46 protein-coding genes, 2 tRNA genes and 3 rRNA genes (2 of these 51 running past the window's edge) are annotated in these 57,671 nt (G+C 45.0%); 22 read left to right on the top strand and 29 right to left on the bottom strand.

The window, feature by feature from the left end:
• On the top strand, positions 1-1,167 hold the 3' portion of the coding sequence (locus tag JCM16456_RS14360; protein ID WP_068715503.1) for a protein-disulfide reductase DsbD. It extends 627 nt beyond the left edge of the window; only the last 1,167 of its 1,794 coding nucleotides appear in the window; its start codon lies off the left edge, out of view; its stop codon occupies positions 1,165-1,167.
• Between the two features lie 153 nt (positions 1,168-1,320).
• Positions 1,321-1,950 (top strand): response regulator, encoded by a 630-nt coding sequence (locus JCM16456_RS14365; RefSeq protein ID WP_068715505.1) that lies wholly within the window; start codon positions 1,321-1,323, stop codon positions 1,948-1,950.
• On the opposite strand, the gene JCM16456_RS14370 is transcribed toward JCM16456_RS14365, so the two are convergent.
• Positions 1,951-3,714, bottom strand: a complete 1,764-nt coding sequence (locus tag JCM16456_RS14370; RefSeq protein WP_068715507.1) for a potassium/proton antiporter — start codon at positions 3,712-3,714, stop codon at positions 1,951-1,953.
• 491 nt (positions 3,715-4,205) lie between these two features.
• On the opposite strand from JCM16456_RS14370, the gene JCM16456_RS14375 reads away from it, so the two are divergent.
• Positions 4,206-4,472 carry a DUF4212 domain-containing protein gene (locus JCM16456_RS14375; protein WP_068715509.1) on the top strand — a complete coding sequence of 89 codons (267 nt, stop codon included), beginning with the start codon at positions 4,206-4,208 and terminating at the stop codon, positions 4,470-4,472.
• Positions 4,473-4,484: 12 nt separating this feature from the next.
• Positions 4,485-6,188 carry a sodium:solute symporter family protein gene (locus tag JCM16456_RS14380; RefSeq protein ID WP_068715511.1) on the top strand — a complete coding sequence of 568 codons (1,704 nt, stop codon included), beginning with the start codon at positions 4,485-4,487 and terminating at the stop codon, positions 6,186-6,188.
• Between the two features lie 97 nt (positions 6,189-6,285).
• On the opposite strand, the gene JCM16456_RS14385 is transcribed toward JCM16456_RS14380, so the two are convergent.
• Positions 6,286-6,960 (bottom strand): 7-cyano-7-deazaguanine/7-aminomethyl-7-deazaguanine transporter, encoded by a 675-nt coding sequence (locus tag JCM16456_RS14385; protein ID WP_068715513.1) that lies wholly within the window; start codon positions 6,958-6,960, stop codon positions 6,286-6,288.
• Positions 6,961-7,349: 389 nt separating this feature from the next.
• On the opposite strand from JCM16456_RS14385, the gene gmk reads away from it, so the two are divergent.
• The 6 genes from gmk to JCM16456_RS14415 all read left to right on the top strand — a co-directional run bounded on the left by gmk (position 7,350) and on the right by JCM16456_RS14415 (position 15,265).
• On the top strand, positions 7,350-7,973 hold the full coding sequence (gene gmk, locus JCM16456_RS14390; protein ID WP_068715515.1) for a guanylate kinase: 624 nt from the start codon (positions 7,350-7,352) through the stop codon (positions 7,971-7,973).
• Between the two features lie 114 nt (positions 7,974-8,087).
• Positions 8,088-8,360, top strand: a complete 273-nt coding sequence (rpoZ, locus tag JCM16456_RS14395; RefSeq protein ID WP_068715517.1) for a DNA-directed RNA polymerase subunit omega — start codon at positions 8,088-8,090, stop codon at positions 8,358-8,360.
• Between the two features lie 38 nt (positions 8,361-8,398).
• The gene (spoT, locus tag JCM16456_RS14400) at positions 8,399-10,525 is read left to right on the top strand and encodes a bifunctional GTP diphosphokinase/guanosine-3',5'-bis pyrophosphate 3'-pyrophosphohydrolase (protein WP_068715519.1); all 2,127 of its coding nucleotides are present in this window, start codon (positions 8,399-8,401) and stop codon (positions 10,523-10,525) included.
• Between the two features lie 63 nt (positions 10,526-10,588).
• Entirely contained in the window at positions 10,589-11,275 is a 687-nt protein-coding gene (trmH, locus tag JCM16456_RS14405; protein ID WP_068715522.1) for a tRNA (guanosine(18)-2'-O)-methyltransferase TrmH, read from the top strand.
• A gap of 163 nt (positions 11,276-11,438) precedes the next feature.
• A complete protein-coding gene (gene recG, locus JCM16456_RS14410) occupies positions 11,439-13,517 on the top strand; it encodes an ATP-dependent DNA helicase RecG (RefSeq protein WP_068715524.1) in 2,079 nt (692 codons plus the stop codon).
• A gap of 368 nt (positions 13,518-13,885) precedes the next feature.
• On the top strand, positions 13,886-15,265 hold the full coding sequence (locus JCM16456_RS14415; RefSeq protein ID WP_068715526.1) for a uracil-xanthine permease family protein: 1,380 nt from the start codon (positions 13,886-13,888) through the stop codon (positions 15,263-15,265).
• 33 nt (positions 15,266-15,298) lie between these two features.
• Here JCM16456_RS14415 and envZ read toward each other — a convergent pair whose 3' ends face one another.
• The 4 genes from envZ to JCM16456_RS14435 all read right to left on the bottom strand — a co-directional run bounded on the left by envZ (position 15,299) and on the right by JCM16456_RS14435 (position 19,205).
• Positions 15,299-16,624 carry a two-component system sensor histidine kinase EnvZ gene (gene envZ, locus JCM16456_RS14420; RefSeq protein WP_068715528.1) on the bottom strand — a complete coding sequence of 442 codons (1,326 nt, stop codon included), beginning with the start codon at positions 16,622-16,624 and terminating at the stop codon, positions 15,299-15,301.
• Positions 16,625-16,696: 72 nt separating this feature from the next.
• Positions 16,697-17,416, bottom strand: a complete 720-nt coding sequence (gene ompR / locus JCM16456_RS14425; protein ID WP_068715530.1) for an osmolarity response regulator transcription factor OmpR — start codon at positions 17,414-17,416, stop codon at positions 16,697-16,699.
• 143 nt (positions 17,417-17,559) lie between these two features.
• Complete coding sequence (greB, locus tag JCM16456_RS14430) at positions 17,560-18,042, bottom strand: transcription elongation factor GreB (RefSeq protein WP_068715532.1); 483 nt, start codon at positions 18,040-18,042, stop codon at positions 17,560-17,562.
• Between the two features lie 80 nt (positions 18,043-18,122).
• The gene (locus tag JCM16456_RS14435) at positions 18,123-19,205 is read right to left on the bottom strand and encodes a GGDEF domain-containing protein (protein ID WP_068715534.1); all 1,083 of its coding nucleotides are present in this window, start codon (positions 19,203-19,205) and stop codon (positions 18,123-18,125) included.
• Between the two features lie 305 nt (positions 19,206-19,510).
• On the opposite strand from JCM16456_RS14435, the gene JCM16456_RS14440 reads away from it, so the two are divergent.
• Positions 19,511-21,832: a Tex family protein gene (locus tag JCM16456_RS14440; RefSeq protein WP_068715536.1), complete on the top strand. Its 2,322-nt coding sequence runs from the start codon at positions 19,511-19,513 to the stop codon at positions 21,830-21,832.
• 112 nt (positions 21,833-21,944) lie between these two features.
• Here the strand turns inward: JCM16456_RS14440 and JCM16456_RS14445 are convergent, their stop codons facing one another.
• Together JCM16456_RS14445 and bioH are read right to left on the bottom strand one after the other, a co-directional pair.
• The gene (locus JCM16456_RS14445) at positions 21,945-22,415 is read right to left on the bottom strand and encodes an ATP-dependent Lon protease (protein ID WP_068715539.1); all 471 of its coding nucleotides are present in this window, start codon (positions 22,413-22,415) and stop codon (positions 21,945-21,947) included.
• 124 nt (positions 22,416-22,539) lie between these two features.
• A complete protein-coding gene (gene bioH / locus JCM16456_RS14450) occupies positions 22,540-23,313 on the bottom strand; it encodes a pimeloyl-ACP methyl ester esterase BioH (RefSeq protein ID WP_068715540.1) in 774 nt (257 codons plus the stop codon).
• Here bioH and JCM16456_RS14455 point away from each other — a divergent pair.
• The 4 genes from JCM16456_RS14455 to cysQ all read left to right on the top strand — a co-directional run bounded on the left by JCM16456_RS14455 (position 23,290) and on the right by cysQ (position 26,321).
• Positions 23,290-24,105 carry a phosphoribosyltransferase family protein gene (locus tag JCM16456_RS14455; RefSeq protein ID WP_331710504.1) on the top strand — a complete coding sequence of 272 codons (816 nt, stop codon included), beginning with the start codon at positions 23,290-23,292 and terminating at the stop codon, positions 24,103-24,105. The genes bioH and JCM16456_RS14455 overlap by 24 nt on opposite strands.
• 94 nt (positions 24,106-24,199) lie before the next feature.
• Entirely contained in the window at positions 24,200-24,787 is a 588-nt protein-coding gene (nfuA, locus tag JCM16456_RS14460; RefSeq protein ID WP_068715544.1) for a Fe-S biogenesis protein NfuA, read from the top strand.
• Between the two features lie 120 nt (positions 24,788-24,907).
• Complete coding sequence (nudE, locus tag JCM16456_RS14465) at positions 24,908-25,489, top strand: ADP compounds hydrolase NudE (protein ID WP_068715546.1); 582 nt, start codon at positions 24,908-24,910, stop codon at positions 25,487-25,489.
• A gap of 4 nt (positions 25,490-25,493) precedes the next feature.
• The gene (gene cysQ, locus JCM16456_RS14470) at positions 25,494-26,321 is read left to right on the top strand and encodes a 3'(2'),5'-bisphosphate nucleotidase CysQ (protein WP_068715548.1); all 828 of its coding nucleotides are present in this window, start codon (positions 25,494-25,496) and stop codon (positions 26,319-26,321) included.
• A gap of 50 nt (positions 26,322-26,371) precedes the next feature.
• On the opposite strand, the gene JCM16456_RS14475 is transcribed toward cysQ, so the two are convergent.
• Genes JCM16456_RS14475 through gspC form a run of 12 tightly spaced genes read right to left on the bottom strand, consistent with a single transcriptional unit; the run spans position 26,372 to position 37,663 of the window.
• The gene (locus JCM16456_RS14475; RefSeq protein WP_068715550.1) at positions 26,372-27,124 is read right to left on the bottom strand and encodes a type II secretion system protein N; all 753 of its coding nucleotides are present in this window, start codon (positions 27,122-27,124) and stop codon (positions 26,372-26,374) included.
• 1 nt (position 27,125) lies between these two features.
• Positions 27,126-27,635, bottom strand: a complete 510-nt coding sequence (locus JCM16456_RS14480; RefSeq protein ID WP_068715552.1) for a type II secretion system protein M — start codon at positions 27,633-27,635, stop codon at positions 27,126-27,128.
• Positions 27,636-27,647: 12 nt separating this feature from the next.
• Positions 27,648-28,862, bottom strand: coding sequence for a type II secretion system protein GspL (gene gspL, locus JCM16456_RS14485; RefSeq protein ID WP_068715554.1), 1,215 nt, complete (start codon positions 28,860-28,862; stop codon positions 27,648-27,650).
• Entirely contained in the window at positions 28,831-29,850 is a 1,020-nt protein-coding gene (gspK, locus tag JCM16456_RS14490; protein WP_068715556.1) for a type II secretion system minor pseudopilin GspK, read from the bottom strand. Before gspK ends, gspL begins: the two co-directional genes overlap by 32 nt.
• Positions 29,837-30,496: a type II secretion system minor pseudopilin GspJ gene (gspJ, locus tag JCM16456_RS14495; RefSeq protein WP_068715558.1), complete on the bottom strand. Its 660-nt coding sequence runs from the start codon at positions 30,494-30,496 to the stop codon at positions 29,837-29,839. The genes gspK and gspJ overlap by 14 nt, the downstream gene beginning before the upstream one ends.
• Positions 30,483-30,842 carry a type II secretion system minor pseudopilin GspI gene (gene gspI / locus JCM16456_RS14500; protein WP_068715560.1) on the bottom strand — a complete coding sequence of 120 codons (360 nt, stop codon included), beginning with the start codon at positions 30,840-30,842 and terminating at the stop codon, positions 30,483-30,485. Before gspI ends, gspJ begins: the two co-directional genes overlap by 14 nt.
• Positions 30,839-31,420, bottom strand: a complete 582-nt coding sequence (gene gspH, locus JCM16456_RS14505; RefSeq protein ID WP_068716091.1) for a type II secretion system minor pseudopilin GspH — start codon at positions 31,418-31,420, stop codon at positions 30,839-30,841. Before gspH ends, gspI begins: the two co-directional genes overlap by 4 nt.
• 37 nt (positions 31,421-31,457) lie before the next feature.
• Positions 31,458-31,904, bottom strand: a complete 447-nt coding sequence (gene gspG, locus JCM16456_RS14510; protein WP_068715562.1) for a type II secretion system major pseudopilin GspG — start codon at positions 31,902-31,904, stop codon at positions 31,458-31,460.
• 41 nt (positions 31,905-31,945) lie between these two features.
• The gene (gene gspF, locus JCM16456_RS14515) at positions 31,946-33,169 is read right to left on the bottom strand and encodes a type II secretion system inner membrane protein GspF (protein ID WP_068715564.1); all 1,224 of its coding nucleotides are present in this window, start codon (positions 33,167-33,169) and stop codon (positions 31,946-31,948) included.
• The gene (gene gspE, locus JCM16456_RS14520; RefSeq protein ID WP_068715566.1) at positions 33,169-34,680 is read right to left on the bottom strand and encodes a type II secretion system ATPase GspE; all 1,512 of its coding nucleotides are present in this window, start codon (positions 34,678-34,680) and stop codon (positions 33,169-33,171) included. The genes gspF and gspE overlap by 1 nt, the downstream gene beginning before the upstream one ends.
• On the bottom strand, positions 34,677-36,704 hold the full coding sequence (gspD, locus tag JCM16456_RS14525) for a type II secretion system secretin GspD (protein WP_068715568.1): 2,028 nt from the start codon (positions 36,702-36,704) through the stop codon (positions 34,677-34,679). The genes gspE and gspD overlap by 4 nt, the downstream gene beginning before the upstream one ends.
• 29 nt (positions 36,705-36,733) lie before the next feature.
• A complete protein-coding gene (gene gspC, locus JCM16456_RS14530) occupies positions 36,734-37,663 on the bottom strand; it encodes a type II secretion system protein GspC (RefSeq protein ID WP_231894406.1) in 930 nt (309 codons plus the stop codon).
• 204 nt (positions 37,664-37,867) lie between these two features.
• Here gspC and hslR point away from each other — a divergent pair, with 204 nt between their 5' ends.
• The 4 genes from hslR (at position 37,868) to JCM16456_RS14550 (ending at position 43,106) form a co-directional block, all read left to right on the top strand.
• Positions 37,868-38,254 carry a ribosome-associated heat shock protein Hsp15 gene (hslR, locus tag JCM16456_RS14535; RefSeq protein WP_068715571.1) on the top strand — a complete coding sequence of 129 codons (387 nt, stop codon included), beginning with the start codon at positions 37,868-37,870 and terminating at the stop codon, positions 38,252-38,254.
• A 21-nt stretch (positions 38,255-38,275) separates the two neighbouring features.
• Positions 38,276-39,154, top strand: coding sequence for an Hsp33 family molecular chaperone HslO (hslO, locus tag JCM16456_RS14540; RefSeq protein ID WP_068715573.1), 879 nt, complete (start codon positions 38,276-38,278; stop codon positions 39,152-39,154).
• A gap of 332 nt (positions 39,155-39,486) precedes the next feature.
• A complete protein-coding gene (gene pckA, locus JCM16456_RS14545) occupies positions 39,487-41,115 on the top strand; it encodes a phosphoenolpyruvate carboxykinase (ATP) (protein WP_068715575.1) in 1,629 nt (542 codons plus the stop codon).
• Positions 41,116-41,231: 116 nt separating this feature from the next.
• On the top strand, positions 41,232-43,106 hold the full coding sequence (locus tag JCM16456_RS14550; RefSeq protein ID WP_068715577.1) for an AsmA family protein: 1,875 nt from the start codon (positions 41,232-41,234) through the stop codon (positions 43,104-43,106).
• Between the two features lie 13 nt (positions 43,107-43,119).
• Here the strand turns inward: JCM16456_RS14550 and JCM16456_RS14555 are convergent, their stop codons facing one another.
• The 4 genes from JCM16456_RS14555 to typA all read right to left on the bottom strand — a co-directional run bounded on the left by JCM16456_RS14555 (position 43,120) and on the right by typA (position 47,403).
• Entirely contained in the window at positions 43,120-44,046 is a 927-nt protein-coding gene (locus JCM16456_RS14555) for a bifunctional GNAT family N-acetyltransferase/hotdog fold thioesterase (RefSeq protein WP_068715579.1), read from the bottom strand.
• Positions 44,047-44,098: 52 nt separating this feature from the next.
• Positions 44,099-44,533, bottom strand: a complete 435-nt coding sequence (gene dtd / locus JCM16456_RS14560) for a D-aminoacyl-tRNA deacylase (RefSeq protein WP_068715581.1) — start codon at positions 44,531-44,533, stop codon at positions 44,099-44,101.
• Positions 44,505-45,422, bottom strand: coding sequence for a virulence factor BrkB family protein (locus JCM16456_RS14565; RefSeq protein ID WP_068715583.1), 918 nt, complete (start codon positions 45,420-45,422; stop codon positions 44,505-44,507). Before JCM16456_RS14565 ends, dtd begins: the two co-directional genes overlap by 29 nt.
• A 151-nt stretch (positions 45,423-45,573) precedes the next feature.
• Entirely contained in the window at positions 45,574-47,403 is a 1,830-nt protein-coding gene (gene typA, locus JCM16456_RS14570; RefSeq protein ID WP_068715584.1) for a translational GTPase TypA, read from the bottom strand.
• Positions 47,404-47,915: 512 nt separating this feature from the next.
• Here typA and glnA point away from each other — a divergent pair.
• From glnA to glnG, 3 genes are all read left to right on the top strand, one after another.
• The gene (gene glnA, locus JCM16456_RS14575) at positions 47,916-49,325 is read left to right on the top strand and encodes a glutamate--ammonia ligase (RefSeq protein ID WP_068715587.1); all 1,410 of its coding nucleotides are present in this window, start codon (positions 47,916-47,918) and stop codon (positions 49,323-49,325) included.
• A 351-nt stretch (positions 49,326-49,676) separates the two neighbouring features.
• The gene (gene glnL, locus JCM16456_RS14580) at positions 49,677-50,726 is read left to right on the top strand and encodes a nitrogen regulation protein NR(II) (protein ID WP_068715589.1); all 1,050 of its coding nucleotides are present in this window, start codon (positions 49,677-49,679) and stop codon (positions 50,724-50,726) included.
• Between the two features lie 36 nt (positions 50,727-50,762).
• Entirely contained in the window at positions 50,763-52,166 is a 1,404-nt protein-coding gene (gene glnG, locus JCM16456_RS14585; RefSeq protein WP_068715591.1) for a nitrogen regulation protein NR(I), read from the top strand.
• Positions 52,167-52,324: 158 nt separating this feature from the next.
• Here the strand turns inward: glnG and rrf are convergent.
• The 5 genes from rrf to JCM16456_RS14610 all read right to left on the bottom strand — a co-directional run.
• Positions 52,325-52,440: ribosomal RNA gene (rrf, locus tag JCM16456_RS14590) — 5S ribosomal RNA — on the bottom strand.
• Positions 52,441-52,607: 167 nt separating this feature from the next.
• Positions 52,608-55,498 (bottom strand): 23S ribosomal RNA (locus tag JCM16456_RS14595).
• A 458-nt stretch (positions 55,499-55,956) separates the two neighbouring features.
• A tRNA-Ala gene (locus JCM16456_RS14600) sits at positions 55,957-56,032 on the bottom strand.
• 25 nt (positions 56,033-56,057) lie between these two features.
• Positions 56,058-56,134, bottom strand: a tRNA-Ile gene (locus tag JCM16456_RS14605).
• Positions 56,135-56,195: 61 nt separating this feature from the next.
• Positions 56,196-57,671: ribosomal RNA gene (locus JCM16456_RS14610) — 16S ribosomal RNA — on the bottom strand; it runs 77 nt beyond the window's last position.
• Together the 16S, 23S and 5S rRNA genes with 2 tRNA genes alongside form the textbook arrangement of a ribosomal RNA operon.

The raw sequence follows: 57,671 nt of genomic DNA on the forward strand, positions 1-57,671 counted from the left end.
TATCCTATTTTGACTAGCTTAGTGTTAGGGCAAAAATCTCTCTCACAAGCGAGAACGTTGGTACTTAGCGTTATTTATGTTCAAGGCATGGCGCTGACGTATACGGGTCTTGGGTTAATCGTCGCAAGTGCTGGCGTGCAGTTCCAAGCAGCGCTGCAACAACCTACGGTGCTGATAACTCTAAGTGTGTTGTTCTTACTTTTGGCGGCGTCAATGTTTGGCCTATTTACCCTACAGTTACCAAACAGCCTACAAACCAAGCTTACCCAGTGGAGTAATCAACAGAAAAGCGGTCATGCACTTGGCGTGTTTGTTATGGGGGCGATTTCTGGCTTAGTGTGCTCCCCTTGCACCACAGCACCGCTTTCTGGAGCTTTACTCTATGTTGCGCAATCAGGTGACTTACTCACTGGCGCTATCACGCTTTACGCACTCTCTATTGGTATGGGTATTCCGCTTATTCTCGCAGCAATGTTTGGACAACGCTTATTGCCTAAAGCCGGATTATGGATGAATCACGTCAAAACCCTATTTGGCTTTGTTTTGCTGGCAGCACCTATTTTTCTTCTCGAGCGTATCATTGCTGAATCCTACGTTACACTGCTCTGGTCACTACTCGGCTTGATTAGCTTTGTTTGGGTCTATCATGTGCTAAGGCAAGTCAATGAGGTTCGTTGGTATCACAGCCTACTAACGTTAATGGCAATATTAGGTTGTTTCTTTTCCGCTCAAGGGCTGTGGCATTGGTGGAATAATAGTTCGTCTAGCTATGGTAACTCTGCCACCACAGAGCAAATACAGCATTTACCATTTACTACCATCCGTAATATTGACGACCTAACTCAGCGGCTCGCTCTTGCTAAGCTGCAAGGCAAACCAGTAATGCTCGATTTCTATGCTGATTGGTGTGTGGCGTGTAAAGAGTTTGAAAAATACACGTTCAACACCCCACTCATTCGCCAGCACTTAAGCAATTTTGTGTTGCTACAAATCGACGTGACGGCAAATACTCCAGAGCATATTGCCTTAATGAAGAAGTTGAATGTCTTGGGCTTACCCACCATTGATTTCTGGAATGCACAAGGCGAACAACTATCCACAGCGCGCATCACTGGGTTTATGGATGCGCCACAATTCGACCAACATCTGTCGCAATTTAAGCTTTAATGTTAAGAAATGAAGTGCGACAGTCTCCACTATAATCAATCAAGCTCATAGTAAAAACCGGATAGAGTTCAGACTTTTAGTGACAATATATTGTTGAAAGTAATAAACACGCACATACTTTAATTAACGAAATTGCTAAAAGTGTGTAACGTGATGGAGTCTAACTACACCATAATCATCGCTGATGATCATCCACTGTTTCGCAATGCCCTATTCCAATCTGTGCATATGGCAATCAGTGGCGCTAACCTACTGGAAACCGACTCTCTAAACGCTCTTCTCGAGCTTTTAGAAAAAGAGCCGGATGTCGATTTGCTGCTATTGGATCTGAAAATGCCTGGGGCCAACGGTATGTCTGGTCTTATCCAATTGCGCGCCGATTACCCGGACTTACCGATCGTGGTGATTTCTGCCAGTGAAGAGTCGTCGGTCGTCACCCAAGTAAAACATTATGGTGCTTTTGGTTTTATTCCCAAATCCAGTGATATGCGCACACTTATCGCGGCGCTCAATCAAGTGCTAGAGGGTGAACCTTACTTTCCACCAGGTCTGGTCAATGAATCGATTCCAACCAATGACTTGGCCGAACGAATTGCCGCATTAACCCCGCAACAATATAAGGTATTGGGCATGCTATCGGATGGCCTGCTCAATAAACAAATTGCTTATGAATTGAATGTGTCTGAGGCAACAATTAAAGCGCATATGACCGCTATCTTCCGTAAACTTGGGGTTAAAAATCGGACTCAAGCGGTCATATTACTTAAAGAGATAAATGACTAATTAGCTTACGATAACGTCTTCAACCTCTTCCTCTTGCTCTTCCTCCTCTGGAGGAAGACGCAAACCAACTCGCGTCACCTGCCAATCAACCACATCAGCAACAATCCATTGCAAACCTTGCCATTCAAAGTGGTCACCGAGAACAGGCGTTGTACCTAGATGCTGCATGACTAAATCTTGCAATGTCATGTCGGGATTAAACTCGCCAAGGTCTAAACCATAAGTTAAAGCAACGTCATTCAATTTGGCTTTCACATCTAAGAAGAAGTCACCAAAGAAACGGGCTAACGATGCTTTTTCTGGCGCCTCACTAAACAGGTGGCTTAGGGATTCCAAATCTTTCTCTTGGGCTAGAACACATAAAATATCGCTCTCTTCCAATTTGGTACTACCCGATGGGTGCATCAACGTGTTATCACGAAATACTGCGGCAATACGAGTACCGTCCGGCATAAAGAGATTACGTAATGGCTCACCGATACACCATTTGTCTGATTTCAATTTATAGATGAATAACTCCCACTCACTGGTTGGATAGATTTCTACTCCAGTTCGAGAAATGGGTTCAGGTTTCGGAGGTAATTCAACCTTGGCTAAACTCATTGCTTTGGTCAGAGTACCGCCTTGGACGATGAGAGAAACCATCACCACAAAGAATGCCAAGTTAAAGTACAACTGTGAATTAGGAAGACCCGCCATCATCGGGAATACCGCGAGAATAATGGGCACGGCTCCGCGTAAACCTACCCAAGAGATAAACCATTTTTCACGTGAGCTAAAACTACGAAATGGCAACAGGCCAATCCAAACTGAAATGGGACGAGCCAACAAAATCATCCCAATAGCCAAAGCTAATCCGGGCACAGCGATATGCAGTAGGTTACTTGGTGTGACAAGCATACCTAACACCAAGAACATGCCGATTTGACTGAGCCAAGTCATACCATCAAGTACATTGAGAATACTATGGCGACTGCGTGTTGGACGATTACCTAATAACAAACCAACTAAGTATATGGACAAAATACCACTACCACCCAAAGCGTTAGACAATGCAAAGATAATCAAACCACCGCTCAGCGTCAGAATGGAGTAAAGTCCCTCAGGCAATGCACTGCGATTGATAACCCACCACAAGACCCATCCGCCAGCCAGCCCCATCACGGCACCAACACCAAACTGTTTCACGAAACTTAGGGCAAAAAAGCTTGCACTCATATCTGCGGAAGGATTGGCCAGTACGGCGATTAATGTAACGGTTAAAAACACCGCCATGGGATCATTAGTACCAGATTCAATCTCAAGCGTAGACCCTACCCTTTCATTTAGGCTACGCCCTTTCAATAACGAGAAAACGGAAGCGGCATCGGTAGAACCCACAATAGCGCCCACCAATAATCCTTGCATTAAACTTAGGTCAAATAACCAAGTAGCAAGCAAACCTGTAATTAAAGTAGTAATCGCCACCCCAACGGTAGCCAATGAAACTGAAGGCCAAAATGCCACACGAAAGCTAGCAACTCGCGTTCGCATACCACCATCGAGCAAAATAATGGCTAAGGCTAGGTTACTCACTAGATAAGCGGTGGAGTAGTTATCAAACTGAATACCGCCTGGGCCATCTTCACCAGCCAACATACCGACAAGCAAAAACAGCAACAGGATAGGAATGCCCAATTTCGAAGATACTGGACTTAACATAACACTTAACGCAATCAGTAATGCACCGACTAAAAAAAAGCTATTGATGGTAATAGCGTCCACTTTCTCTCCTTCCAACTGAAAATTCTGTCATATTTTTTATTTATCTGAACTTTGTTACCACGTTTTTCAACGCTCGAACATTAGCATACCCTGTTTTAACTTCACTCTTGCCATTCTTTCAAATTTCGCATTACATGAGATTCCAACTGCTATTCAAATAACAGCGCCAAGACTTCTCTTAATGACCTTAACTCAGAACAGATATGAGATCAGTTTCTATTTAAGTGTATCTTGGATTTATTGAATCGTCGGCTAACTGACCCGTTTAGTTTCTCATTATCTGGTAAAAAATTTATTATACCTTTGGCTAAGCTAACTCTTAATTAACAAGATCAGCGTCTCACTTTTCTCTCCAATCTCGCAAGAACCTCGCCTTATTGGGCTTTTTCCCACGACTAAAGTTGCACAGATAGGTGCTTTCTTCACTGCTACCATCAATTGCGTAACATTATATTAACAATTGGTATGGAACACGACTTAAGGAGAAGGCTATGTCATTTGAGTCAAATGAACACGCACAAGCCTACTGGAAAGAGAACCTAACCCTAATGGGAACACTGCTTGCAGTGTGGTTTTTGGTTTCTTACGGCGCTGGCATCCTGTTTGTTGACAGCCTCAACGCTATCCAGTTTGGTGGTTTTAAACTGGGCTTTTGGTTTGCTCAGCAGGGCGCGATTTACACCTTTGTTGCTTTAATCTTTATCTACGTTGCACGCATGAATGCACTAGATAAGAAGTACAACGTACACGAAGATTAAGTGGAGTTTGTTATGGATATTCAAACTTGGACATTTATTTTAGTTGGGCTGACCTTTGCCCTTTACATTGGCATAGCGATATGGGCTCGCGCGGCGTCAACCAGTGAATTTTATGTTGCTGGTGGTGGTGTGCACCCAGTAGCAAACGGTATGGCAACCGCTGCTGACTGGATGTCTGCTGCGTCATTTATCTCGATGGCGGGTATCATTTCCTATGTGGGATATGACGGCGGCGTTTACCTCATGGGGTGGACCGGAGGGTATGTACTACTTGCTCTTTGTTTAGCACCCTACTTACGCAAATTTGGCAAGTTTACTGTTCCTGATTTTATCGGTGACCGTTACTACTCCAGAACTGCGCGAATGGTAGCGGTGTTCTGTGCCATCTTTGTCTCATTCACTTATGTCGCGGGACAAATGCGTGGCGTGGGAGTGGTGTTTGCCCGCTTCCTCGAAGTTGATATCAATATGGGTATCATCATCGGCATGGCAATCGTGTTCTTCTATGCGGTAATGGGGGGCATGAAAGGGATAACCTATACTCAAGTCGCTCAATATTGTGTGCTCATTTTTGCCTTCATGGTACCTGCTATTTTTACCTCATTAATGATGACTGGTAATCCCATTCCACAAATTGGTTTTGGGTCAACCTCGGTCGGCAGTGATACCTACCTACTCGATAAATTAGATGGATTAACTCAAGAGCTTGGTTTTACCGCCTACACGGATGGTTCCAAAAGCATGGTTGATGTCTTCTTTATCACGGCTGCATTAATGGTTGGTACAGCGGGACTCCCTCACGTTATTATCCGCTTTTTTACGGTTCCCAAAGTATCCGACGCGCGTATATCTGCCGGTTGGGCGCTTGTGTTCATCGCTATTTTGTACACAACAGCACCAGCAGTTGCCGCCTTTGCTCGCGTTAACATGATCGATACCATCAATGGCCCAGAAATGCGTGGCGTTATCGCAGAAGAAGCCCCTAGTTGGTATAAAAACTGGGAAAGCACAGGCCTAGTAGCATGGGAAGACAAGAACGGTGATGGCCGCATGTTCTACTCTGGTGATAGTCGTAACGAAATGACCATCAACCGTGACATCGTGGTATTGGCCTCTCCAGAACTGGCTAAATTGCCAAACTGGGTGGTAGCACTGTTAGCAGCTGGCGGTTTAGCTGCGGCACTATCAACAGCGGCAGGCCTGTTGCTGGTTATCTCTACCTCGATTTCCCATGACTTACTGAAAAAAGGCTTCAGGCCCAATATGACGGACAAACAAGAGCTGCTCGCCGCCAGACTTGCCGCCATGCTCGCCATTATTGGCGCTGGGTATTTAGGTATTAACCCACCAGGTTTTGTGGCGCAGGTGGTCGCCTTTGCCTTCGGCTTGGCTGCGTCATCCTTCTTCCCAGCCATTATTCTTGGCATCTTCTATAAAAAGATGAATAAAGAAGGGGCTATCAGTGGGATGTTAGTCGGTATTGCCTTTACCGCAGCGTACATTATCTACTTCAAATTCATCAACCCAGCAGCAAATGTTCCTGCTAATTGGTGGTTTGGCATCAGCCCTGAAGGGATAGGTACACTAGGTATGTGTTTGAATTTCATAGTATCTATTGTGGTAAATAAATTTACTGCCGAAGTACCACAAGACGTTCAAGAGATGGTGGAATCAATCCGTTATCCAAAAGGTGCAGGTGATGCTCACGAACATTAAAGAGCTTTAGGACACCCATAACCCAAAAGCCCAACAAACTGTTGGGCTTTTACTTTTGATGGTGATTCATCATGAAACAAAGCGTTAAACGAAAGCCTTAATCGGCATTAGCGTAAGTCGCTTTAAAATTAGGATTTATCGTCGTTAACTTACGAATCAAGTAGTTCAGTAATACACCATAAAGCGGAACAAACAATCCTAAACTGATGATCAGTTTAAAGCTGTAATCGACAGTCGCAATTTCCGTCCAGTGTTGCGCCATAAAAGGATCTGGGCTTTGATAAAATGCCACACCAAAAAAAGCGACGGTATCAAGCGCATTACCGAATAAGGTCGATGCGGTAGGAGCAACCCACCACTGCTTCATTTGACGCAGGCGGTTGAACACTTGTACATCCATCACCTGCCCCAGTAAATAAGCCATAAAGCTGGCGGCTGCGATACGCGCAACAAACAGATTAAACTCACCTAATGTATCTAACCCTTGATAGCTCCCCTGAAAGAAAACCACCGATAGAAAATAAGACACGCCAAGCGCAGGTAACATCACCAAGAAGATAATCTTACGAGCCATGCTTGCCCCAAAGATACGAACCGTTAAATCGGTGGCAAGAAAGATAAATGGGAAAGTAAACGCCCCCCAAGTGGTATGGAAAGAGAATACCGTAAATGGTATCTGCACCAAGTAGTTACTAGAGGCAATAATCAGAAGGTGAAAACCAACAAGGTAAGTTAACGCTTTGCGCTGCTGCGCGGGGGTAAAAGAATTCATCAATGTGACCTTTTTAGTTTGATTTGGGGGCGAGGGAACCCAAAATTAAATTCAATTTGGTTAGCCAAAGTTGAGTATTAAGAACTCAATAGCAGGCCGTGATTATACGCAGCTCTATCTTCGCTTCAATATCCGTTAACAACAGCAAACGTTTCCTCACAAATTATTTTTTATTGTCACACGGTTTTCCTAACCAAGTCGGAGCATAATCCCCCATGGTTTGAGTGCGCTTTCACTTGAGAAGATCCTTAGGATCGTGATAATCTTCGCCTCCATTTTTCTGACTCTGTTTTCATTATCTGCAGTGAATCTGCAGGGTCAGTGCTATCTTTAGGGTGTAGAAACTAACCATTCTGCACACAATCCTAACCAGACGTGGAACCAAACAGATGGGAAAAGGCACTCTTTATATCGTTTCAGCACCGAGTGGCGCTGGTAAATCCAGTTTAATTTCAGCTCTGCTGGAGCGTAATCCGACTTATGCGATGAAAGTATCGGTATCTCATACTACTCGCGGCATGAGACCGGGTGAACAAGATGGTATTCACTACCATTTTGTGCAAAAAGAGCACTTTGAAGAACTGATTGGTAAAGGTGAATTCCTAGAATACGCTGAAGTTTTTGGTAATTACTATGGTACTTCTCGCGTCTGGATTGAAGAGACCTTGAATAAAGGCATTGATGTATTTTTGGATATCGATTGGCAAGGTGCACGTCAAATTCGCGAGCAAATGCCTCTCGCCAAAAGCCTATTTATTCTGCCACCTTCTCGCGAAGAGTTGGAACGTCGCTTAACCGCACGTGGTCAAGATAGCGAAGCCGTGATTGCAAAACGCATGAACGAAGCTCAATCCGAAATATCTCACTTTGGTGAGTATGATTACGTGATTGTGAATGATGACTTTGACGTTGCTATTATGGATTTTAAAGCCATTATTCGTGCAGAAAGATTGAAGCAAGATAAGCAAGCTGCTAAATATAGCAGTATGCTCTCTGCTCTTTTGGCGAACTGAGTCTTTTCCTCGTTCACCAATAAGAAATAGACACAGCCTGTTGCTAGTATATCTGCACGTAAGGCTGTATACTTTCTCGTCATTTAATATTTTAGTTAACTATTTGGAGTTCCCATGGCACGCGTAACTGTTCAAGACGCTGTTGAAAAAGTTGGCAACCGTTTCGACTTAGTTCTGATTGCGGCTCGCCGCGCTCGTCAAATGCAAACTGGCGGTAAAGATGCACTAGTGCCGGAAGAGAACGATAAGCCAACCGTTATCGCTCTACGCGAAATCGAAGACGGCCTTATCACTAAAGAAGTGCTAGATGCACGTGAGCGCCAAGAGCAGCAAGAGCAAGAAGCAGCAGAATTGGCAGCGGTAAGCAGCATCGTTCACAATCGTTAATTCTGCACTGGCATTAATTAACACTCGGGCCTGAAAATTTGTATCTATTCGATAGCCTCAAGGATGTTGCCCAAGAGTATCTGACAGAGCCTCAACTAGAGGCTCTGCGTCGCTCTTATGTGGTAGCAAGAGATGCCCATGAAGGGCAAACCCGCTCAAGTGGCGAACCTTATATTATCCATCCCGTTGCGGTAGCACGCATTCTGGCTGAAATGCGTTTAGATTTGGAAACGCTCCAAGCTGCGTTGTTGCACGACGTGATTGAAGATACTGCCGTCACCAAGGAAGAGTTAGAAAAACAATTTGGTCATGCTGTTGCCGAACTGGTCGATGGCGTGTCAAAGTTGGATAAGCTGAAGTTTCGCGATCGAAAAGAAGCTCAGGCCGAAAACTTTCGTAAGATGGTGCTTGCCATGGTGCAAGACATCCGAGTGATTCTGATTAAATTATCAGACCGTACCCATAATATGCGGACACTCGGCTCTTTACGTCCGGACAAGCGCCGTCGCATTGCCCGAGAAACCCTCGAGATCTACGCTCCTCTAGCCCATCGCTTGGGCATCCACAATATCAAAACAGAACTCGAAGAGTTAGGCTTTGAAGCACTCTATCCCAACCGTTATCGCGTTTTAAAAGAAGTGGTGAAAGCCGCGCGTGGTAACCGTAAAGAGATGATTCAGCGCATCCACAACGAAATCGAAGGTCGCCTGCAAGATGCTGGGCTTCATGCTCGTGTGGTTGGTCGCGAAAAAAACCTCTACTCCATCTACAACAAGATGAAAACCAAAGAACAGCGTTTCCATACCATTATGGATATTTACGCGTTCCGAGTCATTGTGGATGATGCTGACACCTGTTACCGCGCCTTAGGTCAAGTACACAGCCTGTACAAACCACGCCCTGGCCGAGTCAAAGATTACATTGCGGTTCCCAAAGCGAACGGCTATCAATCTTTGCATACATCCATGGTGGGTCCTCATGGTGTGCCTGTCGAAGTACAAATTCGTACTGAAGATATGGATCAAATGGCGGACAAAGGGGTTGCGGCACACTGGTCTTATAAATCTAACGGTGAGCGTGTCGGTACTACCGCACAAATTAAAGCTCAGCGCTGGATGCAAAGCCTGCTTGAATTACAACAAAGCGCAGGCAACTCGTTTGAATTTATTGAAAACGTAAAATCTGATCTGTTCCCAGATGAAATTTTCGTCTTCACCCCTAAAGGTCGAATCGTTGAGATGCCGGTCGGGGCAACGGCTGTCGATTTCGCTTATGCGGTGCATACTGACATTGGTAACTCCTGTGTAGGTGCTCGTGTTGACCGCATGCCTTATCCACTTAGTAAGCCACTCAAAAACGGTCAAACTGTTGAAATCATCAGTGCTCCTGGTGCAAGACCAAATGCTGCTTGGCTAAACTACGTGGTGACCTCACGCGCTCGAACGAAGATTCGTCAAGTTCTCAAAACCATGCGTCGTGAAGATTCGGTGATGTTAGGCCGTCGTCTACTCAATCATGCATTGGGCGACTGTACTCTTAATGACATTAACGAAGAGATCGTCAAACAGGTTATTAGTGATCTGAAAGTCGCTTCGGTTGATGACATGCTCGCCGCGATTGGTCTCGGAGAATTGATGAGCATCGTGATTGCTCGTCGCTTGCTTGGTGATGTGGAAGATTTCGCATCCGTTGAGAAAGAACCGCAAACCAGCAATAACAAACGTAAGATGCCAATCCGTGGAGCAGAAGGTATCTTGTTGACGTTTGCTAACTGCTGTCACCCAATCCCAGATGATTCTATTATTGCTCACGTCTCTCCAGGCCGAGGCTTAGTAGTCCATCGTGAGACTTGCCCTAACGTCCGTGGTTATCAGAAAGAACCTGATAAATACATGGCGGTAGAATGGTCGAAGGATTACGACCAAGAATTCATTGCAGAGCTTCGCGTTGATATTTTGAATCGACAAGGTGCACTCGCTGAACTGACTAACGTAATTTCGCAAACAGGTTCAAACATTCAAGGCCTGTCAACAGAAGAACGTGATGGTCGCCTTTATACAGTCACCGTACTGTTGACAACGAAGGACCGTGTTCACCTCGCTGGTATTATGCGTAAAATCCGCTCTATGCACGATGCATTGAAAGTCAGACGTAGAAAATACTAACCCCGTCTCCTATTCAGTCCCATCTCGTATGGGACTGGATGATATTTATTGGAACGCTGTTGAATGAATGCTGAACGCTACGCCCGTATTCAAGAAGTGCTAAAAGCACGCCAACCTGATCTCACTCTTTGTCTCGAACAGGTCCACAAACCAAATAATGTTTCTGCCGTGATTCGCACTGCCGACGCAACCGGACTGCATAAAATTCATGCCGTGTGGCCAGATGACCAGATGCGCACACTATCACATACTTCTGCAGGTGCCCGAAACTGGGTTGAAGTTGAAACCCATGATTCAATTGAAGATGCCGTAGCCACACTGAAAAGTGAAGGCATGCAGGTGCTGATTACCAACCTGTCGGATACTGCGGTCGATTTTCGTGAAATTGACTACACAAAACCAACCGCCATCATTTTAGGTAGTGAAAAAACGGGTATCTCCAAGCAAGCGCTTGATCTTGCTGATCAAGATATTGTGATTCCAATGGTAGGCATGGTTCAATCTCTCAATGTATCGGTGGCAAGTGCTTTGATCCTTTACGAAGCACAACGTCAACGCCAAGCGGCTGGCATGTATGAACGAGATACCAGTTTATTGCCACCAGAAACTATCGAACGTATTTTGTTTGAACGTGGTCACCCAGTGTTGGCCAAAGTGGCGAAACGCAAAGGGCTTCCTTTTCCACACCTTGATGAGCAAGGCGAGATCGTTGCTGATGATAAGTGGTGGAAAGCGATGCAAAGCAAGTAACTCCTCCGCTTCTGCCTTTCATCTTTAAGGTCCAATGATCTAAAGTTGCAAAAAAGTTGGGGTGATAGCCAATCACCTCCAACTTCCCAAAATTTTTCCTGTACAAAAACACAGCCCGGTGTTTGAATAATTGCTATCTATCTGATTAACGAAGAGCTGATTTATGTCCCAATTGCTTTCCGCTGTGCCATTGACATCACTATCTGGAGTAGGTGCCAAAGTAGCCGAAAAGCTAGAGAAAATCGGCTTAGTGACGGTGCAAGATTTGCTGTTTCACCTACCACTACGTTATGAAGATCGCACCAGAATATACCCTATCGTCAAGCTTCATCCTGGAATTTGGGCCGCTGTGCAAGGCAAAGTGATGTCTGTCGATACCATATTTGGCCGACGTAAAATGTTAACCGTTCGTATCAGTGATGGTAACGGTTCGCTAACGTTACGCTTTTTCAATTTTACAGCGGGGATGAAAAACAATTTTACCGAAGGGAAATTGGTTCATGCCTATGGCGAAATCAAACCTGGCAATGGCGGATTAGAGATCATCCATCCGGACTACCAATTTTACGCTCCAGCGCAAAAGCCTGATATCGAGCCTAATTTAACGCCAGTCTACCCAACCACTGACGGCTTGCGTCAAATCACATTGCGTAATTTAACCGATCAAGCACTTGAACTGCTAGATAAAGCAGCAGTTCAAGAACTGCTACCTTCAGGTCTATACGATCATCAAATGACCATGGGACAAGCGCTGCATATCATTCATCGGCCGCCAGCCGATATTGATTTATCCTTGTTTGATGACGGGCGCCATCCAGCGCAAATTCGACTCATTATGGAAGAACTGCTGGCGCAAAACCTTTCGATGCTCACGGTACGCAGTAAAGGACAACAAGAAAATGCAGTGGCACTGCCTCCAGCAAACGAGCTGAAACAACAACTTTTAGCTCAATTGCCTTTTTCTCCAACTAACGCTCAGGCACGTGTTGTAGGAGAAATTGAACAAGATCTCGCTAAACCACACCCAATGATGCGCTTAGTGCAGGGTGACGTAGGTTCAGGCAAAACCTTAGTTGCAGCGTTAGCTGCAGTAAGGGCCATTGCTCACGGACATCAAGTTGCCTTAATGGCGCCCACTGAATTGCTTGCCGAGCAGCACGCACTTAACTTTGCAAATTGGTTTGAATCTTTAGGCATTCAAGTCGGCTGGCTAGCGGGCAAACTCAAAGGTAAAGCAAAAGAGCAAGAACTAGCGCGCATTGCTAGTGGTGAAGCGCAAATGGTAGTAGGTACTCACGCACTCTTTCAAGAGCACGTCAATTTTCACAACCTTGCTTTAGTCATCATCGACGAACAGCACCGTTTTGGGGTTCATCAACGCCTAGAATTGCGTGAAAAAGGCATCAAACAAGGCGCAGTTCCTCATCAGTTGATCATGACGGCAACCCCTATTCCTCGCACATTGGCAATGACGGCTTATGCGGATTTAGAAACCTCAATTATCGACGAACTGCCGCCGGGACGAACCCCGATTCAAACAGTTGCGATTCCAGACACCAAACGACAAGATATTATTGACCGCGTGCGTCATGCCTGCCTTACCGAGGGAAAACAAGCCTATTGGGTGTGTACCTTGATTGATGAATCGGAAGTGCTTGAAGCGCAAGCCGCGGCAGAAATTGCTCAAGAGCTCCAAACAACACTGCCTGATGTCAAAATTGGTTTGGTTCATGGTCGAATGAAAGCGGCTGAAAAGCAGGAAGTCATGCGAGCCTTTAAAGCCAATGAACTGCATTTACTTGTAGCAACCACTGTTATCGAGGTTGGGGTTGATGTCCCCAATGCCAGTTTAATGATCATCGAAAACCCAGAGCGCCTTGGCTTAGCACAACTCCACCAGCTACGAGGACGTGTAGGTCGAGGGTCGGTCGCTAGCCATTGTGTATTGCTCTATCACGCACCTCTTTCTAAAACCGCCCAAAAACGCCTTGGCGTACTAAGAGAGAGTAATGATGGTTTCGTCATCGCTCAACGTGATTTGGAAATTCGAGGCCCTGGAGAACTACTCGGAACCAAACAAACTGGCTTAGCCGATTTCAAAATCGCTGACTTAGTACGCGATCAACGTCTAGTTCCTGAAGTTCAGCGTATATCACACTATATTTTCAGTAACTTCCCGGACAATGCTCAGGCGATTATTGATCGCTGGATGAACAATCGAGAACAGTACTCGAACGCTTAATACACACCAGATGTCGTTCTGGTGTTAGGCACCAGAACTTCCGCTCAAAATAGTTCTAACTCAATAAATTTAAAATACTTTTTCTTAGGGTGATCTGCCACATCTCCACAGTTGGCATTTTTCGCATCATAAACACTTGTCTACTTGGTCAAGAAATTTCTGTTTTCACACTCGCAAACGTTTGCTTTTCACTCTGAACACTCTATAATCGCCCGCCTGATTTTGAGGATTTGATCAAAAAGATCACCACCTCAAACACTCGATCCTGAGCAGAATCTGAATAACAGCAATCACAGATAAAGAGCTGCTCCACTTTTTCAACCCATTCAGCGTCGAAAAAGCCAGATATTGAAAACTAGGAACTCATTATGACAACCAAGAGCACCGCGCGTAAATCTGATTTGGTATACCAACTCAATGACCGCCCACCACTACCGCAAACTATATTTGCGGCTATTCAGCACTTATTGGCGATGTTTGTCGCTGTTATTACTCCATCGCTGATCATTTGCCAAACATTAGGAGTTCCTGCGGATCAAACCAACACCATCATCAGCATGTCGCTGTTTGCATCAGGTGTATCTTCGTTTATTCAGATTCGAACGATAGGTCCGATTGGTTCTGGCTTACTTTCCATCCAAGGCACTAGCTTTAACTTCTTAGGTCCAATTATTGGTGCTGGCTTATCTCTAAAAGCTGGTGGTGCTGATATTCCAACCATGATGGCATCGATTTTCGGTACTATTTTGGTTGCCTCTCTTGCTGAGATTCTACTTTCACGCGTATTGGAATTCGCACAACGCATTATCACCCCACTGGTCTCTGGTATCGTGGTAACGCTGATTGGTCTGACTCTAATTCAAGTTGGTCTGGTGTCTATGGGGGGCGGTTATTCAGCAATGAGTAATCACACATTTGGTAGCCTAGATAACCTAGCTTTGGCAGGTACCGTGTTGGCGTTAATTGTGATTTTAAACCGTTCACGTAACCCTTATGTTCGCGTCTCTTCAATCGTTATTGCAATGCTAGCAGGTTATGTATTGGCTTACTTCTTAGGGATGGTTAGTACAGATCTTCCAAACACCGAATCTTGGCTTGCTGTACCAATTCCAATGCAATTTGGTCTGCAGTTTGATTGGTCGTTGTTTATTCCGCTCGTGCTGATTTTCTTAATTACAGCACTTGAAGCGATTGGTGACATTACCGCAACGTCTGAAGTATCAGGCGAACCGGTAAAAGGCCCTATCTATATGAAACGTCTGAAAGGTGGTGTGTTAGCGGACGGTGTTAACTCAGCTTTAGCAGCATTCTTTAACAGCTTTCCAAACTCAACCTTCAGCCAAAATAACGGCATTATTATGCTAACTGGCGTAGCAAGCCGTTACGTAGGTTACTTTATTGCTGGGATGCTTGTTTTACTCGGATTATTCCCTGGCGTGGCAAGCTTTGTGCAGATGATACCAGAGCCTGTACTTGGTGGAGCAACCATCGTGATGTTTGGTACGATTGCCGCTGCGGGTGTGCGTATTATCTCTCGTGTTGAGCTTGACCGCCGCGCCATTCTCATCATGGCACTCTCTTTCTCGATGGGCTTAGGCGTGGCACAAAAACCAGAAATTCTACAATTTATGCCAGAGTTCATTAAAAACATCTTCTCAACAGGGATTGCTGCTGGCGGTATTACAGCCATCGTATTGAACCTCATTCTTCCTCTTCATATGGAAGATGATGAAGAGCAAAAAGCATAAGACTCGCACAGAGCAATGTCGGTTAAAGGGGCTTTATAGCCCCTTTTTTGATACTACCGGGAAGCTAATTTGCACACGTAAACCGCCTTCGCTACGATTATTCACCGCCACAATGCCATGATGTTGGCTGACAATACGTCGCACAATCGCCAAACCCAGCCCAGTACCTTCACTGCCCCGAGCTTGGTCTCCTCGTGTGAACGGTTCAAAAAGCTTGTCCACCTGATCTGGTGGAATACCGGGACCATCATCCTCAACACTCATCCAAACCATGCGGCGATCGGCACTCATGCCTGAAGATACCTTGACCCAACCATTACCATAACGGCACGCATTAACCACCAAATTAGTCAGCGCCCGCTTGATCGCAATGGGGTTACCTTTAGCGGCAATAATATCTTGATTCAAAACGCAGTCGAAAGCTTTACCATCTCCATTATTCTCCGCCATGACCACTTCTTCAGCAATGACATTCATGTCTACCGCAACAAAAGCGTCGGTATTCACCGGTTTAAGATAATCCATGAACTGGCTGATGATTTCATTGCATTCTTCTGTATCAGAGATTATGCCTTCAGCTAAATACGAATCTTCCGGCGACATCATCTCTGTTGCCAGACGAATACGAGTTAACGGAGTACGCAGGTCGTGGCTAATGCCCGCCATCAACAGCGCTCGATCTTCCTCTAACGCCTGAATACCTTTCGCCATTTGGTTAAATGCTTGGGTTACAGAACGAATCTCCAATGCCCCTTTTTCCGGTAGTGGTTCAGGGTATTCGCCTTTCCCAACCGCTTTTGCGGCTTTCTCTAACGCAATCAATGGTCGATTCTGCAAACGGATAAATAACCACCCACCAAGCACAATCAAAAATGCCATGATCAAACTATTACGAAATAACGGCGCAAAATCATCTTCTTGTAACTCAGAAAGAGGGATGCGAATCAATTGTCCCGGCAGATTTTCAATCTTAACCCACAGCACATAACTCTTTTTGCCAAGAGCCATACGCACATCGGTAGGTGAGCCAAGATCTTCCGTCATTTCTTTACTCATTAAATCAATACTTACGCCATGACGATACTCTTTTGCTTCAGGGCTATTTTCACTATGAACGGTTACACCGAGTTGATCTAAAACGCGCTGACGCTGCGGAGCATCAAGGGCTAGGTGATTGTTCTTCACCGATACGTCGAGCATCAAGTTGATTTCATGTCCGAGAATTTTATTGAACTGCTGCAAACTAGGCATCAGTGCATAATTAAAGACGGCATAGTAGGAATAGACTTGGCTGGCAATGAGCAGAGTAAAAAACAGTAAAATGGATTGGGTAAAAGAACTACGGACACGAAAACGCATAAGACACCTATGTAGGTCGTATCTTAAAAAGAGAGTAGAGAAGAAAAAGGTGCCCTAAAGCACCTTTATTTATTAGCTTAGCTTACCATCTGGGACAAAGACATAGCCTAACCCCCAAACCGTTTGAATATAGCGTGGCTTGCTCGGATCAACTTCGAGCATTCTACGCAGACGTGATATTTGCACATCAATAGAACGTTCCATCGCTGAATATTCACGACCACGAGCCATGTTCATTAATTTATCGCGAGATAACGGCTCACGCGCATTGAGCACTAGCGCTTTTAATACTGCAAATTCGCCAGAAGTTAATGGCATCGCTTCATCACCGCGAAACATTTCTCGGGTTCCAAGGTTAAGACGAAACTCACCAAATTCAACCACTGATTCTTCTGCGCTAGGTGCGCCTGGTGCCTCTAAAACTTGACGACGCAACACTGCCTTTATACGAGCTAACAATTCGCGAGGGTTAAATGGCTTTGGTAGGTAATCGTCAGCACCAACCTCCAAACCAACAATGCGATCTATCTCATCCCCTTTCGCGGTCAACATGAGAATAGGCAAAGTGCTGTTAGCATTACGCAGACGACGGCAGATAGACAAACCATCTTCACCAGGCAACATGAGATCCAACACCATGAGATGAAACGTCTCACGAGTCAACAAACGATCCATCTGCTCACCATTTGCCACACTACGCACCTGAAAACCTTGTTCGGAGAGATAACGCTCCAACAAAGCTCTTAAGCGAGCGTCATCATCAACAACCAGAATTTTATGATTTTCTTGCATGAAAGCCCTCACCGACTATCGACTTTACCCTGTTATACTAGGACCACAAATGTAACACTGTGATCGAGAGTTAGTACAAAACAATTGTTAACGATTGTTTCCTTTGCTACTGACTTCACTTTCCTTGGATTGGTCAGGCAACTTTATTCCGGTTTTGGATACTCAATCTTATTGATAAACCAAAGTTTCGTGCCTGCAGGGGTGTTCACTTCTACTTCATCATCCACTTCGCGTTTGAGTAACGCGCGTGCCATCGGTGAATCAATAGAGATATAGTTTTTCACTTCACCGTAAATCTCTTCTGGTCCAACAATACGAAAACGCTTAGTTTCACCTTCTTCGTTTTCAATTTCGACCCAAGCACCAAAAAATACTTTTCCTTCTTGTTGTGGGGAATAGTCAACCACTTGGACTTCAGGGAGAAATTTACGCAAAAAGCGCACTCGGCGATCGATTTGACGCAATAAACGTTTGTTATATTGGTAATCTGCATTTTCGGAGCGATCACCTAAACTTGCTGCCCAAGTCACTATTTTTGTGACTTCAGGGCGCTGCTCATGCCACAGGTAATCGTGTTCTTCTTTGAGTTTGTTGTAGCCCTCGCGGGTGATCAGTTTGGTTTTCACTGATATGTCTCACTACTCACGGTAAATGGTAAATATAGTGAGACGTTATCGCTTTTAAGCGTATTTTTCCAGTACTTAGGTCAGGCATAACTCTCTTCGAAATACGGACTACACACCACTTGATTGCGGCCACCATGTTTGGCGCAGTAGAGATTATTGTCGGCAATATCGAGCCGTTGAACGAAAGAGCTACCCTCTTCACTGTAACAAATACCAATACTGGTCGTAATTTGGCATCCTTCATGGAAGGTCAAACAACTGATAGCTCGTCTTAAACGTTCAGCAAATTGCATCACCTGTATTGGCCGAGCATCGAGGGTAATCACCAAAAACTCTTCACCGCCCCAACGTCCCACAACATCATGCTCAGCGGAAAGTGATTTGAGAGTTTGGGCAAAGTCCACCAGCACTTGATCGCCGACTGAGTGTCCATATTGGTCATTAATGTGTTTAAAATGATCGATATCGAGTATCAAAATAGCGTAGCGGTTCGACTCTGCGTATTTTCCCTCATGCACATCGCGCATCGCACGTTCTATACCCCTTCTATTCAATAAATTAGTGAGAGGATCAACCTGAATATAATATTCAAGAGCAACTGCACGAGCTTGGTGGCTATCGTTATCCACTCTCAATTTCAACGCCGTTCCCAACAGCACAACATAGGCGAGATGAGCTATACCGATATTCATCACAACTCCCATGGTGTCCTCTAAAGAATAATGGGAACGCAAAGCGATAAAGTGCCCGACAATGGTCAAGACAAAAACCACAATGGTGGTAGGAACCGCTTTCTTTACTTCCAAGAATAGGTAAGCAATAACATAGTTAAGACCAAGCCATTGCGCGGCGTTAGAAAACAGCCCATTGACGCCAAGATGATGCCAAATACTGGTACTAATCAGGTAACTAGAAACAACGACATAAGCCATGAAGTACAGAGATTGAGGCTGAAACCATTGGCTAAAAGTTAATAGATAAATGACACCAAATAACACCATGCAAATCGGATACGCCCAAGCATCAAAATTAACAATGATTCCGCTAGCTTCGTCCACCATCCAAATAGCCGCAAAACAGAATACCGCAAACACCAATAATCGGCGAAACAACACTGGAGAAAGTGGAGAATATGTTTTGAGCGGCAAATCCAGATTTTCCATAAAGAGCATCTTTGGTTAAAAAAAGAACAATGTAACGTTGTAGGCGGCGCATTATACTGATCTTTAAAGTGAATGACTCTGAAGTTGCTGAAATAACACTCACTTTCGCTTTTATGTCTCACAAATACAGCATCGTTCTTCATTGTTGAGACAAACTCAATCAAACGGAGTGTAAAAGCTTTGCAAGAGGTGACAAATCTGCGTTATTCAACACAAATTCCAGCCCAATCCCTTCCTTCCCCTAGAAAAACAGACTAAAAAGCCCCATACATACAACTTGAATTCCTTATCAAAGAGTTACACGGATGAGCCAAGCTATCTGTAAATTAATTGCTCACGAACTCCAAGTTCGTCCTGAGCAAGTTACTGCTGCTGTACAACTGATTGATGACGGCAACACGGTTCCTTTTATCGCTCGTTACCGTAAAGAGGTAACGGGTGGCCTAGACGACACGCAATTGCGTACTTTGGACAGCCGTCTTTCCTATCTAAGAGAACTCGATGATCGTCGCCAAACCATTCTAAAATCCATTTCAGAGCAAGGTAAGTTAACCCCTGAGTTGGAAAAAGAGATTCTAGAAACCGACAGTAAAACTCGTTTAGAAGATCTCTATTTGCCTTATAAGCCCAAACGTCGTACTAAGGGACAAATTGCTATCGAAGCAGGTTTGGAGCCTTTAGCTGATACATTGTGGAATAACCCACAAACCGATCCAGAACAAGAAGCATCTAACTACCTAAATACTGAACACAATATTCAAGATACCAAAGCCGCTCTCGATGGGGCACGCGCTATCATCATGGAACGGATTGCAGAAGATGCAAACCTGCTTGAAACGCTACGTCAGTATTTAACTCGCAACGCAGAACTGGTTTCTAAAGTGATTGCGGGTAAAGAACAAGAAGGCGAAAAATTCAAAGATTACTTTGATCAACGTGAACAAATTGCCAAAGTACCTTCTCACCGTGCTTTAGCGATGCTACGTGGTCGTAACGAAGGCTTCTTAACTCTCACGATGAATGCCGATCCGGGTCAGGAAGAATCTGTTCGTGAATCGTATTGTGAAACCTTGATTGCTCAGCACTACAACATTCATTTGAACAACGCTCCAGCTGATAACTGGCGTAAACAAGTGATCAGTTGGGCATGGCGCATAAAAGTGTCTATGCACATGGAAACCGAACTGATGAGCGCGATGAAAGAACGTGCTGAGATTGAAGCCATTGATGTATTTGCTACCAATTTAAAAGATCTTTTAATGGCAGCACCTGCCGGTCCTAAAGCCACTCTTGGTCTTGACCCTGGACTACGTACTGGTTGTAAGGTCGCAGTGGTTGATGCCACGGGTAAAGTACTAGCAACCGATACGATTTACCCTCACGCACCGCACAAGAAATATGACCAAGCGATGCAATCTGTGGCTAAGTTAATCAAGCAATTCGATGTGGATTTAATTGCCATTGGTAACGGTACGGCCTCTCGCGAAACTGATGCCTTTGCCGCTGACCTTATCAAGCGTGCTGGTTTAAAAATTCAAAAAGTCACCGTAAGTGAAGCGGGCGCTTCAGTTTACTCAGCATCAGAATTGGCAGCAAAAGAGTTCCCAGAGATGGATGTATCACTGCGTGGTGCAGTATCCATTGCTCGTCGTCTGCAAGACCCTCTAGCGGAGCTAGTGAAAATCGATCCTAAATCGATTGGTGTGGGCCAATATCAACACGATGTAAGTCAGTCTTTACTCTCTAAACGCCTTGATGCGGTGGTAGAAGACTGTGTAAACGCTGTAGGCGTTGACTTAAATACCGCCTCTCCTGCGCTATTAACCCGCGTTGCGGGACTTTCCACGACGCTGGCCCAAAACATTGTCGATTATCGCGATGAAAATGGCCGCTTCCAATCTCGTGCTGAATTGAAAAAAGTGGTACGCTTGGGGCCAAAAGCCTTTGAACAGTGTGCAGGCTTTCTACGTATCATGGACGGGAAAAACCCGCTTGATGCCTCAGCGGTTCACCCAGAAGCCTACCCTGTTGTAAAAAACATTGCAGAGAAAAACCAAAAAGCGGTGCAATCTCTGATTGGTAACAGTGATTTTCTGCGCCAATTACGCGCTGTTGATTATACCGATGACCACTTTGGTGTTCCGACCATCACAGACATCATCAAAGAGTTGGACAAACCAGGACGCGACCCACGCCCAGAGTTCAAAACCGCTACCTTTGCTGATGGCGTTACTGAGATGAAAGATCTCGAAGTAGGGATGATCTTGGAAGGTGTGGTATCGAACGTAGCAAACTTTGGTGCGTTTGTGGATATTGGTGTTCATCAAGATGGTCTAGTACATATTTCTGCGCTGACCGATCGCTTCATCTCTGATCCTCGTGAAGTGGTCAAAGCAGGCGATATCGTCAAAGTAAAAGTAATGGAAGTGGATGTGCAGCGTAAACGCATTGGCCTTTCCATGCGCCTGACCGATGAACCAGGTCAAGATAACCGAGCATCAAGCCAAACTCGCTCTGCGTCATCAAAGCCTGCTGGGCAACGTAACAACAAACGCCAAGACAGCCGCAATGACAATGGAGCCATGAGCGGTGCTTTCGCAGCAGCCTTTGCCAAGGCAAAGCGTTAACCGCTGAAGTACAGATTAACTCACTCATATGTTGGATAAAAAAAGCCCCACGCATCAACGTGGGGTTTTATTTGCTAGTCTTAGAAAAAAACGTGGCAGAAACTTCTTTTCACTACAAGACAGCAATCACTTCTGATGGCGTATTCGGTGCCACAGCATGACCATAATGGAATTTAATTACGGTCCGCCTTCGAGCCATTTTGCCTTCAGTAATCACCGCATCAATGATACGTCTTGGCAAACGAAAACGCATAGCATAGCCTTTACCCTGACTTTCACTGTAAGAAGAAAGTGCCAGTAACTCAAACAACCTATCCAGTTCACCTTGTGGTTCATCGTGATGAGACGCCTGAGTCTCAGACTCTTCATGCGTTTCATAATCTGGATGCTCCGAAGGATCCCAAGATGGGCGGCGTCTACGTTTCTCATCCTCTTTAATCTTACGTTCAGCGTTGGCTTTAACTAACTCTTCAGTTGGCATTACGGGCTCTCTGACCCGATTATCTCTAGCCGCCTGTTCCGTCTGCACATTCACTGATGGGGCGATAAGTGGCACATTGACATTCGTCGGTGACACAATCATAGCGGATACCTCCACAGCATCGCCCTACTCTCGGGAGAAAGGTCTCCCGTTGAGTTAGTTATATATCGACCGTTTATTAAAAAGATTGAGAAATTAGCATGAAATAATTTAGGCTTTCTTAATGTTAATTATATTGGTAAACAAAATCGATCAACCGATCGCAGAATGGCTCTAGCTCTGTCATAAACGGAGCATGTGAAGAATTCGCAAACACCGCTTTATGACTATGTGGATAAAGAATATCTAGCTCATCTGCGACTTTAATTGGCACTAACCCATCTAAGCGGCCATACATACGCAAAAAAGGCTGTTTTACGCTTTTTAACGGCTCACGCACGTCAACATCAGCCAGAATTTTTAAGCCAGCCAACAACGCATCTTGGTTAGGCTCTGGTCGTGTCAGCACTGATTTTTTCAAGAGCTTCACATCTTGGCGTGCAGAAGGGCTACCCATGGCTTGCAAAGCCATAAAGCGATCGACCGTACCATGAAAATCTTGGACAAGCTGCTCGGTAAAGTTATCCAACACTTTAGGCTGAATACCTCGCCACGGACGCTCGGCAGAAAATTTAGGAGATGAAGCCACCGTGATTAACTGGCTTACATATTCTGGATAGTGAATAGCAATATGAGAAGCGACTAAGCCCCCTAGTGACCAACCGACCCATACGGCATTCTTTGGCGCTTGCTGCAAAACGGCTTGAGCAATACTTTCTAAATCAAAAGCTGGCGCATTGGAACTTAAACCATACCCTGGTAAATCAACTATATGCACACGTACATAGCGGCTTAATAGGTCTGCAGTTTGTTGCCATACAGCACCATTCATCCCCCACCCATGCAGCAAAACCACATCCTGTCCGGTACCTGACACTTGCCAGTACAACTCAGTGCTCATTCACAAACTCTCCTACTTTTTTCCACCTTAGCCAGCCAACAAGAAAAGCATAATCAAACCCATTGTCTTGCACTGGTCATTGCTATGGTATCGAATTGGCGACAAAAAACCATCCGCTCACTCACTCCTGCATTATGCCATTTGTGCCGCTTAGCGTTAGCACCAACCGATCAACACTATTTTTGTCATGCTTGTTTGGCACAATTTCCCCTCATGCCGCGCTGCAAGACCTGTGGGCTGATAACGACAAAGCCAGTGGACATGTGCGGCCGTTGTCTAAAAAAGCCGCCAATTTGGCACTCTTTAACTTGTATTGGTGATTATCACTATCCTTTGAGCCAGCTTACCCATCAATTCAAATATCAACGCGCGTTTTGGTTAGCCCCGCCACTGGTGCAGTTGCTTGCCGAACACATTGTAGAGCCAGCTCCTGTGATTGCGGCGGTACCTCTACATTGGCGTCGTTACCTGTGGCGCGGGTTCAACCAAAGCGATCTACTTGCGCAGCAACTGAGTCAAAAAATAGGGTGCGAATACTGGCCTAGCCTATTTCATCGCATTCGTGCCACACCGCATCAGCAAGGGCTATCTCGTCGTCAAAGACTCACCAACTTACAGGGTGTATTTAATTTAACATCACTACCTTATCCTGTTGATCATATTGCAATTATTGATGACGTAGTGACAACAGGAAGTACAGTAAAACAATTGTGTCGCTTATTACTTGATGTTGGCGTACAAAGAGTGGATATTTACTGCTTATGTCGTACTCCTGAACCGTCCGATTCTTGATCGTAAACAAGCCTTACTTAAAAAGGACTGGATCCTATGGTAGACAGGAGTAAAATGAGCCTTAATAGCCTACAAAATTACTCAGGTATTTGTCGTGTCAAATTCAATTACTATTACAGAATCCGCCCAATCGCACTTTGCAAAATTGCTTGGGCAGCAGCCTGAAGGTACTAACATCCGCGTATTCGTGGTTAACCCAGGAACCCAAAACGCAGAATGTGGTGTTTCTTACTGCCCACCAGAAGCAGTAGAAGCGACCGATACCGAAGTACCATTTACAGGTTTCTCAGCATATGTTGACGAGCTTAGCCTTCCTTTCTTGGAAGATGCCGTTATTGATTTCGTAACGGATAAAATGGGTTCGCAGCTAACCCTCAAAGCCCCTAACGCAAAAATGCGCAAAGTGGCAGATGACGCACCACTGATTGAGCGTCTTGAGTATGTTATTCAAACTCAAGTAAACCCTCAATTAGCTAGCCACGGTGGTCATATTCAATTGGTTGATATTACCGAAGATGGCGTTGCCCTTATTACCTTTGGTGGCGGCTGTAACGGTTGTTCAATGGTGGATGTAACCCTAAAAGATGGCATCGAAAAGCAGCTTCTTGCCGAATTTGCAGGAGAGCTGACCGCGGTGAAAGATTCCACCGAACATGATCGTGGTGATCACTCATTCTACTAATGAATGATTTGAAAAAAAGCTGATGCCTTGCATCAGCTTTTTTGTTTTACGCCTGCAACAAAATTTTCAAATGTCCTTGTTTTCTCATATAGTAAAACAAACGATATTAGGAGCCGAAGCATGCCACCAAAACCAGTACCCGAGATCTTGGCCAAACAAACTGTCGCCAAATCACGTTTATTTTCTATCGAGTCGCTGGATTTGCGTTTTTCTAATGGTGTTGAACGTAATTATGAGCGAATGGCTCCTTCAGGACGAAATGCAGTCATGATGGTTCCGATTACGGCTCGGGGCGATATTCTACTGGTACGTGAATACGCTGCTGGTACTGAAAATTACGAACTAGGTTTTCCTAAAGGACTAATCGACTCCGGTGAAACACCATTGGAAGCGGCCAATCGCGAACTGAAAGAAGAAATCGGTTTTGGTGCTGATCGTCTAACACCGCTTAAAGAAGTGATTTTGGCGCCATCTTACTTCTCAAGTCGTATGACATTATTCATCGCTCAAGATCTCTATCCTGAACAACTGGAAGGAGACGAACCAGAACCACTCGAGATAGTACGCTGGCCATTAGCGCAAGCAGAAGAGCTTCTCTCGCACCTTGATTTTAGTGAAGCCCGCAGCATTTCAGCTTTGATGCTTACGCTACGTCATTTAAAACTGGTCGGTGAGTCTCACGATTCAATGTCAAAGGAATAAACATATGCCAACAGCAAAAGATTTATCTCATCTCATCCCTGACGTTATTTCGATTGCTCGCGCCGCTGGGCAACTTATTCTTGATATCTATGAGAACAAGTCATACGAAGCATATACCAAAGCCGACCACACACCAGTAACCAGCGCCGACTTTGCTGCGCACAAACTCGTTACCGAACGTTTGAAAGAGTTAACACCTGATATCCCCGTATTGTCGGAAGAGGCCGCCAACATTGATCTTGAGACTCGTGAGAAATGGGAACGCTACTGGTTAGTCGATCCTTTAGATGGGACACAAGAGTTCATCGCTCGCAGTGGAGACTTTGCAACCATCATCGCGTTGGTCGAACATAACCATCCTGTGATGGGAGTAGTATACGGTCCAGTATCGGGCGTCACTTACTACGCCTATTCGGGTAAAGGGGCGTGGAAAATTCCAGATATGAACGACAGCATTCGTATCAACACTCACAAACACGAATTACCCCATCCATCTATTGCTATCGCTATTAGCCGTCGCCAAGATATTAACCGCATTACCAGCCAGCTTAGTGACGCATGGAATTATGAGTTGGTACCACTTGGCTCTGCTGCACTCAAAGCTTGCTTAGTTGCCGAAGGTGCCGTTGATTGCTATTTGCGTCTCGGACCAACTGGCGAATGGGATACAGCGGCGACACAATGCATTGTGCAAGAAGCGGGAGGCAACATTCTAAACACTCAGTTAAATCCGCTCTCTTACAATGAACGAGATACGCTTGAAAACCCAAACTTCATCGTGTTAGGCGACCCCAACTTGCCATGGAGTGATATTTTGCAGGTTTCTGAGTGAACTCATCTGCCTCACCGTAAAAAGGGACGCTTACTTGCGTCCCTTTTCTGTTAAAAGCGGCCTTGTTGTTGGAAGTGATAACGCCCTTGCCCATCAGGATTCGGCAAATGCTTTAATAAATCGCCCAACTCTTTTGGAAAATCACTGCCCGGTTTAAACCATGCTTGAGCCTGGTAGCGACGGTTAGCTTCAAGCGTTGCCGAAAACTCACTGCTGACTTCTTGGTTACCTTGATTACCTTTTGCTTCAATATGGTTATCTTTGCACGTGACATCTGCAATAACCTGACCTAAGTTGACAGCGCCCACTGGACTACTCAGCGCACCTTTAGTCCAAGCTAATGCTCCTTTCGCTGTCGAACACCATGGCACCGCATATTGATAATCACGCAGTGTCAGCTCAATTTGTCCACTTAAATCCACTGGCTGACGGATATAGCTCGATACTTGATGGGCAGGAATGGAGATCAATAAACTTTCCGCAAAAGGACCATCGAAGTCAATGCCAACCAAACCTCGACCACGCACGTTCATTTCACTGCCTTGACCAAAGCGTGTTGACACTGCAACTTTGCCGGTAAGCAACGAAGCTAAATGCACATCCCAATTTACGCCGCCCAAATCATAACTTAACCATCGGACCTGTTCCGCTTTGCCACGCCATACCGTTCCGGAAACACCATCGATTTTCAATTGGCGAGGCAAAGGCAGGTAGTTCAAGGTCACTGTAGCAGGAAGATGAGCAATCACACTCGCAAAAAAGACCACGACAAGAAGGCTCACCAACGCAATTGTCTTACGCACCTTAAATACCTCTTTTAATTTGAAGACGTTTTACTTCAACCACACCCGGCTGCTTAGCTTGATCAATATCGAGAAATTGCACTGAAATTCCCTGATTTTCCTGCAAGAAAGCGATCCAATTAAGTAATTGATTAAACGACAAAGGCTGCACCCATACCTGCATTGCATCGTCGTTACGAGGTTGAACACGAATCAAGTCGATATTGAAGTCTCGTGTCGAGGTTGCAATTACTTGATTGAGTGGCTGCTGCACCTGACTTTTACCACCTTGCTTACGTAAGGCGGTAATTTGATCAGCTTTATGCGAGACCCAACTTAGCAGTTGTTTTTCTGTGTGAATTCTCATCTGAGCTTGGCTTGCACGCTCTTGCAGCGGCTGCCAAATTCCCCAATAAAATCCACCGATAACCAGACACACAACACCGATGATCACTAAACGCTGCTCGCGTTGAGTAATACTGCCCCACCACTGTTTTGCTTGAGCTAATATAGGATCGAATCGTTTTTTCATCGTCTATTTGTCCTATTTCGCATGCAAGACAAACGAGCCTAATACGGCGTCGCCATCTTTGCTTAATTGGCCTTGTTGCACTTGGTAATGTTCTTCCAACTTCACACGAGCCTGTTCAAAACTTTGAAAGTCGTTACTGGACGCTTCAATACGCAATTCATCTTTTTCACCATCAAACTTGATGCTTTTGATGTGCATTTCTTTCACACTACCGAGAGTGTTAGGAAGGGCTTGCAACCAAGTTAACACACCACCTTCGGTAGCCGAACCAGAAAGCAAACGGACCTCACCTTCCATTTGACGCTTGAGGTAACTTACTGTTGGAATCTTACGCTTACCGGGAAAAACAGAACGGAAAATTCGCTCACTTTCGGCATGATATGCCTGTGCTTGATCTTCGAAACGGTACGCCATAAAAGAGCTGTGTAACAGAGAAACGACCATAAACAGCACAGCGGCAAAAGCTGGTAAACGCCAAATATGCCAATACTTACCCCAAGACGATTTGGTTTTAAATGGCCCCGTCAACAATGACATTCGATGCTCAGTTGCCCCTTGAGCCAATAGTTTCATCACCATATCCGAAGGTTTAACCTCCCATGGCTGATCGCTATCCAATGGCAACTTAGGTAATTTAGTGTAGGCCGTTAGCGCCAGTGGAGAGTGCTCCTCTTTCACCCACTCAGATTCCACCAACACAGGTAACCATGACTCATCAATAGTCACACCTTCCCATTCACCTTTACGAATTAACCATTGTTGGCCTAACTGTGCAGCCGTTAATGGTGTATCAGCTTGAGGCAATGCCAAAACATCGGGCATCACTCGTTTCACACTAATACCCACCTCGTGGAATGCAGCTAAACAGTCTTTTAGCCACTGCGCATCCACTCCAGCAACATAGGCAGTACCATTAAGCTTACCTAACACAGCAAAGTGCAAGTCATCCACGTCCTGTGCAACATCGTCTTCGATCAAATAAGGCAGCATGCTTTCAAATTGTCTGCTCCCACCTTGTGGAATAGGTACTTGTGTTAATACAAGATCACTCGCCGACAACAAAACAAGTGTCGTGCGCTGCACTGCGTATTCCGCTAATTCTTGCAGTTCACTCCAACCGGCTAACTCACCACTTGCAATAACATCTTGCTGATCTGTCGACCAGACTAACCATAAAATGGGTGATTCTTTTTGACTACTCAGCCGAACGGTCAGAAATTCGCTCACTGATTCCTCCATAGCGACGGCGAATGACCGTAGCATTATCTTTATCTTCACTGTAAATCAAGCTGCGCACTCGCAGGCGAGAATCATTAACGACCACTTGTGCATCTAATTCAAAATACTGGCTATTTACGGCCAAGAAGCCTTCGGCCTTACTGCGTACTGTACTGTTAATCGCGGCTATTTGTGGCTCTGCCTCAAAGTCAGAAACACTTGACCAGCCTTTTTTGGGCCGACTACTAATAACGGCTTTCGCGTTTTCCAAGCTTAAGTTCGGACTAAACATCGCCACCAGCAATAAGGCTTGTTTCTCATTAATGGTATTTACATTCAATTGCCATTCAGAAGTAGGGAGAGCACAAAGCATAGGTAGTAGCTGCTGCATCGTCTGCCCACTGACTTGTTGCACCGCGCGCAATTCACTCGGCACAGCCATCAGACCGTTCGGTGGCAAATACGCCGGAGAAAGTGAATCGTAATAACTGTCTTCCACACCATAGGTTGTGCTAACTGTATCGTTACTATCGACAAACTCCCACGTAGAATCAGCAATTATCTCCGCTGTCGCCCCATCAACATTGACATTTTGGAGAAGATTCTCAAAAAACTGTTTCACAAATGGTGTGGAACTGCCCCCTGACGATTCCAACCCATTAAAGGCATTCAAATTAAAACACGCTTGCTTATCTACGATACTCCCAATTAACTCACCATAATCGAGTGGTAACTTTCGATTTTGTTGAGCCCAAGCTTGACTTAAGTTCACCGTATCGCTGTCATCTTTATGACTTTCTTTAATCAATGCAAGAGCAAGGTTTTCTACCCCCACACTATACCAATACGCCTGCTGATAATTGATTTGGTGCGAGGCGCGTTGGAAACGAATAAACATACGCTCCGACATAGAAGCAGCCAAAGACACCATGATCGCCAAAATCAATAACACGACGATAAGAGCAACACCTCGCTGAGAAGATCTATTCACTCTCATCCGTCTCTCCTGACGATGTTTTCTTTTTATCATCACTACCAGCAACCAAATAAATCCGCGTAATGTCACCGTAATCTTGCAGCTTTAATGTCACTTCTACGGCTTTGGGCAGTGAATCTATTTCATCCCACTCATCACTCCACTTCTCGTTGAAGTAGAAACGCATCGACCAACTCTCTACACCAGTAAGCAGCGGCATAACCACTGGGGGCTCGTTGATCGTCGTATCTGGATATTGCCACCACACTCGTTCTAATACATGCTCTTTGAGCCGGTAACCCACTTTGGTCAAATTACCACGTGGAAATTGCTGTTGTGGATTGGGCCATCCCAACCGAATAAACATCACGCCTTGGCTATCGGAATCCAATAAATAACTTTTCCACTGCAAATACCCTTCATTAGAGTCTTTGCCATTAGTGCGAAATTGTCTTGCCGCCATTTGTCGAAAATCGGAGTCCATCATGACAATCGCACGTTGTAGTTCATTCAACCGTGTTGAACGCTCTAGTGAAATATCATTACTGCGCTGAACTTGGTTCAGGACTTGGTAAGCGGCAATACTCATGCTGGCGAAAATCGCCATCGCAACCAACACTTCAATCAGGGTAAAACCTTTAGATAAACGTCTTCTAGCTGCCGACATAGCTACGCACCGTAATCAGAGGGCTGGCTTTTTTATCTTTAGATACCATGACATCAAATGCCTTCAGCGTGCCCGACGAGGTGTTGACCGGCTTGATTTTCCAAAACCAATCTTGCCCAGCCATCGACTCTTTACCTTCTTTTGCCGCAAGCTGCTTAGGTGCCAACATCACCTTAGCCATCTGGTTATCCGCCACTATCGAAGCAAACATTTTTTCTTCTAAATAATTCATGGTGTTAATGTGCTGGCTCACCGCCCGCATCACACTGACCGCCGCCGTCGCAAAGATAGCTAACGCGACTAACACCTCTAACAAAGTAAAACCAGCTGAGAAACGTTTGTTCATTGACGTTCTTCTCCTGGCTCAATTAAACGAATATTGCCATTTGCTTGAGCGGCCACTAACCAAGCATCTTGCGAACTTTGCTCTGGTAGAGAAAAGCTTAATGTGAACGGTGTGGTTTCTCCGCTCGATAAAATAAAAATTTGTGGCGGTAAGGCTTTCTTTTTCTTCTCTTCTACAAACATATTGTCATCAAACAACGGTGTATCAGAGAACAGACGATCATCGTCTTTCGCCCAAGTATCCCCACCCACTTTAAACACCACATTTAAACGGGGATCGATAGCAATGTGAGCGTTAAACTGCAAACGCTCTACGGGTTGCCACCCTTTCTCTGACAGCTGCATAAATTGCAACTGAGGGGGGGACTGTTTTTCATCGACTCGTAATCCGTAGTCCGTTCCCGATAACACAGCTTCCTCATTCAACAACTGCAGTTTTTCAAACGCAGAACGAGCCGTTTTTTCAGCTAAATGATTTTTACTAGTAGGGATTGTTGAAATGACAGCTGCAGAACTCAGTGCTAATAGCACCAGGACCAGCATTATTTCTATCAAGGTAAAACCACGGATAGACTTCATAGGGATACGAGGGGCGAGCATTGCTCGCCCTTGATTGTTATTGATAATCTTGAATATTCCAGTTGCCGATGTCAGAGTTAATTCCGTCACCACCTTCTTGACCATCAGCCCCCAAAGTAAACACATCAATTGTGCCTTTATCACCTGGGCTTAGGTATTGGTAATCGTTGCTCCAAGGGTCTTTCGGTAGGCGTTTAATATAACCGCCGTCACGGTAGTTACGTGGCTCTGGACTGCTAGGTTTTGATACTAACGCTTCTAAACCTTGGTCTGTAGTTGGGTAGACACTGTTATCCAACTTATACATATCTAATGCATTTTCTAGCGCTACAATGTCTGTGATTGCTTTTTGTTGATCGGCTTTTTCTTTGTTACCTAACAAGTTAGGGACAACAACACTGGCCAAGATACCCAAAATAACGACCACAACCATTACTTCAAGCAAGGTAAAGCCGGACTGCTTAGCCGCTGTACGTTTTTTCATATAGACTCCATAAAGCACAAGTCTTGGGTTTCCAAGCTTGTTTACTGACTAACTAAATTATTCATTTCTAAAATTGGCATTAATGTTGCCATTACAATAAACAGCACCAAACCTGCCATAAGAGCGATAAGCGCCGGTGTAAAAATACCCAAAGCAATGTTCACTGCTGACTCAAAGCTAGTATCTTGGTTATCTGCAGCGCGCGTCAGCATTGCTTCTAGTTCACCACTTTGCTCACCACTGGCAATCATATGTAACATCATTGGCGGGAAAAGTTTGGTCTGTTCTAGAGACTTCCTTAAGCTGGCCCCTTCACGGACACTTTCTGCCGCGACCAAAACTTTTTGCTTCACATACTGGTTACTCATAACATCAACTGCAACTCTCATTCCATCAAGAATAGGGATAGCACTTGAGGTACAAATCGATAACGTACGAGCAAAGCGGGAAGTATTTAATCCGCGAGCAATTTTACCAAAGATAGGCATAGAAATGACTTTCTCATCCCATTTCAAACGTATCTGTGGATTACGTAACAAACGGCGCCCGACGGTAATCATGATCAAAATCGCACACAGCAGCTGAATGCCCCAGTGCTGAATAAAATCACTCGACGCGAGTAAAAACTCTGTCGATTCTGGTAAACGCTGCCCCATTTGCACAAACTGACCGACGATTTTGGGCACAACAGCCGCCAAAAGGAAAGCGACTATCGCCACCGCAAAAACCACCAGCACGATCGGATAAATCATCGCTTGCAACAGTTTCGAGCGCATCTTTTGACGGTTTTCCGCATAATCAGCAAGACGTTCTAGTACCGCATCAAGGTGACCGGATTTTTCTCCCGCCGCCACCATCGAGCGAAATAGCTCATCAAAAATATGTGGGTAATCACCAAAACTATCCGACAAGGTATAACCTTCGGTCACTTTGGAGCGCACAGCGGCCATCATTGATCGAATACGCGGTTTTTCTGATTGCTCTGAAACCGCTCTTAAACACTCTTCCAGTGGCATTCCCGATTGCACTAGGGTCGAGAGCTGGCGAGTAATCAGGGCCAAATCCGGTGTACTGATTCCGCGTTGAAAAGTAAATGCACCTCCAGCAGAGGACTGGGATTTCTTGGCTTGGTTTTCGACAACCTCAACCGGAATCAAACCTTGCTCTTTTAAACGTGCGCGAACTTGGCGAGCGTTATCACCTTCTATCACGCCCTTTTTCTGACGGCCTTTATTATCGAGAGCTTTGTAGTCGAACGCTGCCATTAGGACTCCCGAGTCACTCGCATCACTTCTTCAAGGGATGTGATGCCTTTGCGAACTTTATCCAACCCATCCTGACGAATACTTGGCGTGTGAGAACGAATCGCATGTTCTATCTCTTGTTCGCCAGCTTCACCATGAATAAGCGCTTGCACTTGCTCGTCAATCATCAGCAGTTCATGAATACCAGTACGGCCTTGGTAACCTTTGTGATTACAGTCATCGCACCCGAGTGGACGGTACAGCACTAAATCATCACTCGGTGTTAAATCGAACAATTTCTTTTGTTCATCATTCGCTTGATAAGCTTCACGACAGTGAGGACACAAAGTGCGCACCAAACGCTGAGCTAGAACACCCAATAGCGAAGACGAAATCAAAAACGGTTCAATCCCCATATCACGCAGTCGGGTAATGGCACCCACTGCGGTGTTAGTGTGCAGTGTAGACATTACCAAGTGACCAGTTAAAGAGGCTTGTACTGCGATTTGTGCGGTTTCCAAGTCACGAATTTCCCCCACCATCACCACATCAGGATCCTGACGCAAGATGGCACGTAGACCTCGAGCAAACGTCATGTCCACTTTCGGGTTGACTTGGGTTTGCCCAATGCCTTCAATATCGAATTCAATCGGGTCTTCAACCGTAAGAATGTTACGCTCGATATTGTTGAGTTCCTGCAAACCAGCGTAAAGAGTCGTGGATTTACCAGAGCCGGTAGGCCCAGTGACCAGAATGATGCCATGCGGACGAGAGATAAGATGCTGGAAGCGCTGATGGACCTGCTCGGTCATACCTAAGCTAAATAGGTCAAGTTGGGTCGCATTCTTATCCAGCAAGCGGAGTACCACACGTTCACCATGTGATGATGGCATGGTAGAAACACGTACATCAACAGCTCGCCCACCGATACGTAAGGAAATACGACCATCCTGTGGAACACGTTTTTCTGCGATATCCAGTTTTGCCATTACTTTGACACGGGAAACCAGCAGTGGGGCCAACTTACGGCTTGGCTCTAAGACCTCGCGTAATACCCCATCAACCCGAAAACGAATCGATAACACTTTCTCAAAGGTTTCAATGTGTACATCCGAAGCACCTTCTTTGATCGCTTCCCCAAGCATGGCATTGATTAATTTGATGATTGGTGCATCGTCTTCTGATTCAAGCAGGTCTTCGTTTTGGGGTAACTCTTCTGCCAATGAGAAAAAATCATCGCTATCGACACCAATATCTTGCATCAACTGGCGCGCCTCCGAAGAGTCGCGCTGATAGACCACCGTTAATTTACTTTCAAATTCCGACTCTGAGACAGCTTTTAGTGCAAATGAAGTTTTGGCAACTCGCTTAACCTCCACTAAAGCTTCAATAGAGATCGGTGGAACATAACAGAGTTCACTTTCAGTAAACTCTTGATTCCATTCAAGAAGCATTTTAAATCGATTAGCAAAGCTGAAAGGCAATCGGCGTAATGTCGGTTGCACGACTTCTTCCGATAGAATATCACTCATTGCTTCTCTTCCATTTGGTCAATAAAGGCTTGTATTTCAGCAGCATGACGACGCTCATCACCAAATTTTGGTAATACTGGAATTGTTTGATCTTCCATTAGCTTCAAACCTTTTTCAGCTTTGTAAAGCTGCTCCGCACGAATGTAGTTGTATTTACGCTGGGTAATACCATCCGCCGTAACACCATTGCGAATAATGGTTGGCTTGATGAATATCATCAAATTACGTTTCTCTTTCTCGGTACTATTGGAGCGGAATAATTGACCAAGAATTGGGATATCACCCAACCACGGTACTTTTGATTCACTTTCTGCGGTACGGTCATCAATCAAACCACCAAGCACTAACATTTGACCATCACGCACCATCACCGAGGTATTGAGCTGGCGTTTAGCAAATCGCACATCGACTGCGCCACTAGCACCTAGAACACTAGAAACCTCTTGCTCAATATGCAGTTGAACTGAGTCACCTTCATTTATCTGAGGCACCACTTTCAACTTAATACCCACTTCTTTACGGTCAACTGTTTGGAATGGATTACTATTATCAGAACCGGTTGTTGATCCTGTAATAACTGGCACCTCTTCACCAACCACAACAGAAGCTTCACCATTATCCATCACAGTAATACTTGGTGATGACAAGATGTTGGTATCTGATGTATTAGAAACTGCAGTAATAAGCGACTGCCAATCGCCCATCATAATACTCACTGCTGCACCAGTCGTACTTGATAACGTATCGGCTAGGCTAGAATAATCCCCGGACTCCGTCGTATCATAAGCATGACGAACACCGTTGTTATCGTAATAGTAGCTAGTACTGGTTTGATCTTTTGCTTCTTCACTGCCAATCATAACGCTACCGATAGAGGTACCGCTGTTACCATATTGGATAACTGAACCACTCTCCAGCGAGCCCCATTGCACGCCTAAGTTCATACCCGCAGTTTCTGACATTTCCACAATCAGCGCTTCAATCAACACTTGAGCACGACGAATATCCAACTGTTTAATGATGTTGAGTAACGACTTCATGACATCTTGCGGTGCACTAATCACCAGTGAATTGGTTTCTTTGTGGGCTGAAATAATGACCTCACTACGCTCAGCACTACCAGAAGACTTGGTGCTCCCTTTTTTGCTTTTTAACATGCTATCGGAAACACCTTTTAGCACATCAACTAAATCTTCAGCTTTAGCGTATTTCAGGTAAACCACTCGGTTATTACCCTGCACAGCCATCTCAACGTCCATTTTCTCGATCAGAGAACGCATACGAGCACGTACTTTAGGGTCACCAGAAATCAAAATGGAATTAGTGCGCTCGTCAGCAACAAACTTAGGTTGGAGAAATTCAGGCGTGTTCTTAGCATCGTTACTTTTACTCAATGCTTCCACGATACGAACCATTTCTGAAGCTGAGGCATTTTTAAGTTCTACGACTTCAACGTCTTTATCGCCTGCTTGGTCAACGCGGTGAACGATATCCGCGAGGCGATTAACCACAGCGGCACGACCAGTTAACAAAATAATATTGGCAGGATCATAGTGAACAACGTTACCTGCTCCGGCGTTATCGATCAGTTGACGTAATAGAGGAGATAACTCTCGAACAGAAACATTCTTTACCGACACCACTTGAGTGATGACTTCATCACCATCTGCTCGGTCATTATCACCCAAAACAGGGATAGCCGACGTTTTGGCATCTTTCGATTTGACGACTTTAAGAACTCCGTTATCCATAGGAACAACAGCAAATCCGTACACCTGCAATACGTTTAAGAAAAAACTGTAATACTGCTTCTCATCCAAAGTATCGTAACTACGTACATCGATTTTGCCGCGAACTGCTGGGTCAACAATGATGGTTTTTTCTAAATTACGACCAACAATATTGATAAACTCTTGAATATCCGTACCTTTAAAACTGGCACTAAATTCATTCGCCCATGCAGCAGGCGTTAATACGGTCGCGGCGGCAATAAGCCATGTGCTTTTCTTAAGCCAATGCTTCACTGATTACTCCTAGACTTGATGCATCAGATTCACAGCCCAAACTGGATATCTTCTAATTGATTATCCCGCTCAACTGTTAAATTAATTTCTTGTGTATCGGACAAAGCACCTAGAACTTTGGTTAGGGCGTCCGCATCCTTTAAATCCACGCCATTGATCGAAACCGCGACGTCACCATCTTGTAACCCAACCGAATCAAACAAAGCTCGGTCAGAGCCGGCAGACAGACGATAACCTTGAATATCATTACCGTCTTTTACCATGGCTAAACGAACATACTTCAACAACACTTTAGGATCGCTTTCTATTTCCTGATGGATCTTATCTAACTTCTCTTGTAAATCAGCAGACTCATCATTGACCTCTTTATTCCTAACAGGTTCCACACGAAGTGGCTGAGGATTATCTATTGCGAGTTTAGAGTAGTCGACACCATCTAGCATCAGTGTTTCATCTCGACCTTCATTATCCAGGATAACGCGATCAACGAGCACTGCTTTTAACTTCACTCGGGTCCCTTGAATCACCTCATTGATACCGTAAGTATCTTGGGAGCCACGATTCGCAATTACTGCCAAACTCAAAGCCTGATCGGAATTGGCAACAACACCGGCAAGCGTTAAATTCAATCTCGTTTTTGGTGCGTCAACTTTGACATTATTAGCGTTAGTCTGCTGATTAGGAGTGTAATGTCCAAACAAGTCTGCCTGTTTCAACGAATCAATATCAATGTTCGATTCATTTTTACTAACAACAACGTGAGCCGCAGCCCAAGTTGGCACCGCTTTGGTTTCATTAGGAATTAACCATATGATTTCCCCTAAAATCCAAACCGTTGCCACTAAAATTAAGGTCGTTAATGTTTGGCTCGTTGGCGATTGCCAAGGTCGAGTCTTAAACCACGAAGCTACCCCATTGAAGTGAGACAAAAAATGCCAATTTAAATCTATCCGCTCCACAGTTAAGAGAGTCCTTATTTAGAGAGTTGATACAGCAGGAACCTTAAAATTCAAGATATTATAACGCGCGTAAATATAACATAGGGCTATGACATAATCATGTAACCCGATAAATTATGTGCAGCGCTTGAAAATAGACTTTTCCGACTCCATTGTTACCACTAATACAAGTAACAAAACAAATATTAGAGGTATTTTGCCGACATGAGTTCCAATTCTGAGGCAGTTAGACTCGATAAATGGTTGTGGGCAGCTCGTTTCTATAAAACACGCTCCATCGCTCGGAATATGGTCGATGGCGGTAAAGTTCACTATAATGGGCAACGAACCAAGCCGAGTAAAATAGTCGAATTAGGTGCCACCATTACTCTTAGACAAGGGTATGAAGAAAAAACGGTCACTATCGAACAAATTACAGAGCAACGTCGGGGAGCGCCACAAGCGCAAACAATGTATCAGGAAACAACTGAAAGCATTGAAAAACGTGAGAAAAATGCACTAGCACGTAAACTTCACGCAGTGAACCCTAGTCCCGAACGTCGTCCGGATAAAAAACAACGCCGCGACATCCTTAAATTTAAACATCAATAATAGAGAGCCGGAGCTTACTCAATGGCAAACAACATGCTAAATCGCTACCTTTTTGCAGATCTATCAGTGCGTGGCGAGCTGGTACAACTGGATGAAACCTACCAGCAAATGATCACCGGTAAGGACTACCCTGCACCAGTACAGCGCCTAATCGGTGAATTGGCAGTTGCCACCTCATTGCTAACGGCCACTCTGAAATTCGAAGGTTCTATCACGCTTCAACTACAAGGCGATGGTCCTGTATCTTTGGTTGTCATCAACGGCAATAACGAGCATAAAATTCGTGGTGTTGCGCGTTGGGAAGGCAATATCGAGTCAGATGCAACTGTACATGACATGATGGGTAAAGGTCACCTAGTGATTACCATCGAGCCTAAACAAGGAGAACGCTATCAAGGTGTTGTTGGCCTTGAAGGCGATACTCTTGCACAGATTATCGAAAGTTACTTTGAACGTTCTGAGCAGCTAAAAACCCGACTTTGGATTCGTACTGGCGAATACGAAGGTCAACCTCATGCTGCGGGTATGTTGTTGCAAGTTGTTCCAGACGGCACAGGTACGCCGGAAGACTTTGAACATTTAGAGCAATTAACTAACACCATCAAAAACGATGAATTGTTCTCTTTAGAGGCAAACGAAGTTCTTTACCGCCTCTACAATCAAGAAAAAGTACAGCTATTTGAAGATAAACCCGTGACGTTCCACTGTGGTTGTTCACGTGAACGCAGTGCTGCCGCCATCATCACCATTGACCGCTCTGAAATCGAATCGATTTTAGCTGAAGAAGGTCAAGTTGCTCTACACTGTGATTACTGTGGTACAAGTTATGCTTTTGATGCAAAAGAAGTTACTGAACTTTTTCTGCAAGCAAGCCAACAACAAGGTAACAATCTGCATTAATTTGCGTTACCTAGCAAGCACATCTTAACAACGAAAAAAGTCGGTTAAATACCGACTTTTTTTGTGATCGATGTGCAATAAACAGCATAAAATTCCAAATCAAAATTCCTACTTAATTTTTACAGATTATTAATAACTTAGGTCTGGTGCAATCCTTTACATACAGGATAGAATGGGTTCCCTTTAAGCTAGATGGGCTTCGCGGACAAATTGGGGCTTGCTCAAATTTTGAACATACTCCATGTTTTACTTTCCACCCGTTGCTAGCATGTATATAAACAACAACTATTAATGAATAAAAAAACCCTACAAAATCCTAAAAAGGAGCACCTATGACCATTATGGAACATACAAAGGCTGCAAGCTTAGATCTGACCCAATATGGCATTACCGGTGTAACAGAAGTGTTACGAAATCCGAGTTACCAAGTACTGTTCGACGAAGAAACCCGACCGGACCTTGAAGGTTACGAAAAAGGTATTGTCACAGAATTAGGGGCCGTTGCGGTAGATACAGGGATCTTCACTGGTCGCTCACCGAAAGACAAGTTCATAGTAGAAGACGAAACTACACGTGATACATTGTGGTGGACATCAGCTCAGGCGAAAAATGATAACAAGCCTATTTCACAAGCCGTTTGGAATGACTTGAAAAAGTTGGTTGCTAAACAACTCTCAAGCAAACGCTTGTTTGTGGTTGATGGCTACTGTGGTGCGAACGCTGATACACGTCTTTGTGTTCGCTTCATCACAGAAGTTGCTTGGCAAGCGCACTTCGTTAAGAACATGTTCATTCGTCCAACTGATAGTGAGCTAGTTAACTTCGAACCAGACTTTGTGGTCATGAATGGTGCTAAATGCACGAATGATAAATGGCAAGAACAAGGCCTCAATTCAGAGAACTTCACCGTATTCAACCTTTCCGAAAAAATGCAATTGATCGGCGGTACCTGGTACGGCGGCGAAATGAAGAAAGGTATGTTCGCTATGATGAACTACTTCCTGCCATTAAAAGGAATTGCTTCAATGCACTGTTCAGCCAATATGGGTAAAGCAGGCGATGTAGCAGTATTCTTTGGCTTGTCAGGAACAGGGAAAACGACATTATCGACCGATCCTAAACGTGCTCTCATCGGTGATGATGAACACGGTTGGGATGATGATGGCGTATTTAACTTTGAAGGCGGCTGCTACGCAAAAACCATCAAGTTATCAAAAGAAGCTGAACCCGATATCTATAATGCTATTCGTCGCGATGCGCTGCTAGAAAACGTAACAGTACGCAATGACGGTTCTGTTGATTTTGATGATGGTTCTAAGACAGAAAATACTCGTGTTTCTTACCCTATCTACCATATCGATAACATTGTTAAGCCGATATCTAAGGGGGGTCATGCAACAAAAGTGATCTTCTTGTCAGCCGATGCCTTTGGCGTGCTGCCACCCGTCTCAAAATTGACGCCTGAACAAACTAAATACCACTTCCTCTCTGGTTTTACTGCAAAATTAGCAGGGACTGAACGTGGTATTACCGAGCCAACACCAACCTTCTCCGCCTGTTTTGGTGCAGCATTCTTAACGCTTCATCCAACGCAATACGCAGAGGTGTTAGTGAAACGAATGGAAGCCGCTGGAGCACAAGCTTACTTGGTCAACACCGGCTGGAATGGTTCAGGTAAACGCATTTCGATTAAAGACACCCGTGCCATTATCGATGCGATTTTGGATGGTTCTATTGAAGACGCAGAAACTCAACAAATTCCAATTTTTAATTTGGAAGTGCCTAAAGCTCTGCACGATGTGAATCCTGACATCCTCGACCCTCGTGAGACTTATGTCGATCCTCTACAATGGGAAAGCAAAGCTCTCGACTTAGCAGAACGTTTTATCAATAACTTTGATAAATACACTGACAACCAAGAAGGTAAATCTCTGGTTGCTGCCGGACCTCAATTGGATTAAAAAGTGTCTCTAAATAAAAGCCCCGATATTCGGGGCTTTTTTCATCCATTTTAGTTGAACAAAATACCAATTTGCTCCACTCTGTTATCTCATTTCTTTAGGGCATTAATTGGATCATGAGAAAGCTGTTTTTTGTCTTTTTTTCATTTTTAATCATACTGTTGGCTTCGTTCGCCATTTTGTTTGGTTTAATGAATACGCCATTCGCTACTCCTGTAGCAAGTTGGTTACTGTCTCAATGGTCCACGAACAAAATCGAATTTAACCATGTCGAATATGATTTCCCGTATCACATAAAGCTACAACAACCTAAGTGGCAATCTAACAGTGATACTTTTGCATTTCATCAAGTCGATATTTGGTTAAATAGCGAAATCTACCAAAACGGCCAATGGCTGATTGATAGTATATTATTTGATGGTGGTGAAATTAACCAACTGCCAGCACTTGAAAAGTTCGCGTCAAATGTAAAGCTCCATCAACTAGCGTTACACAACATCACGATTAATCAGGATGAACACCACATCACTGGTTTAAGCCTACAAATAAAGAATCCGAGTTGGCGCCAAGTTGGACAACAACTTCCTTATGGAGAAATTCAATTCGCGGCAAAGAGTTGGCAATGGCAGGGGGAAAAGGCAACCAATCTTCTCATTGATGCCAATTATCAGCCTCAAGATTCGACTATTTATGGTATGACCTTTCACTGGCGGGATGGGCAAATATCCGGACAAGCAGAGCAATACGCACAAGGTTGGTCGTTAGTAAATGTCACCGTAAACCACCTAACTTTACCTAAGGGCCTCACTCAGCAACTCGATTATAAATGGCACTCTTTGCCCTTCGTCATTAATCACATTAACAGTTTAGACTTACTCAACTGTAATATTGCTTGGCAGGACCTTGAGCTTACCAATGCGGATTTATCTCTGGAAGATACCAATTTGGATGGTCTAGTCCCATCCCAAGGTTCGCTATCTCTGCATGCCGACACAGCAAATTGGCAAGGATTAAAGTGGGTTGATCCTAATATCACCCTAGCCTTTTCAAACCATAGCCTTATCATTCAGGATTTCACGTCAGGCTTCTTACAAGGCAACATTCAGTTAGCCGGCCAATGGTCTCCAGAGGGTGTTCATTTAACATCGTTAACAGCACAGGGACTCAAATGGTTTGGCGAAAACATCAGCGACCTGCAACAGATGCCATCCTTACCTAAATGGGAAAACCTTCAGATTGATTCTTTGTCCCTCGATAACATTCAGTTGATTCAAACTGCGCAGAAACCTTTCTGGCAACTTTCTGGCTTGAATATAGAGGGGGAAAGTACACAGCTATTAAAATCTGGACAATTAGGCCTCTGGAATGGATCTCTGAGGCTCTCAGCTAACAGCGCGAGCCTAGGTAGAACTATCACCAGTCAAAGCTTAATAGAGATGCACAGTGATGCTGGAATATGGCAATTAAGTCGCGCCTTTTTACCTTTCAAACAAGGCTATCTTGATGCCACAGCAAAATGGGACTTTGGGCAAAACAGTGGACCTTGGCAGTTCAAAGCTCATGGAGATGGCGTCCCCATTGAATTGCTCAATCAGTACCTCACACTACCTCTTCATGTTAGTGCTCTAGCAGAAGTGGACACCGACTTGTCAGGCCTTGGCAGCGATCCCCTTGTGATTATGCACACCCTAACTGGCAAGGCTTCCGTTAGCATGCGTCAGGGAATTGCAACACTGCAATACGATAACACAACGGTTGTTCAACCCTTTGAGTTGGATGGCGCTCAACTATTAGCAGACCGCGGGCGCTTAACCATCCCCAAAGTCAATCTTATTGGCGCAGGTTTACAGGCGTCTCTTTCGGGTGAGCTTGACTTAGTCGACCTAGAAAATGGCCAGCTCTTACTAAAAACTCAGCAAGACTGTAAAAAAGTGGACTTTGACTTATTACGAAATAAAACTCTAGTTACAGAGTGTTCCATCTCAAAATAAAAAGATGCCTCTCTTAATGAGGCATCTTTTCTAAAGTCTCTTTGTAATCAGGTATAAGCATGTAGGTTCCAATAAACTCAACCGCATCCTCGCCATTACTCGATATGGTAACTTTCACCACGATACGAGCACGACGTCCAGAGGCTAATCTATCTAAATCACCACTGATGCTATCCATCGATGTTGACGCAATGGGATTGGAAAATATAGGTTTACGATAGCGAATATGGCTATCGACCAATACAATATCCCCTTCTAATCCACGTTCGCGCATGAGTAACCATGCCATTCCCCAGCCGGTCAACGTTGCCATGGTAAATACCGAACCAGCAAACATGGTATTGTGTGGATTCAAATTGGGGTTAAGTGGAGCACTACATTGAAAATGATACCCCGTATACTCAAGGATTTTAATTCCCATCTTTTCACTGATGGGGATATTTTCTTCCCAACGCTGTTGTAACTCAGAGCACCACTCCGGCTTGCGCAGAACATTTGCCATTGCGTCCAAAGGTTTAACCATTTGCAAATGTCGGACTGGGCCACGCTCATCCGTTAATTCACCACGACGCTCAAAACCATTATGTTCATAAAAGTTAATCGCATCCTCACGAGCATTACACACCAAGCGTTTTGCACCCTCTTGGCGAGCGAGAGATTCTAAAGCCACCAGCAACAATGAGCCCATGCCTTTTCCTCTACGGTTGGCTTTCACAGCCATATAGCGCAGTTGCCCTTCACAATCCGGTGTAATGTACAAACGACCTATTGCTATGGGACGCCCTCGCCCATCAACAATCATACGATGATGGCTCATAGAGTCATACTCGTCTTTTTCTGAACCGAGCGGCATACGCCAAGGCTCACGCAACATTTGCCAACGAAAGTAGAAATACTTGCTTAACTGATTTTCATTAATAGGGGTAATGAGTTTAAACATAGCGCTCTCGATTCACTGTCCTTTGCACAAATTCCTTGTCGGCTTGCTCCAATCACACCTGCAGCCAAAACGTCACTGGACCATCATTGATAAGGGATACTTTCATATCCGCAGCAAATTGGCCACGTTGAGTAGGTAATACCTCTTCACACACATCACCAAAATAGTCGTACAAACGGCGGGCATCATCAGGATGAGCACCGCGTGAAAATCCAGCTCTCGTGCCTTTCTTTGTATCAGCCGGAAGCGTAAATTGCGAAACTACCAATATACTGCCACTTACGTCTTTAACGCTCAGGTTCATCTTTCCCTGTTCGTCTTCAAACACTCGATAAGTGGTAACACGCTCCATCAGACGCTTTGCTTTCGCTTCATCGTCCTCTTTTTCAACTCCAAGTAAGACCAAAAGGCCCTTTTCAATAGCACCGACGATATTTCCGTCAACACGAACTGAAGCTTCACTTACTCGTTGAATCAATGCTATCACTTACTTTTCCTTTTATTGCGATTTCTGTCGTCAAGTCCTCATTAACCACCACACTTTCTTTCCAAGACTCTTTTTCACCCAGAGAGGCAGTGATCTCGGCACCAATCAACACAATTAGCCAACATAGATAAACCCATACAAACAGAATAGGGATTGCAGCCAACGCACCATAAATCAATTGATAAGAAGGAAACTGGGTAATATAGACAGCAAAGCCTTTCTTGCTTAATTCGAACAAGACTGCTGCTGAAATAGCCCCCGCTATAGCATGATGAAACCTGACTTTCTTATTAGGGACAAGCAGATACAGTACCATGAAAGCCAAGAAAGAGAGAATAATGGGAAGCCAACGCAGAAAAAAGTCAAACGCTCCCGTTAACGTCTCATTTTCGATAATTTTTAACGACATAACATAAGAACTGAGCGCAATACTTGCCCCAATTAATATTGGTCCTAAGGTCAAAAACATCCAATACATAGAAAAAGAGAAGACCATGCGTCTTTTATTTCTTACTCGCCATATGTAATTTAAGTTTTTATCCACATTCGAGATCAACATGATAGCAGCAACGAATAAGAACAAACTTCCGACAATCGTCATTTTACCGGTATTACTTATGAACTGCTTCAAAGCTCCACTTACGGCATCGCCAGCCGCAGGGACGAAATGGGTAATAACAAAGTCCTGAATAACCTCTCCCACGTTCGAAAATACGGTAAATGAGGACAGAATAGAGAGCAAAACAGTTAACATTGGCACAATAGAAATAAGAGTAATGTAGGCCAAATAGCCCGCACTTACGTTAATACGGTCGTGCCCCATACGAGCCATGAGGTAGCGCAAGTAACGTAGTGAATCTGTCAATAAAGGATGAGAGGTGTTCAACATATCGAATCATATTTGCTAGCTTTTCTATGCAGTTCATTCTAATCGAATATGCTAAATAATGCAGAGTCTTAGCCGCCCTAATGCTATTCCCCTACCAATTATTAAAAAAAAAGCCCCCGCATATACGGAGGCTTTTCGACAACAATAAAAATTATTTACCGCTGCGGTATGCGCGTTTACGATCGTTCTCTGTTAAGTGACGTTTACGTAGACGGATGCTTTCAGGTGTTACTTCTACCAATTCGTCATCATCGATGAACTCAAGAGCTTGCTCTAGAGTGAATTTGATTGCAGGAGTAAGAACCTGGGCTTCATCAGTACCAGATGCACGAACGTTCGTGAGCTGTTTGCCTTTCAGACAGTTAACAGTTAGGTCGTTCGAACGGCTGTGAATACCTACTAGCTGACCTTCATACACTTCATCACCGTGTTCAGTGAACAGACGACCACGGTCTTGAAGGTTGAACAGAGCGTAAGTTAGGGCTTTACCTGTTGCGTTAGAGATCAACACACCATTTTGACGCTGACCGATGTTACCGCCTTTGTGAGGGCCGTAGTGGTCAAATGTATGGTATAGAAGACCAGAACCAGAGGTTAGCGTCATGAACTCAGTTTGGAAACCGATCAAACCACGAGAAGGCATTACGAAGTCTAGACGAACACGACCTTTACCATCTGGAGACATGTCTTTCAGTTCACCTTTACGTAAACCGATGCTTTCCATGATGCCGCCTTGGTTTTCTTCAAGAACGTCGATAGTTACCGTTTCAAACGGTTCCATTAGTTGGCCATCAACGGTTTTCAGAATAACTTCAGGACGAGATACTGCTAGCTCAAAACCTTCACGACGCATGTTTTCGATCAAGATAGATAGGTGAAGTTCACCACGACCAGAAACGCGGAAACGGTCTGGATCGTCAGTTTGCTCAACACGCAGCGCTACGTTGTGTACCAACTCTTTCTCTAAACGCTCAAGGATATTACGTGACGTTACAAATTTACCTTCTTTACCCGCAAACGGAGAAGTATTTACTTGGAACGTCATTGTTACTGTTGGCTCATCAACAGATAATGCCGGTAATGCTTCAACATTATTCACATCACAGATAGTGTCAGAGATTTTAAGCTCTCCAAGACCAGTGATTGCAACGATGTCACCAGCTGTTGCTAGTTCATCTTCGAAACGTTGAAGACCTAGGTAACCAAGAACAGTACCTACCTTACCGTTACGTTTTTTACCGTCGGCAGAGATAACTGTTACTTGTTGGTTAGGACGTACTGTACCGCGAGTTACACGACCAACACCGATAACACCAACGTATGAGCTGTAGTCTAGCTGAGAGATTTGCATCTGTAGGCCGCCATCTGGGTCTACGTTTGGAGCAGATACTACGTCAACGATGGTTTGGAACAATGGTTCCATGTTTTCGCCAGTTTCACCTTCTTCAATGCTTGCCCAACCATTTAGAGCTGATGCATAAACAACTTTAAAATCTAGCTGTTCATCAGTTGCACCTAGGTTGTCAAATAGGTCGAACACTTGGTCCATAACCCAGTCAGGGCGAGCGCCTGGACGGTCGATTTTGTTGATAACTACGATTGGTTTCAAACCGTGTGCGAACGCTTTTTGCGTTACGAAACGAGTTTGTGGCATTGGCCCATCAACCGCATCAACAATAAGTAGAACTGAATCTACCATAGACATAATGCGTTCTACTTCGCCACCGAAGTCTGCGTGTCCAGGGGTGTCAACGATATTGATACGATAGTCGTTCCAATTAATCGCTGTGTTTTTAGCGAGAATAGTAATGCCACGCTCTTTTTCGATGTCATTCGAGTCCATGACACGCTCTTCAACTTCACCGCGAGACTCTAATGTGCCTGACTGTTGTAGTAGCTTGTCAACAAGGGTGGTTTTACCGTGGTCAACGTGGGCGATGATCGCGATGTTTCTTAGTTTTTCAATTTGTGGAGTAGCCATGGATTTTGCTTCACTTAATTACACAAATGACCCTATGCGACGGAATGTAGCAATCGAGGTCAGAGCTTGGTTAAAAAAACGGCCATAATGTACCAGATTTTAGCGAAAAACCTAGGAATATGTGATCTAATACGACCATTTTTCTCTTTTCAGCCTCTATTTTCCTCTTCTTCAAATTGATTTAAAACAAAAACCTTATCGTACGTAAAAATTCTCGATTGACAGCAAACGAAGAAATAGGCTGAATATTAGTCTAGTTGGTTAAAATTGGTGCACACAACCCCACCAATGCACCAATTTAGTGCATCACATGATCATTTTAGTGCAAACCTTAGCACCAAAACGAAACATTTGTGAGGTAATGTATTGAAATATAAGGACTTAATTTTCTGGCACGAATCTCGCTATCATTAAAGCAACATCGATTATGAAATGGGTACAGCACTTCTCTCATGCTGCTTTCATATAGATTCGTGCCCCAATCGCTATTTTAACACTGGAGGTTATCCAAGATGTCAGTAGAAAATGTTCTATCGCTGATCCAAGAAAACGAAGTAAAGTTTGTTGACTTACGTTTCACCGATACAAAAGGTAAAGAGCAACACGTATCAATCCCAGCTCACCAAGTCGACGCAGACTTCTTCGAAGAAGGTAAAATGTTCGATGGTTCTTCTGTTGCTGGCTGGAAAGGTATTAACGAATCAGACATGGTGATGATGCCAGACGCAGCATCTGCTGTACTTGACCCATTCACTGAAGATTCAACTCTAAACATTCGTTGTGACATTCTAGAACCTGCAACTATGCAAGGTTATGACCGCGACCCTCGCTCAATCGCTAAGCGTGCTGAAGAGTACATGCGTTCAACTGGTATCGCTGATACTGTTCTGGTTGGTCCAGAACCTGAATTCTTCCTTTTCGATGACGTTCGCTTCTCCTCTGACATGTCAGGCTCATTCTACAAAATCGACGATGTAGAGGCTGCATGGAACACAGGTACTAAATACGAAGATGGCAACAAAGGCCACCGTCCAGGTGTTAAAGGCGGTTACTTCCCAGTAGCTCCTGTAGATTCATCACAAGATATCCGTTCTGCTATGTGCCTAATCATGGAAGAAATGGGTCTGGTTGTTGAAGCTCACCACCATGAAGTGGCAACTGCAGGTCAAAACGAAATCGCAACTCGTTTCAACACTATGACTGCCAAAGCTGACGAAATCCAAATCTACAAATACGTTGTTCACAACGTTGCGCACGCATTTGGTAAAACAGCGACATTTATGCCTAAACCACTAGTTGGTGACAACGGTTCTGGTATGCACGTTCACCAATCTTTGGCAAAAGACGGTGTGAACCTATTTGCTGGTGACAAATACGGCGGTCTTTCTGAAACAGCACTTTACTACATTGGTGGTGTTATCAAACACGCACGTGCAATCAACGCATTTGCTAACGCATCAACTAACTCATACAAACGTCTTGTTCCTGGCTTCGAAGCACCAGTTATGCTTGCTTACTCAGCACGTAACCGTTCTGCTTCTATCCGTATCCCTGTGGTACCAAGCCCTAAAGCACGTCGTATCGAAGTTCGTTTCCCAGATCCAACAGCTAACCCATACCTAGCATTCTCTGCATTGCTAATGGCTGGTCTTGATGGCATCAAGAACAAGATCCACCCTGGTGATGCAATGGATAAAGACTTGTACGACCTACCTGCAGAAGAAGCAGCAGAAATTCCACAAGTTGCAGAAAGCTTTGAAATCGCACTTAAAGCTCTTGATGCAGACCGTGAATTCTTAACGGCTGGCGGTGTATTCTCTGACGACTTCATCGATTCATACATCAGTTTGAAATCTGAAGACGTAACTAAAGTACGTATGACTACTTCACCTGTAGAATTCGAACTATACTACTCTGTATAATTTGAAGGTTATCTACTCAAGGGGGTCTGCACAAGCAGGCCCTTTTTTATTGCGGCGAGAGCCCCTCTTATCCCAAGCACCAAAAGTGATCAAATCTAATTATCAAAGACTCATATCGCCTTGCACATAAAAACGCCATTTACTAATAAACGGCAAGGTTATTGCATCGTTACTTATCGTTGTGGTGCATATGTTCATTATGCAGATAGAAAAAGCCCATTTAGTGCGCAACGACTTGCTAACTCAAGCAATAATGCGATTCACTAGACACTTTTCAGAGCCACGACAGATGCTACAATGCACAATATTAGTGCATTGCATCATTTGGGAACATTGGTAAAGGAAAACACCGTGGACGCTGAACTAAGTCAAACCATTATAAATAATATTGTGACAGCCACTTTGATGCTCGACGAGTCTCTATGTGTTCGTTATGCCAACCCTTCTGCTGAACAGCTTTTTTCACAGAGTGCAAAACGCATTATCAACCAACCCATTTCTAAACTCATTCAACACGCCTCAATGGACCTAGCACTGCTGTCTCAACCATTGCAAAGTGGCCAGAGCATCACCGACAGTGATGTCACATTTGTAGTCGACGGTAAACCATTGATGCTAGAGGTAACAGTTAGCCCCCTTTCTTGGAAAAAGGAGCTAATGTTATTAGTAGAAATGAGAAAAATAGGTCAGCAAAGACGTCTAACACAAGAGCTCAATCAACACGCTCAGCAACAAGCTGCCAAATTGCTAGTGCGCGGTTTGGCTCATGAAATAAAGAACCCCCTAGGAGGGCTGAGAGGAGCTGCTCAGTTACTCGAGAGAATGCTTCCCGACCAAAGCCTTACCGAGTATACCCAAATCATCATTGAGCAAGCAGATAGGCTTAGAGCGCTCGTAGACCGCCTATTGGGTCCGCAGAAACCAGGTAAGAAGAAATGCGGTAACTTGCATCAAATATTAGAAAAAGTACGCCAGCTTGTTGAGTTAGAAGCTAACGCCGATCTCATGATCGAACGAGATTACGATCCAAGCTTGCCAGATATACTGATGGACACAGATCAAATTGAACAAGCTCTTTTGAATATCGTCAGTAATGCAGCACAAATCTTAGCCCATCAATCACATGGGATTATCACGCTACGCACCAGAACAGTGCATCAAGCCAATATTCACGGCCAACGACATAAACTCGTCGCCAGAATAGAAATCACAGACAATGGACCAGGGATTCCAACAGAGCTACAAGACACGCTGTTTTATCCGATGGTAAGCGGACGAGATGGCGGTTCTGGTTTGGGGCTATCAATATCGCAAAACTTAATCGATCAACATAATGGAAAAATTGATGTTGAAAGTTGGCCTGGAAGAACAACATTTACGATTTATCTTCCCATCCAGTGAACGCTCGATGAACAAATTGATATTAAGGATTAAATTATGAGTAAAGGATACGTATGGGTTGTTGATGACGATAGCTCAATTCGTTGGGTTATGGAAAAAACCCTCTCTTCTGCGAATATCAAATGTGAAACGTTCTCTGATGCTGAAAGTGTACTAATGGCCTTAGAACGAGAATCCCCTGATGTACTAGTATCAGATATCCGCATGCCTGGTATAGATGGTTTAGAATTACTAAATCAAGTGCACTCTCGCTCACCAGAGCTACCCATCATCATTATGACTGCACACTCAGATCTCGATGCGGCAGTTAACGCTTATCAGCAAGGTGCATTCGAGTATCTGCCAAAACCTTTCGATGTTGATGAAACGCTAACATTAGTAGAGCGTGCTATCTCCCATGGACAGGAACAGAAAAAAGAACATTCACATCAATTAGCCCATACTGATGATACACCTGAAATCATTGGCGAAGCACCTTCTATGCAAGAAGTATTTCGTGCAATAGGCCGCTTATCTCGCTCTTCAATCTCGGTATTAATAAACGGGGAGTCAGGCACTGGTAAAGAGCTAGTTGCTCATGCTTTACACCGTCATAGTCCTCGAGCACAGAAACCATTCATTGCTCTCAATATGGCCGCTATTCCGAAAGACTTAATTGAATCGGAGTTGTTTGGCCACGAAAAAGGAGCGTTTACTGGCGCAAGTACTGTTAGACAAGGGCGCTTTGAACAAGCGAATGGAGGGACGTTATTTTTAGACGAAATAGGCGATATGCCATTAGATATCCAAACACGATTATTGCGTGTACTAGCTGATGGGCAGTTTTACCGAGTTGGTGGTCATTCCGCAATCAAGGTTGATGTTCGTATCGTCGCAGCAACACACCAAAATCTTGAGAAACTCGTACATCAAGGTAAGTTTCGTGAAGACTTGTTCCACCGCTTAAATGTTATTCGCATTCAGATTCCAGCATTGCGAGAACGCCGTCAAGATATTGAAAAGTTGACCACCCACTTCTTAGCCATGGCTGCCGAAGAACTTGGTGTAGAGATGAAAACGCTACATCAAAAAACGTTAGAGATCCTAACCCGATTAGATTGGCCAGGCAATGTACGCCAATTAGAAAACATGTGTAGATGGCTTACGGTGATGGCGACAGGTTCTGAAGTATTGCCGAACGATCTTCCCTCTGAACTGCTTGCAGAGAAAAAAAATGTCGATCTTGACGGAGATAATACTTGGCAGAAACAGCTTGAAGCATGGGCAAAGACAGCTCTAGCATCAGGCGAAACAGATATCTTATCTTATGCCTTACCTGAATTTGAACGTATTCTGTTAGAAGCAGCTTTAACCCATACAAATGGCCACAAACAAGATGCCGCAAAAGTGTTGGGATGGGGCCGAAATACGTTAACGAGAAAGTTAAAAGAACTGTATTAATTTTCTAATGATTCATAGAAAAGGATATTCTATGAATCACAGCCTTAACCTCTTTGATTAGAACGATATCAAAAACCATCTATCCCCGAAATCGCAAGACAAATTTAGGTCATTAGAAAGCAAAAAACCCAGCCGAAGCTGGGTTTCTTTAAATTAAAGCCTGGCGATGTCCTACTCTCACATGGGGAAGCCCCACACTACCATCGGCGCTAATTCGTTTCACTTCTGAGTTCGGCATGGAATCAGGTGGGTCCAAATCGCTATGGTCGCCAAGCAAAATTTTGTCTGGAACAAAATTTAACGCACTTTAGTGCGGCCCGAAGGGTCAACTACAAGGATGTAGTTGATAAATTCTATTCCTAAATCTGGAAAACTGATTTTATAAAGTTCAAACACAATCAAATGTCTTAATCGAGTCCGTCAAAACCCTTTTGGTGTTGTATGGTTAAGTCTCACGGGCAATTAGTACAGGTTAGCTCAACGCCTCACAACGCTTACACACCCTGCCTATCAACGTTCTAGTCTCGAACAACCCTTTAGGACGCTTATAGCGCCAGGGAGAACTCATCTCAAGGCTCGCTTCCCGCTTAGATGCTTTCAGCGGTTATCGATTCCGAACTTAGCTACCGGGCAATGCGTCTGGCGACACAACCCGAACACCAGAGGTTCGTCCACTCCGGTCCTCTCGTACTAGGAGCAGCCCCTTTCAATTCTCCAACGCCCACGGCAGATAGGGACCGAACTGTCTCACGACGTTCTAAACCCAGCTCGCGTACCACTTTAAATGGCGAACAGCCATACCCTTGGGACCGACTTCAGCCCCAGGATGTGATGAGCCGACATCGAGGTGCCAAACACCGCCGTCGATATGAACTCTTGGGCGGTATCAGCCTGTTATCCCCGGAGTACCTTTTATCCGTTGAGCGATGGCCCTTCCATTCAGAACCACCGGATCACTATGACCTGCTTTCGCACCTGCTCGAACCGTCATTCTCGCAGTTAAGCGGGCTTATGCCATTGCACTAACCTCACGATGTCCAACCGTGATTAGCCCACCTTCGTGCTCCTCCGTTACTCTTTGGGAGGAGACCGCCCCAGTCAAACTACCCACCAGGCACTGTCCTTATCCCGGATAACGGGACCAAGTTAGAACATCAAACATACAAGGGTGGTATTTCAAGGATGGCTCCACAAATACTGGCGTACTTGCTTCATAGCCTCCCACCTATCCTACACATGTAGGCTCAATGTTCAGTGCCAAGCTGTAGTAAAGGTTCACGGGGTCTTTCCGTCTAGCCGCGGGTACACTGCATCTTCACAGCGATTTCAATTTCACTGAGTCTCGGGTGGAGACAGCGTGGCCATCATTACGCCATTCGTGCAGGTCGGAACTTACCCGACAAGGAATTTCGCTACCTTAGGACCGTTATAGTTACGGCCGCCGTTTACCGGGGCTTCGATCAAGAGCTTCGACCTAAGTCTAACCCCATCAATTAACCTTCCGGCACCGGGCAGGCGTCACACCGTATACGTCATCTTACGATTTTGCACAGTGCTGTGTTTTTAATAAACAGTTGCAGCCACCTGGTATCTGCGACTCTCAATAGCTCCATCCGCGAGGGACTTCACCGTCGAGAGCGTACCTTCTCCCGAAGTTACGGTACCATTTTGCCTAGTTCCTTCACCCGAGTTCTCTCAAGCGCCTTGGTATTCTCTACCCGACCACCTGTGTCGGTTTGGGGTACGATTCCTTACAATCTGAAGCTTAGAGGCTTTTCCTGGAAGCATGGCATCAATGACTTCACATCCTTAGATGCTCGACATCGTGTCTCGGCCTTGAGAGTATCCGGATTTGCCTAAATACTCAGCCTACGCACTTGAACCTGGACGACCGTCGCCAGGCCCACCTAGCCTTCTCCGTCCCCCCATCGCAATTGTAAGAAGTACGGGAATATTAACCCGTTTCCCATCGACTACGCTTTTCAGCCTCGCCTTAGGGGTCGACTTACCCTGCCCCGATTAACGTTGGACAGGAACCCTTGGTCTTCCGGCGTGGAGGTTTTTCACCCCCATTATCGTTACTCATGTCAGCATTCGCACTTCTGATACCTCCAGCATGCTTTACAACACACCTTCAACGGCTTACAGAACGCTCCCCTACCCAATACAATAAATTGCATTGCCGCAGCTTCGGTTTATAGCTTAGCCCCGTTACATCTTCCGCGCAGGCCGACTCGACTAGTGAGCTATTACGCTTTCTTTAAATGATGGCTGCTTCTAAGCCAACATCCTAGCTGTCTAAGCCTTCCCACATCGTTTCCCACTTAGCTATAATTTGGGACCTTAGCTGGCGGTCTGGGTTGTTTCCCTCTCCACGACGGACGTTAGCACCCGCCGTGTGTCTCCCGGATAGTACTTACTGGTATTCGGAGTTTGCAAAGGGTTGGTAAGTCGGGATGACCCCCTAGCCTTAACAGTGCTCTACCCCCAGTAGTATTCGTCCGAGGCGCTACCTAAATAGCTTTCGGGGAGAACCAGCTATCTCCGAGTTTGATTGGCCTTTCACCCCTAGCCACAAGTCATCCGCTAATTTTTCAACATTAGTCGGTTCGGTCCTCCAGTTGATGTTACTCAACCTTCAACCTGCCCATGGCTAGATCACTCGGTTTCGGGTCTATATCCAGAGACTGAACGCCCAGTTAAGACTCGGTTTCCCTACGGCTCCCCTAATTGGTTAACCTTGCCACTGAATATAAGTCGCTGACCCATTATACAAAAGGTACGCAGTCACCCCACAAAGGAGGCTCCTACTGCTTGTACGTACACGGTTTCAGGTTCTATTTCACTCCCCTCACAGGGGTTCTTTTCGCCTTTCCCTCACGGTACTGGTTCACTATCGGTCAGTCAGGAGTATTTAGCCTTGGAGGATGGTCCCCCCATGTTCAGACAGGATATCACGTGTCCCGCCTTACTCGATTTCACTGAATATACGCTAACGGCTACGGGGCTATCACCCTGTATCGCGGTCCTTTCCAGAACCTTCGCCTGACGCATATAAAGCTTAAGGGCTAATCCAATTTCGCTCGCCGCTACTTTCGGAATCTCGGTTGATTTCTTTTCCTCGGGGTACTTAGATGTTTCAGTTCTCCCGGTTCGCTTCATTAACCTATGTATTCAGTTAATGATAACTGCTTATGCAGTTGGGTTTCCCCATTCGGAAATCGTAGACTCAAGTGGCTCTTACTGCCTCATCTACGCTTATCGCAAGTTAGTACGTCCTTCATCGCCTCTGACTGCCAAGGCATCCACCGTGTACGCTTAATCACTTAACCATACAACCCAAAAGAGTCTTATGCTTGGTCTTTTGCTCCCAAGACTGTGTTGCTGTTCGTTTTTGCTTGGTCATGTAGCGAGCTACACTCCCTGCGACAAAAACTCTCAGCGCCTTGTCTGAAACCAAAATCCACAGCGCATAACCATCAGGTTGTAACCGTAATTAAGGTTTTGTCTGCATAACTCTTTGCTTTCACTTTGAAAAGTGGAGACAAAAAGGACATGTTGCAGACTCGATATTGCCGGACTCAATTTTGAATATTTACTTAAAAAGTAAATCCAAGAACACTTGAATGTGTTTTTGTTTGTCTTCTTAAAGAAGACAATTGAGAACTTTACAAACAATCTTCTATTTCATTGAAATAAAACATTGTTTTGTCAGCTTTCCAAATTGTTAAAGAGCAGAGATTTCTTTCGAAACCATTTTTAAGAACACTTACGCAAATGCGCTTAAAGATGGTGGAGCTATGCGGGATCGAACCGCAGACCTCCTGCGTGCAAGGCAGGCGCTCTCCCAGCTGAGCTATAACCCCATCGTTGTTTTCCTTACGGAAATGTTGGTGGGTCTGAGTGGACTCGAACCACCGACCTCTCGCTTATCAGGCGAACGCTCTAACCACCTGAGCTACAGACCCACTAGGTGCTCTATTAAACCGTATCAATCTGTGTGAACACTCATCGCAATAATCTTCGTATTAAGGAGGTGATCCAGCGCCAGGTTCCCCTAGCGCTACCTTGTTACGACTTCACCCCAGTCATGAACCACAAAGTGGCAAGCGTCCTCCCGAAGGTTAAACTACCTGCTTCTTTTGCAGCCCACTCCCATGGTGTGACGGGCGGTGTGTACAAGGCCCGGGAACGTATTCACCGTGGCATTCTGATCCACGATTACTAGCGATTCCGACTTCATGGAGTCGAGTTGCAGACTCCAATCCGGACTACGACGCACTTTTTGGGATTCGCTCACTTTTGCAAGTTGGCCGCCCTCTGTATGCGCCATTGTAGCACGTGTGTAGCCCTACTCGTAAGGGCCATGATGACTTGACGTCGTCCCCACCTTCCTCCGGTTTATCACCGGCAGTCTCCCTGGAGTTCCCGACATTACTCGCTGGCAAACAAGGATAAGGGTTGCGCTCGTTGCGGGACTTAACCCAACATTTCACAACACGAGCTGACGACAGCCATGCAGCACCTGTCTCAGAGTTCCCGAAGGCACCAAAGCATCTCTGCTAAGTTCTCTGGATGTCAAGAGTAGGTAAGGTTCTTCGCGTTGCATCGAATTAAACCACATGCTCCACCGCTTGTGCGGGCCCCCGTCAATTCATTTGAGTTTTAATCTTGCGACCGTACTCCCCAGGCGGTCTACTTAACGCGTTAGCTCCGAAAGCCACGGCTCAAGGCCACAACCTCCAAGTAGACATCGTTTACGGCGTGGACTACCAGGGTATCTAATCCTGTTTGCTCCCCACGCTTTCGCATCTGAGTGTCAGTATCTGTCCAGGGGGCCGCCTTCGCCACCGGTATTCCTTCAGATCTCTACGCATTTCACCGCTACACCTGAAATTCTACCCCCCTCTACAGTACTCTAGCCTGCCAGTTTCAAATGCTATTCCGAGGTTAAGCCCCGGGCTTTCACATCTGACTTAACAGACCACCTGCATGCGCTTTACGCCCAGTAATTCCGATTAACGCTCGCACCCTCCGTATTACCGCGGCTGCTGGCACGGAGTTAGCCGGTGCTTCTTCTGCAGCTAACGTCAAACGAATGCGCTATTAACACATCCGCCTTCCTCACTGCTGAAAGTACTTTACAACCCGAAGGCCTTCTTCATACACGCGGCATGGCTGCATCAGGCTTGCGCCCATTGTGCAATATTCCCCACTGCTGCCTCCCGTAGGAGTCTGGACCGTGTCTCAGTTCCAGTGTGGCTGATCATCCTCTCAGACCAGCTAGGGATCGTCGCCTTGGTGAGCCCTTACCTCACCAACTAGCTAATCCCACCTGGGCATATCCTGACGCGAGAGGCCCGAAGGTCCCCCTCTTTAAGCCGTAGCTATTATGCGGTATTAGCCATCGTTTCCAATGGTTATCCCCCACATCAGGGCAATTCCCCAGGCATTACTCACCCGTCCGCCGCTCGCCGCCCATAACCGCCCCCGAAGGTTTGTTTA

The sequence above is a fragment of the Vibrio tritonius genome (genome assembly GCF_001547935.1).
GTDB lineage: Bacteria > Pseudomonadota > Gammaproteobacteria > Enterobacterales > Vibrionaceae > Vibrio > Vibrio tritonius.

Bases quoted from the DNA above. Each gene is read 5' to 3' on its own strand.
- nudE (WP_068715546.1), top strand. From the start codon at position 24,908: ATGCCACCAAAACCAGTACCCGAGATCTTGGCCAAACAAACTGTCGCC.
- gspI (WP_068715560.1), bottom strand. From the start codon at position 30,842: ATGAACAAACGTTTCTCAGCTGGTTTTACTTTGTTAGAGGTGTTAGTC.
- JCM16456_RS14435 (WP_068715534.1), bottom strand. From the start codon at position 19,205: ATGGAAAATCTGGATTTGCCGCTCAAAACATATTCTCCACTTTCTCCA.
- JCM16456_RS14380 (WP_068715511.1), top strand. From the start codon at position 4,485: ATGGATATTCAAACTTGGACATTTATTTTAGTTGGGCTGACCTTTGCC.
- gspH (WP_068716091.1), bottom strand. From the start codon at position 31,420: ATGAAGTCTATCCGTGGTTTTACCTTGATAGAAATAATGCTGGTCCTG.
- JCM16456_RS14445 (WP_068715539.1), bottom strand. From the start codon at position 22,415: ATGATTGTGTCACCGACGAATGTCAATGTGCCACTTATCGCCCCATCA.
- bioH (WP_068715540.1), bottom strand. From the start codon at position 23,313: ATGAGCACTGAGTTGTACTGGCAAGTGTCAGGTACCGGACAGGATGTG.
- gspJ (WP_068715558.1), bottom strand. From the start codon at position 30,496: ATGTCGGCAGCTAGAAGACGTTTATCTAAAGGTTTTACCCTGATTGAA.
- JCM16456_RS14565 (WP_068715583.1), bottom strand. From the start codon at position 45,422: ATGTTGAACACCTCTCATCCTTTATTGACAGATTCACTACGTTACTTG.
- gspK (WP_068715556.1), bottom strand. From the start codon at position 29,850: ATGAGAGTGAATAGATCTTCTCAGCGAGGTGTTGCTCTTATCGTCGTG.
- pckA (WP_068715575.1), top strand. From the start codon at position 39,487: ATGACCATTATGGAACATACAAAGGCTGCAAGCTTAGATCTGACCCAA.
- JCM16456_RS14365 (WP_068715505.1), top strand. From the start codon at position 1,321: ATGGAGTCTAACTACACCATAATCATCGCTGATGATCATCCACTGTTT.
- cysQ (WP_068715548.1), top strand. From the start codon at position 25,494: ATGCCAACAGCAAAAGATTTATCTCATCTCATCCCTGACGTTATTTCG.
- gspE (WP_068715566.1), bottom strand. From the start codon at position 34,680: ATGAGTGATATTCTATCGGAAGAAGTCGTGCAACCGACATTACGCCGA.
- ompR (WP_068715530.1), bottom strand. From the start codon at position 17,416: ATGCAAGAAAATCATAAAATTCTGGTTGTTGATGATGACGCTCGCTTA.
- JCM16456_RS14555 (WP_068715579.1), bottom strand. From the start codon at position 44,046: ATGTTTAAACTCATTACCCCTATTAATGAAAATCAGTTAAGCAAGTAT.
- hslO (WP_068715573.1), top strand. From the start codon at position 38,276: ATGGCAAACAACATGCTAAATCGCTACCTTTTTGCAGATCTATCAGTG.
- JCM16456_RS14385 (WP_068715513.1), bottom strand. From the start codon at position 6,960: ATGAATTCTTTTACCCCCGCGCAGCAGCGCAAAGCGTTAACTTACCTT.
- trmH (WP_068715522.1), top strand. From the start codon at position 10,589: ATGAATGCTGAACGCTACGCCCGTATTCAAGAAGTGCTAAAAGCACGC.
- hslR (WP_068715571.1), top strand. From the start codon at position 37,868: ATGAGTTCCAATTCTGAGGCAGTTAGACTCGATAAATGGTTGTGGGCA.
- JCM16456_RS14415 (WP_068715526.1), top strand. From the start codon at position 13,886: ATGACAACCAAGAGCACCGCGCGTAAATCTGATTTGGTATACCAACTC.
- rpoZ (WP_068715517.1), top strand. From the start codon at position 8,088: ATGGCACGCGTAACTGTTCAAGACGCTGTTGAAAAAGTTGGCAACCGT.
- JCM16456_RS14480 (WP_068715552.1), bottom strand. From the start codon at position 27,635: ATGAAAAAACGATTCGATCCTATATTAGCTCAAGCAAAACAGTGGTGG.
- gmk (WP_068715515.1), top strand. From the start codon at position 7,350: ATGGGAAAAGGCACTCTTTATATCGTTTCAGCACCGAGTGGCGCTGGT.
- JCM16456_RS14440 (WP_068715536.1), top strand. From the start codon at position 19,511: ATGAGCCAAGCTATCTGTAAATTAATTGCTCACGAACTCCAAGTTCGT.
- envZ (WP_068715528.1), bottom strand. From the start codon at position 16,624: ATGCGTTTTCGTGTCCGTAGTTCTTTTACCCAATCCATTTTACTGTTT.
- glnA (WP_068715587.1), top strand. From the start codon at position 47,916: ATGTCAGTAGAAAATGTTCTATCGCTGATCCAAGAAAACGAAGTAAAG.
- JCM16456_RS14375 (WP_068715509.1), top strand. From the start codon at position 4,206: ATGTCATTTGAGTCAAATGAACACGCACAAGCCTACTGGAAAGAGAAC.
- JCM16456_RS14550 (WP_068715577.1), top strand. From the start codon at position 41,232: ATGAGAAAGCTGTTTTTTGTCTTTTTTTCATTTTTAATCATACTGTTG.
- typA (WP_068715584.1), bottom strand. From the start codon at position 47,403: ATGGCTACTCCACAAATTGAAAAACTAAGAAACATCGCGATCATCGCC.
- glnG (WP_068715591.1), top strand. From the start codon at position 50,763: ATGAGTAAAGGATACGTATGGGTTGTTGATGACGATAGCTCAATTCGT.
- gspF (WP_068715564.1), bottom strand. From the start codon at position 33,169: ATGGCAGCGTTCGACTACAAAGCTCTCGATAATAAAGGCCGTCAGAAA.
- recG (WP_068715524.1), top strand. From the start codon at position 11,439: ATGTCCCAATTGCTTTCCGCTGTGCCATTGACATCACTATCTGGAGTA.
- gspG (WP_068715562.1), bottom strand. From the start codon at position 31,904: ATGAAAAAACGTACAGCGGCTAAGCAGTCCGGCTTTACCTTGCTTGAA.